This is a genomic window from candidate division KSB1 bacterium (genome assembly GCA_022566355.1).
In the GTDB taxonomy this organism is placed as follows: Bacteria; Zhuqueibacterota; JdFR-76; order JdFR-76; family DREG01; genus JADFJB01.
This window is the reverse complement of the sequence record JADFJB010000006.1, coordinates 1-57671: the sequence shown is the minus strand read 5'-3', so window position 1 is coordinate 57671 and position 57671 is coordinate 1. Positions and strand designations below refer to the sequence as shown.

Here is a 57671-nt window from a genome sequence, read left to right as displayed (position 1 = left end):
CGAGCAATTGGCTGCATTCTTCATACAAAGGATTTATTATTTCTTTTGAAATCCAGGACATTTGCCCAATAATCTGAAGCCAATATTGGGTTTCGCTTGACTCACTTTCGCATATTCTAATTTTACTTATAAAGTCATTTTTACTTCTTGATCGATTAGCTTCCCGATAATTCGCACCAATTGAAGTTCCCGCTTTAGTTATTTGCTTTCTAATTACATTTGCTTCTGGTGTCCTTGGTAATTTAGTTGATAATTGAATAATTTGAATCGCGAAAGTTCTTGTTCGATTTTCAAGCTGCTTTGCAAATTCCTTATTGTCCATAACTCCCCCTAAAGGTTAAAGTTATTTTGTTATACTTTTGACAATTTGCCTTATTGACAATTTGAAGAGTTTAATGCGAGAAATCTTTAGAGCCATTCGGAAAATGAATTATTAGGCGATAAGATTTCTCCTCGCTTCACTTTGTCGAAATGACATTCTGTTATTTTTTAAAATTTTTTATTTCGCTTCTTCAACTTTAGGCACTTTAGGCACTTTATGAACTTTAGGCACTTCTTTCAAACCTTCCACCCATAACGATACCGCTTAGTTAGAAACTCGTTGGCTTCCGGCATATTAGTCACTTCCATCTTCTCTCCGTCCCATTCCAGCGCGGTGTTTTTATGTGCCATGCGAATGGCCAGGTTTCCTAATAACATGGTCTCGGTAAGCGGACCGGAGTAATCAAAATGTGACGTTGTGGGCGGGCCGCCTTTGCAAGCTTCAACCCATTCCTGGTGGATACCCGGCGAACGCGGGATGGTTTTAGGCGGTCGTGTATATTCACGCATCTTTGTTTCCGGGATAATCCTTGGATTTCTGCCGTAGGTGCCGTGCATCAGTTTGCCTTTATCGCCGATCATCAGGACGCCGCCATCGCCGTCACCCATTTTTCTGCCCGGCTCTAAATCATCCGGGCGATCCGGCATCCGGCCGCCATCATGCCAGGTTAACTCGACCGGCGGCATATCTCCTCTTGCCGGAAATTGGTATTTTACTTTACAGGACACCGGGTAGGTCTCGCCATTGAATTCCGAAGACTCTGCGATTACGCTGGTCGGATAACCTAATTTCAAGGCCCAATACGGGTGATCCATGATATGAGCCGCCATATCACCGAGGGCGCCAACGCCGAAGTCGCACCAGCCGCGCCAGCGGAACGGCGCATAAGCCGGGTGGTAAGCCCGGTATGGCGCGGGTCCGATCCAGACATCCCAATTTATGGTGGGCGGCTTTGAAATGACTTCTTTGGGGCTTCTGATGCCCTGCGGCCAGATCGGTCGGTTGGTCCAGCAATGCACCTCGCGCACCGGTCCGATAGCGCCATCCCAGATCCATTCGTTGATCAATCGGCCGCCCTCGCCAGCGTGACCCTGGTTGCCCATCTGCGTGACGACTTTAGCTTCACGAGCAGCTTCGGTAAGCTTACGGGCCTCGTAAATTGTGTGGGTGAGCGGTTTTTGTACGAAGACATGTTTGCCCAATTGGATCGCTGATAGTGCAATAATCGCGTGCGAATGATCCGGAACAGTAACGGTAACCGCGTCGATACTGTCTTTGTTTTCGTCCAACATCTTGCGGAAGTCCTGGTATTTTAGCGCTTTATCCCAAAGCTCCGTGCCGCCTTCCTCTTTTTGCACGGAATTTTTAAATCTTTGTAAATGAGCAAGATCGATATCGCATATAGCGAATATGTTTTCTGTGCTGACCCCCATGATATCCGATCGACCCTTGCCCCAGGCGCCGACACATGCAATATTGAGTTTGTCACTGGGCGCAATAAAACCAGGACCGCCAAGTACATGTCGAGGGACGATGGAAAAAACAGCAGTGGATATTGCGGCGCGAGTAATAAAGTCGCGCCGGGAAATATTTTTTTTCTGAATTTTCATAGTGATACTCCAATTATCGCGGTTAATGGGTTGATGTTGATGGTAAAGTTCGAATCCGGATATTTCTATACCATACCTTATCACCATGGTCTTGTAAGGCGATGTGCCCTTTACTGTAGGTTCCGTACTTTGGCATTTTACCGAATTTGCTGTTTGCCACCAATTCCTTCCATGCCGGACTGTCGATCTCATACTCCAAAAGTTTTTGTCCATTCATCCAGTGCTCGATATGATTTTCTCTTGCGATGATCCGGATCTTATTGTATTGTCCCACTTCATTGGTTACATCCGCAAAAGGTGCGTGAAGGGCATAATTTGAGCCGGCGGATTCCTCTGGAATTTTACCATCTTTGTGTTTGGCATTATCCAACACTTGCATTTCAGGAGCAGTGCGGTAGACTGCATTGTCATCTTCGCTGACACGAAAGAATATACCGCTATTCCCTCCCTCGGAAATTTTCCATTCCAATTCCAATTCGAAATTGTCATACTGCCCATCCGTCATGATGTATCCTTTTCCTTTACCCATAAAATAGAGCTCGGCATTTTCGGTAATGACCCAACCCTCAGGAACAACATCCTTTTTAAAACCACGCCAGCCATCGAAGGTTTTGCCATCGAATAATACAATCCATTCGGTTTGTTCATCTTCATTACCGGCATTCTGTGCTTCCTGTGAAGAGCAGCCAATTACTAAAATAAATAAAAACAATGAAATGGTAACTTTCATTATGATACCTTTATATTTTTGTTATTATTCCTAAAATAATTTGTGCCTTTGTGCCTTTGTGCCTTTGTGCCTTTGTATTTATCTTCATTGATCGAACGCTCCATCAAAAGCAACCTGGGACGGCTTAAAATCGAGTTTCTTTACAAATTCACAAGCTTCTCTGGCGCCGTCTTCACGGTCCATACCGCTGTCTTCCCATTCTACAGAAAGCGGTCCATTGTAACCGATTTGATTCAGGGTTCGAATGATCTCCTCAAAATCAACACCTCCCCGGCCCAATGAGCGAAAATCCCAACCGCGATCAGGATGACCAAATTTTAAATGAGAAGCAAGTATCCCTGATTTTCCGTTCAATTGTAGTGCGGCATCTTTCATATGAACATGATAAATACGATCCGGAAATTCTTTGAGAAAATTGACCGGATCGACCATCTGCCAATGAAGGTGGCTTGGATCGAAATTAAATCCGAATGCTTCCCGATTATCGATAACTTCAAGCGCTTTTCGTGCTGTGATAATATCAAAAGCTATTTCCGTGGGATGAACTTCCAGAGCAAATTTTACACCGCATTCATCGAATACATCCAGAATAGGATTCCACATTTCGGCGAAATAAGAAAATCCTTCCTCGATCGTCTTTTCGTTAACCGGGGGAAAACTATACAACAAATGCCAAATCGAAGAACCGGTAAAACCATTAACCACAGAAAGACCCATGTTCTTCGCGGCTCTGGCAGTATTCTTCATGGCTTCCACTGCCCACTGTCGCTTTTTATCAGGATCTCCGGCACAATCAGCGGGAGCGAATGCATCGGAACGCGAATCATTATTCAAATCGCATACAAGTTGTCCGGCAAGGTGATTGCTGATTGAGTAAACATTCAAATTATTTCTTTTCAAAATTTCCAATTGATGTTCATAGTAATCCGGGATCGTGGCTGCTTTTTCAACATCCAAATGATCGCCCCAACAAGCCAACTCTAATCCATCATAATCCCAGATAGCCGCCTTTCGGGCGAGTTCTTCTAAAGCTAAGTCGGCCCATTGGCCGGTAAACAGGGTAACGGGTCTATTCATAAACTTCTCCTAAAAACATAATCAACTTGATTTCAAGGGAGTCCATTTTTGATTGTTATTAGCGCTAGTAAATACTGAATCTAAATATGCCATTCCACGAAGGCCGTCTTCAACTGTTGGAAAATCAAGCGCAAGATCATCAGGGCTTCTGTTTGCTAAACGAGCCCTTAACGTGTCGGCAAAATTACAGTAGATATTTGCAAATGCTTCGATAAAGGCTTCCGGATGTCCGGGTGGCAGTCGAGTCGCACGAGCAGCAGCAGGACTTTTTTCAGCGACATAACTATTACCCCGGCGCCATACCTGCACCGGTGCCTCTTGTGATTTTATAGTAAGATCATTGGGATACTCCTGGTGCCACACCAGGCTTTTCTTTTCACCGTAAACCCAAATCGCGAGATTATTTTCCTCTCCAACTGAAATTTGGCTGGCATGTAAAATACCCTTAGCGCCATTATCAAACCGAAGAAGACAATTACCATCGTCATCAACTTTACGGCCAGGGACGAACGTAGTTATATCCGCGCAGATTTCAGTGATTTTCAATCCCGTGATATATTCTGCCAGGTTTTCGCAATGAGTGCCAATATCACCCATGCAACCTGCGCCGCTTTGCTTCGGATCGGTGCGCCACTCGGCTTGTTTTTGCCCGGTTTTTTCCAGGGGAGTAGAAAGCCATCCCTGGGGATATTGCACAACAACTTTGCGGATATTTCCTAAATCGTCTTGTCGAACCATATCCCGGGCCAGTTTAACCATCGGGTAGCCGGTGTAATTGTGAGTCAATGCAAAAAGTTTGATGGTTTCACCAACTATTTTTTTAAGCTGCTTAGCTTCATCCAGGTTGATGGTCATAGGTTTGTCACAAACCACATGGAACCCTGCTTTTAAGAAATCTTTGGCAATGGGGAAGTGCCAATTATTGGGTGTAACAATGGAAACAAAATCAATTCGTTCTCCTTCGGGCAGTGTTCTTTCTTGATTAATCATTTCAGTGAAACTGCTATAGACTCTGGCGCTATCTAGGAAAAGTTCGTTGCCGGTTTGTTTGGACTTTTCGAAATCCCGGCTGAAAGTCCCTGCAACAAGTTCAATCCCGCCATCGATACGAGCGGCCTTGCGATGAACCTCACCAATGAACGCATCCGGTCCGCCACCGACCATGCCCATCTTTAAATTTCGTTCGATTTTCATACCCATTTATTACAGCTACAAAAAATAAAAAATGTACCATTCAAAAATCAAAAAACAGAAAGCTAATGTCAAGTAAAAGTTAGCTGTTTTATGTTTTGTAGAAATCAATTTCCAAAAATAATTAAAATGTTAGTCCAGTTTCCTTTAAAAAAGTATTCGAACAACCGATATGTTAACGAGGAGGAGTAAAACTATGGAAAATTATTTAGAAATATTAAAAGAGTCTCCAAACTTTACCATTGCTAAAGGCGCTGCAGAAGAAGCCAAATTACGAAAAGAGGTTTATAAGATTTTCGAACCGGTGTCTCAAATGCTTTCTTTTGATGAAAAATTTCAGTTATATGATTTAATTGATCAGCTAAAGTTGCACGATGCTGAAAACCGTCCCACCGTCAAACAGGAATTTTTAGAGTTATGTTTGAAAGGTTCGGATTTGCAAGCCTATCATAATTGGCATGAGCGATTAGAACATTCCCGAAATCATCGCAACCGGTGGTCATAATTCTTTAGATCCAACCTTTTTCTTCCATTCTTTTTAGTACTGCATCAACAGTAAATCCAAAATGAGGAACCAAATCCCGTATAGGAGCTGACTCCCCGAATCTTGTTACTCCAATAGTAAGCGCTTCACGACCAGCAAATTCATACCAGGCATTAGGCGAGCCGGCTTCCATAACTATCTTCCTGGTTTTTTGATTTCCCAAAACTGCCCGTTGATATTCCTCTGTTTGACGACGGAATAAAGAATCTGCCGGCATTGATACCACACGCGTTGGAAAACCTTTAGCTTCCAGCGACATTCGTGTTTCGCATGCCAATGGCACTTCCGAGCCGGTAGCTATGATAACAAATTCCGGATTACCACGAGTTGCTTCCTGAAGAGTATAGCCACCCTTTTTGAATTCATCATATGAAATCGGATGATCACGTTCAAACTCAGGAATCGTTTGACGCGTTAAAATGAGCGCCGTAGGTCCCTCGTTATGTTCGATAGCATGTGCCCAGGCAAAAGCAGTTTCGCTTGCGTCTGCCGGACGAAAAACATTCATGCAAGGAATCAATCGTAACGACGCTATTTGCTCGACGGATTGATGAGTTGGTCCATCTTCTCCCAGGAATATACTGTCGTGGCTGAAAACATAAATTACCTGAATTCCCATCAATGCCGCCAGCCGAATAGAAGGACGCATGTAATCGGAAAAGATTAAGAATGTTGAAACATAAGGAATAAATCCTCCTGATAAAGCAAGTCCGTTTGCAATAGCGGCCATGCCATGTTCACGAACGCCAAAATGAATATTCTGGCCGGTAAAATCACTTTTGGTGATATCCGGACTATTTTTTACCAAAGTTTTCAAGGAAGCAGCCAGATCGGCAGAACCGCCGCAAAGGGCAGGTACTAATTCGGCGGCTTTTTGCAGGACATTACCGGAATGAGTCCTGGTTGCTCCGGCATCCGTACCGGCAGCTTTTAAGAGCTCTTCAGCGAAATGATTTGGCGTGGGATTATCAAAGTGCTGATTCCACAAGACGGCCTTTTCGGAAAAATTTTGTTTCCATAAAGAAAATGCTACCTGCCAATTTTGATATTCAATCTCATTTTTATGCACAATTTGGTGAAAAAATTCCTTAACAGAACCCGGGATGTGAAATTCAACATCCGTTGGCCAGCCAAGTTTTTTCTTGGTAGCCTTGGCTTCTTCAGCTCCGAGCGGTGCACCATGAGAAGCTTCTGAGTCCTGTTTGTTAGGGCTGCCAAAGGCAATATGCGACCGAGCGATGACCAATGAAGGTTGTGTTGATACAGCAACCGTAGCACTCAGAGCAGCTTCAATTTCAGTCCTATCATGTCCATCGATGGATTGCACATGCCATCCATAAGCTTCGAATCTTTGAGCAACATTTTCAGAAAATGATAGATCCGTAGATCCATCTATGGTGATTCGATTATCATCATAAATGTAGATAAGATTGCCAAGCCCCAAATGACCGGCTAAAGAAGCTGCCTCGGCAGTGACGCCTTCCATTAAATCACCATCACTTACAATGCCAAATATCCGATAGGTAATAGGAGAAAAGTCAGGTGTGTTGAACCTAGCGGCCAACATTTTTCCGGCAAGAGCCATTCCGACTCCGGTTCCAAAACCCTGGCCGAGCGGACCGGTGGTCGTTTCAATACCCGGCGCCGCTCCATACTCTGGATGGCCTGGTGTTTTACTTCCCAATTGCCGAAATTGTTTGATGTCCTTAAGGCTAAGGTCATATTCGTTTAAATGCAGCAGGGCATACAACAGCATTGAACCATGGCCGGCAGATAAAATAAATCGATCCCGATCGATCCATTTTGGATCTTTGGGATTGAAACGTAAAAATTTGGTCCACAAAACAAAGGCATAATCTGCCGCCCCCATGGGCAGACCCGGGTGTCCCGAGTTGGCTTTTTCGACAGCATCCACAGCAAGGAAACGAATGGTATGCACGGCTTGTTGTTCGACATTCATAGGTTTTTAATTGGTTATGGGTTGAAAGAGCTAAACTAATAATGCATCTCTTATCATCCTGGAGGCGCCGCTCTACGTAGTCGAAAGGAATCTATTTTAAAAAACAGCACCTTACGTAGTATAAAAATAGTTTCCGCCTGAATGACATCCATCCACTTATTATGGGCAATCCTGTAAATTATTAGTAGCTAAAATTAAGCACGAGTGGTTAATTCCCGGAAATAGCTACTGTATCCTTCGCTTCATTATTCCCAAAATGCCTGGACCAGAAATTATCAATCAATTTACTTCGATGGCTGCGGCGCTCCGGATTGCGAAAGCCATGTCTTTCGTTCGGGTAAATCATCAACTCAAACTGTTTGCCATGTTTCATCATTGCTTCGATAAATTGAATGGAATTTTGCATGTGGACATTGTCATCTATCGTTCCATGGGTCAGCAGAAGCTTTCCTTTAAAATTCTCAATATTTGTCATGGCTGAGCTATTTTTGTAGCCTTCGGGATTGTCTACCGGCCGGTCCATATAGCGTTCAGTATAAACAGTATCGTAAAGCTTCCAATCGGTAACCGGAGAATTGGAAACGCCATGCGTAAAATATTCCGCACCAGTTGTAAGCGCTAATAAAGTGGCATAGCCGCCATAACTTCCGCCGGTAATACCAATCCTGTGAGGGTCTACAAATGATTTTTTCCGCAGCCATTTTACGATTTCAATCCAATCATGCATTTCCCATTTACCCAGGTTCCGGTACATTTGAGCAACGCCTTTCTTGCCAAAATGACCGGATCCACGATGATCCACATTCAAGACAATAATACCTTGTTGAGCCCGATAGTGCGATGACAAGGATGGGCCGGAGTTACGAACGGATCCTGCATTAGGTCCGCCATATACAGAAAATAAAACCGGGTATTTGATATTGGGATTAAAATCAGGAGGCAGGTACCATTTTAACGGAAGGTTAAAACCATCCTTAATTTTGACACGGAACAACTCGATTTTTCCCAATGCATATTTGTCCATCTCCGGGGTTTTGCTGTCGCCGAGTTCACGGACAAATTCACCATTATCCTTATGCAAAGCCATTTTGGTTGGAGTTGTAATGTTGCTATAGGTGTCGATGTAAAAACTGCCACCGGGTGACATTTGAATACGGTGGGAACCCGGAATAGAAGAGAGCTTTTTCAACCCTTTACCGTCCAGCCCTACCCGGTAAAGGTGGCTCTCGGTTGATTCATCTTTGTTTGCAGTAAAGAAGATTTGTCCATTATCTTCATCTACCAATTGAATGCTTCTAACCGTCCATTCCCCTTTAGTTAGCCGTTTTTTAAGGCTGCCATCCATGTTATAAACGTAAAGATGTCTCCAACCATCCACATCACTACGGACTAAAAAGCCACTGCCGTCTTCGAAGAAATGAAGATCTTCAAAAAACTCTACCCAGGCATCTTGCTTTTCATCATATATTTCTTTTTTGCTTCCCGATAAAGGATCTACCAAATAGATTTTTATATGATTTTGATCCCGGTTCATCCATTGGATCGTCACATTTTCGTTGTCTGGGGTCCAGGAAACCCAGGCGATATATTCGTCAGCGTTTTCATCAAAATCAGCCCAGGTGGTTTCTCCTGACGATATATCGACAATCCCTAATTTCACTTTTGGATTTGAATCTCCGGGTTTCGGATAATACGCAACTTCCAGTTCACCGTGGGCTCCGTTTGCACGAAATAAAGTGAATTTCGGTACAGGACTATCGTCGAACTTGAGGAACGCAAGTTTGTTGCCATCCGGCGAAAAATAGAAAGCACGATACCTAGAGCGGCGGCCAAGTATTTCTTCATAATAAACCCATGAAGCCCAACCATTATAGATATGGTCAGATGCATCATCAGTCAATTGATGTTCCAGTCCTGTTTCAATGTCGAAGGCGAATAGATCACGATTCCGAGTGTAGGCAATGAATTTCCCATCTGGAGAAAACGTTGGATTCTTTTCTTCAGCAGAAGTAGCAGTTAGCTGTTTAAATACCTTCGTGTTTGTATTTAAATAGTACAAATCATTATTACGGTTATAAAGAAAACCGGAATAATCCGAAGTAGTACCTGCAGTACTGAATAATGTAAATCCACCGGGGAGCACATCTTTAAAATCTTCAGGATCCAAAAAGATAGTCTCATCGCCTGTTGCAGCACTAATTTTAAATAGCTCCCTATTATTTTCAGATTGATCCTGTTTTTGTTGGAGAAAATGGTTATCATCCAGCCAACCGCGAATTCGTGGTAAGGGTTTGGTTAACCTAGGTTGACCAGATTCAAAAACCTGTTCATAAGTGAGTGATTTCTTTTCTTGAGCAAAAACTACACTTGAAATAAAGAATATCGGGATCCATATAAAAATCAGGATGGATCTAAATTTTTTGGGGTTCATTTCGACCTCCGTAATCATCAATTTGATCTTAAAAATCATTATTTACCAATCAATTAAGATAGATAGTCTTTTATTAAAATCCAAATGGATTTTTATAATGAATGGTTATATGATAATAAAACCATTTCAAATCAAAGCTTACTATTCCTATCCTTCTGAATGATCGAAGACTTGAATTTTTTATAAATTTGAATGATAGCCGAATGAAGAAAATAGGATTTTCTGACTTTACACCAATTTTTAAGTTACTTTCTTTATACGGTTTTTTTTAATATTTCAGCGAACCATTTATTATTAATTATAAACCTGACCTATAAATAAACCATATGACAGTGATAAGGTTTATGAATAGACCAGGTAAATAAATTTAACTATTACGCTCTTGAAGAATGAAAATTTAGGATGCTGATTTGATACTGCCGGAATCAAGGATGATAATTTCGCATAATGAACTCATAATCGCGCTCATAATGGGAGTTATGGGAGCATTATTAAGGGATTAAATGCGAACGGAAAGTTTGACTTGGCATCCTTTGTTTTTTAAGGGGTAGAAATAAAAAAGGCGCTAACATCGCTGCCAGCGCCTTATGCTTAGATTTCCAATATTCAGTTATTCTTTATTTTCTTCGTCCTCGGATTTGTCATTTGTCTTCTCCTCGGAATTTTCATCTTTAGCTTCGTCTTCGCCAGATGAGTCTTCGGTAGCTGGGGTGTCTTCGGTTTCAAATTCATCGTCCTCCTCTTTTCGCTCGAGGAGATTTTCACCATCATGTTTTTGCCGCATAACCAAATACATTAGGGTTAATCCGGCGTTACCCGTAGCCTCAGCATAAGCCACTACCAACCCACCAACCATCAGCAAAAAGATGGCAAAAATGTAAGAGCAAAACGTTGACCAGGCTGATAAATCGGCGACCGGTATAAAATCCTTGGAGAAATAAACAAATCCTGATAGATCCTGCAAATAATAATCGATCCAGGGTCGTGAAGCTGCAAGTGTATATTGTGTATAATACATGGCTTGTTGGCCGATTTGTGTGAACTTATCTCCCATCGAAATTGCAAACAGATCGGAATAAATGAACCAGGCTTCTTTTGCCGAAAAAGCCATTATGCAAAATGCAAGAAACTCAATAGCACAAACAATGAATAAGTAAGTGATAAGTCTGACCGGTTGACCGGTTGAAAGGGAGAATGATTGGAATACTGCCTCAAACCCATCCTCATCCGTGGTTGCAATAATTGAAGGAACTAATATCAATGCGATAACGAGCACCAATCCCAGGAAAAACACAAACAGCCCGGCACCCATGTAAAATAAAGTCATTGTGGAGGTAATCAATTCCCCTACAAAAGGGATTTTTCCAACCAGTCCCATAACCAAAGCACCGATTACAAATAGTATTATAACTCCTCCTATAGCAACGGGTGCACCCAGAATAGAAGCCATGTTCTTCATAGCAAATTTATAAGCTTCCTTCCAGGTATAGAAAGTTTCTCCTTTCAAGTTCATATAAACTGCCCGGCTAACCGCCGTATTCGTAACCAAAACCATCATCAGCAGCAATAATGATCCAATGATAAAAATTGCCCAACTAAACCAGGGATACTCATTGCCGAAAAGACAAGGAAATAACCCATAGCGATCCCACATTGCAAGAAAGGTCTTTCCTGCAGTTAGAAAACTAAGATAGGTAAATATCAAATAAACTCCGTAGCCGATTGCGAGGCCAAAGAAATTGATCCAAACTCGCTGCAAACTAAAGGCTACACGGCCGGCTCTAAATAGATCTTTAAAATTATTTTGTAAGGTGACCATCGGACCTCCCATAAGGTTTTTGAGTTATAAACAATTGCTGCCCGAAAAGTATAACGTTTTAATTAAATGACAATGAAGGCAATAATCTGTATTTTACCAAAATTAAACTAATTTGTCAATAAAAATCTATCCCTTAAATCTTTATATTCAAGGAATTAATTTATAATTTAAACTGTTAAGAAATTCGTGCAATTTGTTAGTTCTAGTGATAAGACTAAACGATTTGTTAATAAAAGTATTTGAAATAGATTTCGATTTATCTTGGAAATATTATTTCATTGAATTATTTAAAGGTTGATATTAGTTTTTCATTTAAAGCTTTTTTGTACATTCAATATTATTGGAAAGGATTGAATTCGCAGTGGACCAAGTAATCATATTCGTTTTTTATTTTTTTGCATTAACTTGTCTTGCTCTATTTGGGCTTCACAAATATTTTCTATTATATACCTATAAAAAACATAAAAACAGAATTTTCTCTTCACCAAAAACTCCTACTGAATGGCCCGAGGTTACAGTTCAATTGCCCATTTTCAATGAACGTTATGTGATTAAAAGGTTAATTAAAGCTGCTATTTCGCTTAATTATCCAAAAGAAAAGCTTCATATACAGGTATTGGATGATTCCACGGATTCTACAATTCGACTGGCAAAACGATTGGTCAGTCTTTTGCAAAAAAAGGGATATCGAATTGAATACATTAATCGGCCCACTAATTTGGGATTTAAGGCAGGCGCCTTAAAATTGGGATTGGAACAATCCAAGTCCGAATTTCTCGCTATTTTCGATGCGGATTTTGTTCCACATCCTGATTTTTTGAAGAAAAGCATTCCACATTTGATGCAACCAGGAATCGGAATGGTGCAAACTCGTTGGGGACATATAAATCGAAAATTCTCATTGTTAACTCGACTACAAGCAATCTTTCTCGATGCCCATTTTATTATTGAACATTTAGCAAGAAATAGATCCGGACGGTTCTTTAATTTCAATGGGACGGCAGGTATTTGGCGTCGACAAGCAATTTTAGATGCCGGTGGATGGCAGCATGATACACTAACTGAAGATTTGGATCTGAGCTACCGGGCACAGCTTAAAGGCTGGAAATTTATTTTCTTACCGGATGTCATTTCACCAGCCGAATTACCTATAGAAATGAATGCCTATAAGGGGCAACAATATCGATGGGCAAAAGGATCGGTTCAAACCGCTTTAAAACTTATCCCAAGGATATGGCGATCCAATTTTCCCTTTTTTATCCGACTTGAAGCCATTATCCACTTAAGCAATAATTTTGCATATTTATTTATGTTAGTTCCGGCATTACTCATGATTCCTGTGGTGAAATACACAGCAGGCACCGGGAAATTGTGGCCAACAATCGTTTACTTTATAATGTTTTTTTCAGCAACTCTTTCTATAATGGTTTATTATAGCTTCGCAATGAAAGAAGCTATGGGTAAACGCTGGCCTTATGTGCTTTTTCTCCCTTTAGTAATGGCAATGGGGATTGGCCTATCATTAAACAATGGTCGGGCAGCATTGGAAGCATTGCTTCACCGACAGAGTGATTTTAAGCGGACGCCAAAATTTGGTGTCAAATCTCGGAAAGATTCCTGGCGTAAGAAAACCTACAGAACAGGAAAAGACTACATTTTTGTTCTGGAATTTATAATTGCCTGTTATTTCACCTATGGAATGTTCTACTTCGCAGCTCAAGGGTTTTATTTTTCGTTGCCATTTTTCATTCTTTTCCAAATGGGTTTTTATTATATCTCTATTTCTTCTTTTGCCAATCAATACAGATGATATGTATCTTGATTTTTGAGACATAAATCTCTGTAATTATATTGGAACGGCAACTTGGCTTCCTCTCTCCGGATCATAAAAAATTTTCTTGCAAATCATCTTTGGATATTAAGCGGGGTTCTCCTTCTCAGTTTAACGTGTTGTTTAGTTCTTCTCTCCAAAAAATTCAGCCCTGAAATTCCAATATCCGAGCAACCGGTTATACTTCTTGTTTTGCTTCTTGTCTCATCATCAATAATCTATCTTATAATAGTAAGGAGAATTTCAACGCTTAAGAAATCGAAGAAAATAATAGCATGGACTTTCGCCGTCGGGATTATCCTCCGGCTTTTGATGATTAGCTCAACCCCCATTCTGGAAGTTGACTTCAATCGATATTTATGGGATGGAGCTGTAACTGCAAATGGATTGAATCCATACAAATATTCTCCCTATGAAATTCAGAATACTGAGAAAACACCAGGGGAAATTCCGCAAGACTATTTGGAATTAGCGCGTGAGTCTAATGGAATTCTGGGAAAAATTAATCATTCCGATTTAAAAACGGTTTATCCGCCGGTTACGCAAATTGCATTTGCGCTTGCACATATGATAAGTCCCTGGGATATAATTGCCTGGCGTTTTATTCTGTTGGCTGTTGATGTTATTACTTTATTCTTGTTATTTAAGATATTCCGGCAATTAAATTTGTCTGTATTTTGGTTGATAATCTACTGGTGGAATCCTTTGCTTATAAAAGAAATTTTCAATTCAGCTCATATGGATGTGCTCATATTCCCTTTCATTATCGGAGCAGTGTTAGTCCACCTGCGAAACAAAAGATTTTCAGCAATTGTTTTACTGGCATTTGCGGTTGGGGTTAAACTTTGGCCGGTGCTTTTACTGCCGTTTTTTTTGAAAAATAAATTGCTGAAACCTAAGGAATTGACTCTATCCATAGCTCTTTTTACGATGATTGTCTTGGCTTTATTGGCGCCAGTGTATCTTACTGGGTTTGACGAGAATTCCGGATTTATTAATTATAGCGAACGATGGCAGCTGAACGACGCCATATTCAAATTATTGGTATGGGGATCGCAACTGGGGCTGGGGTTATTTAGCATTCACCCAGGCTTTAAGTTTTTGACAGCTAGATATATCGTCGTGATACTTATGGTTGCTTGGATGTTCTATCTTGTACTGAGAAAGCAAGAGAGCCCAAAGGCCTTTGTAGACCATTGTCAATGGACTATTGCAGCGCTATTCTTTTTAATTCCAACACAATTCCCATGGTATTTCCTGTGGTTGCTTCCTTTACTTACCGTCAGGCCGCGCTTTTCTTTGCTTTTGTTGACAGCAACTTTGCCCCTCTATTATTTACGCTACTTTTTTGATTCAAGGGGTATGGTCGACATTTTTGATTTTGGTATTGTTTGGATTGAATATATACCCATTTGGATTTTCTTAGGTCGTGAGATTTATTATTCAACAAAAAAAATCCCTCATTTCACTACTCAATTTTTAACTGCTAATGAAATCTAATGCCAAGATAACCGTCATCATTCCTGCGTATAATGAGGAAAAATCTATCGATAAAGTCATCCAAGCCATTCCCGAATGGATCGATGAAATTATTGTCGTTGATAATGGCTCAACGGATAATACCGGTTCGGTTGCCAGGGACAACGGCGCTAGGGTTGTTCAGGAACCTAAAAGAGGATATGGGACAGCTTGTTTGACCGGAATAGCAGCCATTCAAACAAGTGATATTGTTGTATTTTTAGATGGCGACTTCAGTGATTATCCTGGTGATATGCACCTGCTTGTAGACCCGATTTTATCCGGAGAAGCGGAAATGGTAATCGGTAGCCGATTGTTAGGGATAACAGAACCAGGCTCCCTGGCTTTACAAGCCAGGTTTGGAAATATGCTGGCATGCTTTTTAATTAAGAAAATCTGGAAGGTCAAATTTACTGATTTAGGTCCATTTCGAGCGATTCGATATTCAACTCTTCTTGAATTAGGGATGCGAGATCCGAATTATGGCTGGACTGTTGAAATGCAGATCCGAGCGGCGCAGCAGAATATTCCATCTCTGGAAGTGCCGGTGCGATATCGAAAACGGATTGGTAAATCGAAAGTGTCCGGAACGATTCCGGGTGTTATTGGCGCTGGAACAAAAATTCTGGGAACTATCTTCTGGGCGGCATTATTTACAAAATCGTTTAATCGGAAAACTAAAGAATTTGATACAAAAAAACAGTAAACTTTATAAAACGGGAACAAATCGAGTACTATCTTTTATCATTTAGTATGGAATTCAATAAGAAAAATATCGATCTACGCAGTAAAAAATGGCCTGTGAGTATTGCACCCATGATGCAATGGACCGACAGGCATTTTCGTTATTTTATGCGCCAGATTACACGGAAAACACTTTTATACACAGAAATGATCACGACAGGTGCAGTCATGCGGGGAAATCGAGAAAAGCTGTTAGGCTTTTCAGAGATGGAGAAACCATTGGTTCTGCAAATCGGCGGGGATGATGTTAAGCTGTTGACTGAATGCGCTAAAATTGCGGAAGATTGGGGTTATGATGAAGTGAATATCAATGTGGGGTGTCCCAGCGACCGGGTGCAAAACGGTAATTTTGGCGCTTGCCTAATGGCGAAACCTGAATTGATTGCTGCTGCAGTCGAGAAAATGCGACAGGCTGTTTGTATTCCAGTAACGGTTAAGCACAGGATTGGTATCGATGATCTGGATACTTATGAAGATCTTGCGAATTTTGTTCGGATTGTTACCGAAGGCGGTTGTGACCGCTTCATGATACACGCACGCAAAGCCATTTTAAAAGGACTGAATCCAAAAGAAAATCGTTCAATTCCCCCACTCCGGCATGAAGAAGTCTATCGCTTAAAAAGTGAATTTCCAAACCTTATTATTGAAGTCAATGGTGGGGTGCGAACGCTGGAAGATATCTCAGTTCATCTTCAACATGTGAATGGAGTTATGATAGGCAGATCTGCTTATGAAAATCCGTTTTTGTTTGCCGAAGTGGATTCCAGGTTTTATGGCGAAGAGGTAAAAGAGATTAGTAGAGAACAGGTTGCTAATGCCATGATACCCTACATAGAAGAACAGGTGCAGCGTGGAATTCCTCTCAAGAGAATTACAAGACCTATGCTAGGATTGTTTGCACATATACCTTATGCTCGTTTGTGGAGAAGGTTTATAAGTGAGAATGCTTACAAATCCGGGGCTGGTTCGGAGGTTCTTAAAATTGCTTTAAATGAGATTCATATAAAAACAATATTCGATCAACACCAAAATATACCTGCGTGATTCTATTTGACCGGGGTAATAACAATGTCAATACGCCTGTTTATTGCCCTGCCTTCTTCACTATTGTTACTTGCAATCGGCCTCGATTCACCATAACCTTCTGATTGAATCTTGCCCAACAAATTTTCTTCAATCGCAGTAAAATATCGAGCGACTGCCTGTGCGCGATCTTGAGAAAGCTTTAGGTTTAACTCATCAGATCCCCTGGAATCCGTATGACCTTCAATGATAATCTGTGCATTGGTAAATTCATCAAATGCTTTTTTAACTCTGGAAAGCAATTGAAAATATTGTGGTTCAATAATAGCCTTCCCAACCGGGAATGTCAATCCATATAATCTGATGATGATATTTGAGCCACTCCGAAGTACATTTGCCTCGCTGGTAGCAAACATTTTGGAAATTCTTTTCATTTTTTCTTCTTCGTCACGAATTTTTGCTAATTTCGATTGCAGCTCTTTTTCAGTTTCGGTTGCACTACCTAGCCGATCCTTCATTGTTTCAACTTGCTCTTCCAAATTTTTGATTTCCTGGTTCTTCTGGTCAATTGTTGACTCATCTTTGCGGATCTTACTAGCCAATACTTTGATTGCAGTGATTATTTTGTTAGTTGGGACTTGTAACCCCTCAGTGAATTCTAGATTCAATTGCAATTCTGATGAGATTTTTTGCAAAGGCGCTTCAGATTCCAGCAAAACACCTTCATAGTCTTTTGATTTTTTTAATCCCTTAATTAGCTGAGATAAGTAAATTGCATGAACAGCCTCATATTTTGCTTCTTGTGCAAGCTGTAACGCTTCATCCGTATCATATCGATTTTGATTTAACAGAACCTCTACACGAGCAGCCAAGCGTTTGGCTTTTTCCAAAGTTTTCGGTGCATGGTCTTCAACCTTGAGCTCCCTCGTTCTATTTAGTAAATCCCAGGTAGGAAGCAAAAATTTATTTTTTATTGCAGTTAATTCGGCTGTTCGAAAATGCAATTCCCCTAGGCCGGATTTTTTTCTTGCATCTGTTGAATTTCCACTTTCCAGTTTCTCGGCGGCTTCCTTTAATAGTTTTACACCTTTTTGCCAATCCTCGGAAAGAAGCACATCAGCATCAGCTTTCATGGCGGCTTTCTTTGCTGCATTAATATCAATAAACGCCACTAATGCCAATTTTGATGTTTCGATTGATTTATTTAAATAATCCGCTACTTCAACCAGTCTTTTACGAATATCATTTAAGTTGCTTCCTCTTTGGAACCTTCTTTCTGCTTCCTTATATTTTTCTACGGCTTTTGAAAAATTTTTGGGCGAATAGAGACTGGCTTGAAGAAGTTGAGCTTCTTCTATTAATTTATCGACTTCACCAAAAATTTGTTCTCTTGGACTTACCTGGTCTTGTGCTAATCCACTAATATGAAATATTGAGATAAGAAGAAAGATTAAAAATTGTGAAAAGATATTTCTAAAAGATTTTAAAGTTAACAAATTCACAAAATATAAATTTCTCCAAGTTTCAGAATTCCCGAGCACTAAGTAGCACTACAAGCATAATTTATCACCTTAAACTTGCAAATCAATAATAATTTACAACTGATTTAAACGCATTAAAAAGAAAGCTTCAAAGCGCTAACAAAAAATTTCACAAGGTTGGAAAAAGGGATAGATAAATCGTAATTAGCAATTTTGATGTAATTGCAGAGAGTCAAATGATAAATACTCAATCCCTAGCCAGCATAAAAGTTAAAGAGGTGGAATGCTCTCTCCACCTCTTTAACAAATTTATGTAACTTTCAATTACTCACCCTGTATCCGGCAAAAGCAGTTAATTACTTTGAGGGCAATATTTTGTACATTCCGGTTCCGCAAGTATTGCACTTACCTTTCATTGCCGGTCTCCCATTTTTCATTGTCACTCTTTCTGCATCTATCATATCTCTTTTTGCTTTACACTTTACACAATATGCTGTTTCGGCCACTCGAAATCACCTCCTCTCGAAAATATAAATAATTGTGAAGGGTTTAACTTCGCACTAAATTGAGAATTAATTTTGAAAATGTCAACAAAATATTATAAAAATTCATTTTTCAAATACAATTACAATAAATTGAAATTGATCCCCAAACCAATATAAATCCCTCCCAGGCTTTGTGATTCGAATCCAAATCCATCTCCAACACCCGCTGAAGTCGCCTCGATTTCAAAACGAAAGTTTATTTTACTTGAAACAGGGCGATCAAAACCACCGCATATGAAAAACCCTTTCGGATTGGTGCTTGATGAACTTCTACTCAACTCCCTCAGGAGATATCCCTCCTTGTTTTCATCAATTTGAAAAAATGCAAACCCAAAGCCAAAATAACTTCTGCTTTTGGAAAAGGGAGAAGAAGTAAAACGTTGGATCCCGATACCAAACCACGATTGCTCCCATTTAAGATCTACATTCTCATTGAGATCTTCATCAAAATAAGATGAATTTTTTTGGGAAAATTTTGCACGTACATTTAAATGTAAAGATGGATTTAATGCGTAATCAATAGATACACCAGCAGGATATAACCATCGATTGTCATAAAACCTGCTGAAGGCATCATTACTAATTCGGAAAGCCCCAAAGCTCGGAGTGATTTCTATTCGTGAAAACCTAGCTGGTTGGGCGTCTATGTTAACAGGAAGAAGATAAATAAGAATAAATAATAATATTGTGACTCTCATGACTTTCCTTGTCAAAATGAAATATTCCATTAATAAATTAATAACAGATGATTTTAGCGATTTCAGCATTAAAATACAACAAAATTTTATACTTTTGTTGAAAATCCAATCTAACCGGAAAGCATTGAAATTTTAGATTCATTCTTATATTTTGAGCCATTGTATTTCTAATATGGATTTTAACCCCGGAGAGCTTAATGAAAGCGAAGGTAATTATTGTTGGTATGGGACAATTAGGTGGTGTTTTTGCTAAAGGAATTTTGGCAACAGGACATCCGGTTTACCCCATCATTCGAAGTATGGATATAAAGATTGAAGCAAATATGATTCAGAATCCAAAAGCTGTCCTGGTATCCGTTGCGGAAGGGGACTTAAACAATGTTCTGGAAGAGATACCTGCAATTTGGCGAGATCGCCTTGTTTTGCTACAAAATGAACTTCTTCCGCGGGATTGGCAGGCCTTCGAAATAACCCATCCAACCGTCATTTCAGTCTGGTTTGAAAAGAAAAAAGGCATGGATGCCAATGTGCTTTTGCCATCGCCAATTTACGGACCAAATGCCGGATTGATTGGCGAAGGACTGGAGATAATCGATATTCCTACAAGAATACTTAAAGACCAGGACGAACTCCAATTCGAATTGGTGCGAAAAAATGTCTATATCATAACGATCAATATTGCGGGATTAATTAAAGGAGGTTCCGTGGGTGAGTTGTGGCAAAATCATGAAGACTTCGTCCGAAAAGTAGCCAATGACATCATGGATGTTCAAGCTTGGCTGGTTGGCCAGGAGCTGGAAAGAGAAAGGGTGATTACCGGCATGTTAGAAGCATTTGAAGGCGATCCGGATCACAAATGTATGGGCCGGACAGCACCGGACCGTTTGAGAAGAGCTTTAAACTTTGCAAATCAAGCAGGATTGGATGTCTCCACATTGCGGGAAATTGCTGAGAAGAAATTATAAAAGAATTACTAACAGATCTATTTCTGACTCAAAAGAAAAATTGCCAAACTACCAAATATCAAAAATTTCGTATTAGATTACGTCATTAATAATCTTCAAAAATTCTCTGGGATGAACAATCTTCACATATCTCTTACATTTTATACATTTATAAAGTTTGTATTTTAATGAAAAGCTATCAGTTATTTCTTCAAAAAGTCTTCGACCCATTCCATCTCTTCATCCCTGACTTTTCTAAAAAGCTTCAATTTTTTTTGATCCGAGCCTTCTAATGCGGCCGGATCCGTAAAGCTCTTATGGATGATTTTTTCACCGGGAAAAAAGGGACAGCTTTCTCGTGCTGAATCGCAAACAGTAAGAACTACATCAAAAGTTTGGTTGGAAAATTCATCGATGGATTTTGAATAATGGGTTGAAATATCGATGCCAATTTCCGTCATGGCTTCGATCGCAAATGGATTTATTGTCGAGGGCCTAGTGCCCGCGCTGTGGGCTTGAACTTTTCCATTGCCAAAATGGTTGAGTAAACCTTCCATCATTTGACTTCTGGCAGAATTTCCTGTGCATATTACCAAAACAGTTTTCATGGCTAATTATAATTTATTAGCATAACTATTTGAATCCAAATATCTTGAAATGTCAATCAAAAAAGTAGTACATACAAAACAAATTATATTGTACTTAGATACGAATCCAATTAAATATATACAGTTTAGTAGTGTTTTTATGAAGAATAAATTAGTCTGGATATCTATTTTTGCCATTTCTATGGCCTTCTTGGAAAGTACGATCGTTGTTTATCTACGAGAATTGTACTATCAAGACAATATTCAAAATATTTTTCCTCTTAAATTTCTTACACAAATTAACTATTCTTTAGAAATTGGGAGAGAGATTTCTACACTTTTGATGATTTTTTCTGTTGCTGTACTTGTATCTGGCGTAAGTATCTCAAAAGCATTTATTACGTTCTTATATATTTTTGGATTATGGGATATTTTCTATTACATATGGTTGAAGTTAATCATAGGTTGGCCTGTCAGTCTTTTTGAGTGGGATGTACTTTTTCTCGTCCCTAGTATTTGGCTTGCACCTTGGATTTGCCCGGTTCTCATTTCATTAGTATTTGTTATATGGAGCCTTATTGTACTGCAATACAACCTTCATTTTAGTTTTTCTTATAAAAGATTTATTTTGTTTATTATTGGATCCCTTTTAGATTTTACAGCCTTTTTGCAACCAGGGATCGCTATGTATGTGGAGAAAGGTCAACAAGGATTGGTTGAATTCAAACCTGATTCTTTTTGGTGGGAATTGTTTCTATTAGGTTATTTTTTGATAATTGTGAGCTTAATATCACAAATAAGCTTTAATAAAAAAATAATGAAAAAGAGAAACAATTCAGCAAATACTTTTTAATTAATATAGGATGTGTGTTGTTTAGTATGAGTAAAACTAAATTAGAAGAAGATTTTCAAAAACACCACTAATGAGATAGAATTACTCCTTAAGTTCGACGCAAAAAGGCAAATAAAGCGAAATAGGTTATTAGTGCCTTGGCAAGAGAAAATTCCTCGAATCTTGAAAATAAATGTGATCATATTTTGGTTATTTGTGGGAATATTTATCTTTTTTTTGCAAAACTTATTGATTTTCATTGGTCACGGTACTCATTATGGTTTAGCCGCATTTGGAATATATTGTTTTATAATAAGTTATGCAGGCTTTCTACCCTCAATAAATCTTTATCGTTTGGAAAATCTGCTTTACGCAATGAATAGTTTCATAAAGCTTCCTAAAGAAACTATAAGAACATGGTATTCATCTGAATTGGAAAATCTGTTCAAATTAAGAAGAGATTTTGTAATATTTAGCTTTTTAGGGCCTCCTCTTGTTTTAAGCTTAATTCATGTTACAAAGTTCTTTCAATTTCAAAAGCCATGGTTTGGAACTCAAGCTTCAAATACAAGCGGAATAATTGCATTTGTTATTTGGTGCTTTCTAGTTTCTCATCATGTTTTATTTGTTTATGGTGTGGTTTCTCTGATTAATAAGATTTCAAAACTACCGGGAAACCATTTGAATTTTCAAAATCCAGATATGAGTATAAGAGAAATAGGGAAATTTTTGCGGTTTGTTTCAGTGAATTTAATGATTGCGATAACGCTGATATATTTAGGGGTTTGGCTAAGTCCAATCCCAATGAGTTTTATAACCCTAGCTTGGATATCCGGTTCAGGAATTTTTGTGTTAGGAGTTTTTTTAATTCCCCAAATCAAAATTCACCAAATTATGGTAATCGAGAAAAAAATTTAAACAACTTGCAATCTATTTTGAAAAAAGTTTGCAAAATATATTTAGTAATCCATCGGCAGAAAACATGGAGCAGTACGGTACGTTATGTTATATCCAAGAATACCTGAAAAGGATGAATGAATGGTCGTTTGATACACCGGTTTTATTTTCTCTACTTACAACAATCATTATTCCAATACTGATTGCAGTTCTACAGCATATGCTCAAATAAAAAAATAACTTAATCAAATTCTTAAAAATTGATTCCAAACGAAAACCTATGCCCCTGTCCGAAATTCTTCTGCAATGGCACATAACCATAATCCATCAAGATTTTATCGAACCGGAAACCGAAACCAAATTGAATGCTTTTTATTTCATAACCTGTTTGGTATCCTAGTCTGACTTCCAAGTAATCTTTCAGAAGATATTCTGTACCCACATGAAAATGGGAGTTGCCCTCAAAATCATGTACAAAATCTCCGGCAAAAAGCAAGTGATCCACTTGTAATATGGTTGGATTAAAAGCAAGTCCAAGTCTGAATATACGGGGCAATTCTGGTGATTCGCTTCCTAATTTATTCATCCTCCCGAGGTTTTGCAATGTCATACCGAATTTGATGGGAATAACCGCCGGATGATATTGAACGCCAATATCCCCGGCAATCCCGCTGGATTCTTCGATGTATATCTTTTCAAATAAGTATTTTACGGTGACCCCGACATCCCATTCCGTTGTAATCGAACGAGCATAAGATAAACCAAGTGCAAGATCATGCGCTGTGAAGGTGGCAATTGGATCGACTGAAGGCTGACGTCCTCGCAGTTCAATATCGCCTATGTTGATACTATTGAGACTGAAGCCAATAGAATAGTTTTTCGTCGGCAAGGCAAATGTAACAAATTCACTGCGAACATCCTCAAGCCATTCATTATGAATCAGAAAGAGTTGTTGCTGGTTGAGTTGCATTAAACCGGCAGGATTCCAGTAAGTCGCTGTGGCATCATCGACTACTGCAGAAAAAGCTTCTCCCATGCCTGAAGCCCTGCCTCCAATGCCTATCTTTAGAAAAGAAAGTCCGGATTGACTCAAAGCAGTTGAGACAATATTTAAAGCCAGTAAAATCGTTAACAAATATTTTGCCATGATTCTTTTCTTTGAAATTCCAAAACCTTAAAAAATGAGACGCCAGGAAATATGTTGTTCAGCATTGGGTGTAATCGAAATTGTATCGTAGGCATAATCCAATTCACCCTTAAAATTCCAGATATTGAATTGAACCCCAAACCCAAATGTAAGGCGGTCTGAATTGTAGCCCGCTCTTGCCGTAAAGGATTCCCTGAATTTTCTCTCACCACCCAAGTAAATCCGCCATCCCTGCTCTTCGTTGAATTCAGCATCCATCGAAAGAAGGGTTTCTTGCTGAAATTTGTAAGCACCACCAAAGCGCACAAGCATGGGAAATTCATTGATGGTTCTGGAACCTCTCGCAAAAACATTTTCAGTATCCCAGGTATATTTAGTGCTAATATCCTTAACAACTAATCCTAATGTCAAATTGGTCATGGGCTCAGAAAACAATCCCAAATCAAAACCGAGACCATTTGCACTCAACGTGCCCTCATCTTTTTCTAATCCGGGCAAGCGGTTCTGAACAATTTTTACGGTCAGCCCGATTCCTATGTATTCTTTCGGTTGTAATGCAAATGAAGCAAAAAAAGCATTTTCGGTGTTCGACAACATACCGGTATGATTGCCATCGCTATCCCGCCCATCGATATCCGAAATACCGGCATGAACCCAACCAAAAGCAATCCCTCCGCGAAAGACATTTCCATTAGTGGATAAGGTATCAACTTTTGATTTTGGTTGTAAGAAGGTCGAGAATCCTATGAAATTTTGTTTCCTATCCAGCGATAACAGGCCCAGGGAAAATACCAGCTCCGGTCTCTTCATAAAGGGCAGGCTGGCGGGATTATAATATCCTGCAAATCCATCGCGAGCCAGGCCGGTTAAGGCATTACCCATGCCCATGGCGCGAGCTCCAATACCCATTCGAAGGAACGCGCCGGCTTGTCCTGCCGGAGTATCTGCCGTAGCCACGGGAATATGTTGAGAAAATGAAATAAAGCTCACAATTGCTATTGCTTTAATGAGACTTTTTATTTTAATGCATTTGAATTTCATATTTCGAATTTCGAGTTTTGTTTAGTCAATTACAATGACCTTTCCCCAAACCGGGTTGTCACCCGGCAGATCCACGCGATAAAAATAGACGCCATTTGCCACTCGTTCGCCAAAATTATTCCTGCCATCCCACACCGCATCATATTCGGAATCACCCATTCGGGAAATACCTTCTTCTACATTTTTCACTAATGCCATGGCAAAATCATACACAGAGACTGAAACTGTTCCCGATATTTTTACCCGGTAATGGAATCGCACGTGGCCTTCGCCATTAAATGGATTATGACGCAAAGGCGAAAACGGATTTGGGTATGCATAGGTTTCGCTGATATTTTCTTCATCAAGCAAAGTTTCGAAGGAGCGAAATAGAGTCCAGGTATCTCCATCGTCATCAGTCTTCGCAAGGCCTCCTTCACTACCTAACCACAATATTTGTCCGGGAGAAACACCAGCTGAAAATATATCCTCGGCCAATAAGTATTCCCCGGAATTGGCATCGACAATATTTTGGAAACTCGCCCAGGTCAGGCCAAAATCTATCGATTTGAATAAACCTCGATCTGTAGCGACATAAACTGTAGAATCGTCGAAGGCAAAGTTATGGGCAAAGACACCAGGAAGCGTAGTTTTCCAGGTGAAGCCAAAATCTTCGCTATATGACACAGCCCTGAACTCATCACGTTCTTCTGCTTCTCTTGTTGCCGCCCAAAGAATATTACGATCTCGCCATTTTTGAAAAGCCAGAGCAACTACAAAATTCCCTGAAATGGGATATTCCTGATTTTGATGATTAAAATTAACCCAACTTTCGCCTTTATCAAAACTGCGGTTAATGCCGCCTGCTGTTCCCACCCAAAGAATACCGTCCGCGGAAATGGTAGAAAATGCCCGGTGGTTTAGATTAGCTAATGGATCAAAAAAGAAAGAATCCGGCGGTACATCGCGCCAGGATTGGCCCCAATTGTCGGATCGCTTTAAGCCGCCACCAAAACTGGTAATCCAGATGGTAGAATCGACAAAAGAAATATCGAAAGTTATGTTTTGAACATTCGTTAATCCTGGTTGAGGAAAATAAGTCCAGGTTAAACCATTGTCATCGGAATAACTAAGGCCACCGCCGGCAGATAATAAACCGGCATCATCAGTTAAAGTGTCGAAGGAAGTGGCAATCCAGATGGTGTTTCCCTTAAATGCAATCGCAGAGATACTGCCTTTGCCAATACCCTCCACTTCCTTGATATTAAACCAATTCGTTCCTCCATCCTGGGTTCGGCTAAGACCACCGCCAGTCGCGATCCAAAGATGGCCATTGTTATAGCGGATATCAGCTATGCCATTCCCTGAAATGATTGCGGAAGGATTATCCAAATCATAAAATGATTTTGAGAGTATTTGTCCGTTTACGGTTGGTCCGATTAAAACCAGAAAGACTAAACTTTTTTGAACCCACTTTTTCATTATTCGATCACTGTAATGGAATGTGAAACAATATTACTCAATTGTCCTGCTTTGTCTTTGGCCTGTATGTCAAAACGATATATTCCCGTGGCGTTTGACTGACCGATTGTAAAAATGCGTGAATATATGCCATCGCCACCTTCTACATCACCACCGATTCCATCGTCGCGTAATAAGAAGGGATTGTCTGAAGCCGGCGTACCGCCAGGCAGAAAGCTGTTCATGGTTACTTCAGCTATATCACTTAACCCATCCGGGTCTGTAACCTGCGCTGTCAGGAGGAATGTATTTTCGCCTGATCGGGAAATTGTATCCGGAGCAGTTACCGCTATAACTTGCGGTGGATCATTGGCAGCGACGCGCTCTAAATAGAATTTCCTTACAACCGGTTTACTTTTATTTTCTAATAGATCAAACGCCGAAAACCGAAACAGGTAATTCGACCTGGTCTGGGTAAAAATAGATGTGTTTAGATCCATTCGAAATTCATTGTTATTAGCAAGAATAAGGGTAGCGGATAAAAAAGGATCCAGTGAATTTTCTTGATAAATACTTAAATCAAGGCCATTCAAATCTCCGTCTTCATCTTCAGCTCTAACAACGAGTGTTAACACGGTATCGGAATCTATAGACAGGGATTCAGGAAAATCTACCGTGGTTATTGTGGGGGCAGAACCATCACCACCGGATTCCACCAAAACCGTATCCATCGCAATTTCACTTTCATTGCCATCATGATCGATCGCCTGAAAGTGAACAAAAAATTGACCTGGAGAAAGATTCGATGTTTTTGGAGTAAGCTGGAAAGTATAGACCCCGTCGTTACGAATAATATCTCCATCCAGACCTGTATCATACATCGGGGCAGGAGCAATAAGAATAAGATCCATTTCGTTAATCAATGAGAAGTTTACTTGCGATAGATCATTCAATCCTTGTGGATCAGCAGCCTGTACCATAAACAATACTGGTATTGAAGAATTCTGTTTGATCAAATCCGGGATGCTGTAAACGGATATTGTCGGTATAGACTCAACGATTTCCACCGGAGCTTTTTTTTCACAAGCAATAAAAAAGAAAAGTGAGGATAAAAAAATTGAAAGGATGGAAAATCGTCTTTTCGGGGGCAACTGTATCCGCTTTCTACTGTTAGTTTCTATTAATTGATTTTGTTGTATACTTGAATTGAGTTACCAAGGTTCCTGTTTATCCCTGATTCAGAAACTCAACTTGAATATCTGTTAGAATTCGACCGGTTTCCACACCAACATGATTTTTCAGAACCGGACGCCAATAATTATCCATAGTCATCGCTTCACTCTCAGAAATCAAGTTCATTTGAAGCAGAATATCAATCGCAGCAGGCTCAACACCACGCAATTGGCCGTCTTCACATTTCAAGGCAATACCCATTCCATGTGAATCAAAGAAAGAAAAACACTCCACTGCTTCACCGCCAACTTTTGATACTGCCCTTCCCTGTGTTGTTTGCATAAATTGGGTATCGAAACGGCGTGTACCAGCAACTAATTCCGGATATTTTGCCATGGCTTCCCTGATCCGAACCACATCTGAATCTTTGCCAGAAGCAAATTTCGTAAACATCAATGCCATTGTTTTTAGAGGCAGATAAAACGCAGGTACTCCACAGCCATCGATTCCAAATTCACTATTTTCGTATGGTATTTCGCTATATTCGGAAATGATCTCGCGAATCGCTATTTGATGCGGATGTTCCGGATCTATGTAGGAATCCATCGAATATCCCTTAACAAGGCAGGCAGATAACATACCCAGATGCTTACCGGAGCAATTGTTTTGCAACAAACTTTTGGTTTTGTTTTCAGTCAGTATCCGTTTTGCCGATGCTGCATGAAATGGTGAATGATAACCGCAAAGCAGCTGGGATTCTTTCAAACCGGTCTTTTGGATAATGGAATTTAAGACATCCAAATGAAAGACTTCACCATTATGTGACGCCGAAATGATAGCTATTTCTTTGTCATCAAAATCGAAGTGATCGATTACCCCGGCACGAAAAAGAGCTAAGGTTTGAAATGGTTTAGCTGAAGAGCGGATAAATGTTTTGAGGTTGGGATTACCTACTTTAGCAATCAGATTGTTTTTTGAATCTACAACTGCTGCATGGATTACATGGCAGCTTTCTACTTTACCGCCTCTCAATACAAGAACAGAATTTCTCAATAAACTTCTACCGTATTAGTCTAAGCATTTCGGTGACGGCACGCTCCATCCCGACCAAAACTGATCGTGCAATAATAGAATGGCCTATATTTAATTCTTCTATCTGTGGGATATTAGCGATGGGAATCACATTTTGATAATTCAAACCGTGTCCGGCGCTTACACCTAATTCAAGCTTGGTAGCGGCAGCAGCCATGGTTACTATTTTTTCAAGTTCTTCATTTTGTGTAATTAAATCACTGGCATTGGCGTACTCGCCGGTATGGATCTCGATGTAATCTGCGCCAATACGAGATGTTTCTTTGATTTGGTGGATATTCGGATCGACAAAAAGGCTTACGACAATATTGTGCGTATGCAGGTTTGAAATCATTTGTGCGATACGGGTAGAATGACCGATTACATCCATACCGCCCTCTGTGGTAAGTTCCTGGCGGTTTTCCGGTACCAGGGTAACCATGTCCGGCAATATCTTGATTGCGATATTTTCCATTTCGGAAGTCACAGCCATTTCTAAATTCAGGTGAGTTTTGACGATTTCCTTAAGTAATTTCAAGTCTCTGTCCTGGATGTGACGCCGGTCTTCACGAAGATGACAGACAATACCATCGGCGCCGGCCAAATCAACCAGTACGGCTGCTGCTATGGGTTCGGGTTCATGTCCTTCCCTAGCTTGTCGAATTGTCGCTACATGGTCTATGTTAACCCCGAGCCGTATCATTTTGCCTCCACATAGAGATTTAATTTCTTGCTGATCAACAGCTGAATATTTGAAAAATCAAATTTTGAATATAGTCAAAATTTACTGTTTTTCCAACAAATCAAGGACACTTACAAAGGAGATCCCCTTTCTTGCCCATTTAGCCATCTCGCCGGGTAATATTTTGCTGGTCTCATCCCGGGTATGTCCGATTAGAACAGCAGGATTCGTGGGTGAAAGCTGGCTCACGGTATTCCGCATAATAATTTCCAGCTGCATGTTCTTTTCAGGATTATCAATAAAAGTACTTAATTTTAATGTGGGAACCCCAGCTTGTAATGCTTGTTGATAGGCCACGCTATTTCGATTTGTGATGCTGTCTATGAATAAAAGATTACGATTTTTTAAACTTTGCATCAATCTTTGCATTGTGGTTCGATTCGCCGTCGCCTTAGAGCCCATATGATTGTTAATTCCTATCGCGCCGCGCACATTTTCCAATGCCCGTTTCACAGTCGAATCTATTTCTTCTAGAGACATTCCCGTGAAAATGGTATAACCCTTATTTTCCACTTCTCCCTGAAGTGGCTCCATCGGGAGATGGATAAGCACATCCAATCCGGCTTGATGTGCCTTCTCGGCCATTTGTTCTGCAAACTCAGTTCCGGGAATGATTGCAATGGTTATCGGGTATGGCATTTCAAAAAATGCATTCACAAAATGATCGGAACGGTAACCGAAATCATCAATAATAATTGCGATCTTTCCGCTGTGCCATTCCAGATCGGAATTTTCTTTGTAATTCATCTGAATGTAATCACCCCTTGCAGTGGAGATTCCGACACTTATTTCACGCGGGCTGAATTTTTCATAGGTTTCCATTACCTGGTAATGCTTCCTTTTAGACATTTGAATCACAGAAAAAATGAATTTATGAATCCGGTATCCAACCGGGTATTTTAATGTCAGTAAAAACCGATTTGGATTGAAAGATTCGGAATCTTTAATTTTTTCTATTCCTCTAGCCCAATCGGAAGAGAAATGAAGCTGAAGCATCAACCTCTCAAATTCTCTTGCCCAGGTTTGATTAGTCGTTAAAGTATTATTTGTGATTTCCGGTGGAGATTGTTCAATGTTGGCTTCACCGGGATCAAAGAAAACCAGCACCGATATGGCCAGGATAACACCTAATCCAAGCGTCATTAATAGTTTAGAAAGGATAGGAGATCTTATTTTTCCCCGTGATTTGATCTGTTTTGCGTTAAATTGTCTTTTCATAAATTCCGAGTATTTATTGGGTAAAAGATGCCTTTAATTCACTCCATGAAGAATTGTCTTCAATACTGTCGTCGATCCATGTGAAAATGGCCCAGAAACCTTCGGCGTTGATGGCCAGGTGAAATTCCGCACGGCCTTTAATCAACCTCGGGAACTGGCCGGTTGTTCTTATGTGGGGAACATACAATTCATAGTCACGGATAATAACAGTCGAATCGGGTAAGGGAGTTTCTATCCCCTCACCTAAAAAAATCATGCTCAAGTTTGAGTCGTCCGGAACCGCTTGAAATACGTTGATTATATAGGTCGTTTCCGTGTCTAAATCCCAGTTGTCCCAAACACCGGGAAATCGAATCAACGCTTTCTTATCCGGACGAAATTTATATTTCCTGCCGTTCAATGCCGTGTTGGTGAGCGAATTCATATAATTGGTTAAGTTCTGATCTTTGATTGCGTTTAGCAGGTTGTCCAACACATCACTGGCTTTGGTCGGTGGAATCCAGTTTGTTGCCTGCTGAGTTTCCGGAGCTTCGACTTCTCTCGACGCAAATGGATTGTCACAGCCGATACTGAAAATAAAAATCAGTACGAAATGAACGGTTGATGGTTTGTTTACCTGCATAAAAATAGTATGATTTTAGTCTGTTGTTAAGATATATTCAAGCCACAACATTAACCTGAGTAATTCATGAATTCATGCTTTATGCTTAAAACTGCAAACTATGTCTTCCGGCGCTCGACGGAATCTATTTCCATACATTTAAAAAAGCTGAATGATAAGCATAAAATATAATGAAAAGATCATTTCCTCGATTAAGCGTATAAGGTTAATAAATAGATCAAGTTAACCATTCATCACGGAGTTGATATGTTTTACCGCTTGTTATTGCTATTTACCATCGTTCCTTTTATTGAATTAACCCTTTTGCTGGAAGTTGGCAATACTATTGGCGTTTCGTCGACCCTCTTAATCATTATTCTCACCGGAATTGCAGGCGCGGCACTCGCCCGTATTCAGGGTTTTGCAACCTTGAATCGAATTCGTGAAGAAATGCAAATGGGGCGAATACCGACCGATGCCCTGATTGATGGTCTTTTCATCCTTTCTGCCGCACTTTTACTATTAACACCCGGATTTCTAACAGATTTAGTTGGATTTTTCTTCCTTACTCCTTTTGGAAGAAATTTCCTACGCCGCCAGGTTAGAGGATTTATACAGAACAAAATCAACATCAAACAATCTTCATTTACCTCAAAAAACTTTTATTCTGACAACGATTTATCCGGTTGATTCTTCGGTTTTAAGAAACGCTAAACCTTTAAGTGAAATATATTGGATTTAACAAATCCTATTCAAGGATAAATGTTCTTTATGATAAAAAGCCACAGACTTTCCCAGCGCGGCCTTGGACCACAACCAAATAATTTGATTTAGCCACGGATTTACACTGATTGACACGGATGAATTTAACAAAAGTTGAAACTCCAGGCATTCCCCAACCATATTGGATAGTGCAGACTATCGATATGGAGGAGAATACCATGGAGCAATTTCTTACTCTGTCATAAAAAGTATATAAGCAGCGTTCTTTTTCGTGGGAGGTTACGCCTGATCAGCCATGTTTAGGAGATGAGCTTGTTTCTTTCATGTCGAAACGTGTTGTTGAAAGACTTTGGTGCATTTGTTGAAAAACACTCCACAAAGGGCAATTGCTTATGTCTACTTCACTGACTTTTCAGAATTCAAATTTATCTATGCTCCAAAACGCAGCATAGAAAAACCAAAACTTTGCTAAAAAAACACATTGCCGTCGGCTTGTAGTACGGATTTTAAAAAATATCCAAACTAATTCTTCAGTGAAATAGGGTTGCTCTCTTTAATTTTTACCGTAATAAGACCTGCCTTTATTTTAAATATTGACTGTTAAATTTTCATTCCGTATCTATTGCTGTCCTAATCGTTCAAAATAAATCATCACTTGTAAATCATAAATCATAAATTCCTTTCATGTCCCCTAAACACAAATTTTCCGAAGAAGAATTCTTTACCGAAGAAACCGAACTCAATCGCAACCTTGGAGTAATAGAAGCATTTTCGATCATTATCAATCGAATTCTTGGATCGGGCATTTTTCGCGCTCCTGCACCCATCATGATGTTAGTTGCTTCAGTAAGTTTGTTTTACGGAGTGTGGATTGTCGGTGGTATAGCCACGATTCTAGGCGCTTTCCTGTATGCGGAATTGGTTGCCATGATGCCCAAATCCGGCGGGCCTTACGTTTTCCTTAAAGCGGCATACCCACCCATAGTGGCTTTTCTGCGTGGCTGGGCTATGTTCTTTGTGTCGGAAACGGCCGCCATTGCGGCAGTTGCGCTGGTATTTGCCGAATATGGGAATGCATTTTATTTCTCTATAACCGGAGAGAATTACTCACAACTTACAGAAGTAATTATCGCTCTTATGGTCATTTGGGGCCATTCCACCAGCCACTGCTTCGGTGTATCGCTGAGCGGTGTCATTCAAAATGTTTTTGGTTTTCTGAAATTGGTTGCAATAGGCGCTGTAATCGCAGTCTGCTTTGCCAAAGGGGGGGAGATCGCTAATTTTTCATCACCCTTTTGGCCGGATGAATTCAACTGGTCTACCATGCTGGCATTCGGCGCTGCCATGCGTTATGGATTTTTTGCTTACAGTGGCTGGGAAGGTCCAACCTATATGGCGGAGGAGATCCGCAACCCTCGCAGGAACCTGCCTCTCGTACTATTTTTGGGTATCGGCGGTATCATTCTGCTATATCTGGCTGCCAATACTGCCTATATTTACCAGCTCTCCGTAGTCGAGATTCAAGAAGCTCCCTGGGTAGCAACTGCTGCTGTAAGTAAAGCAGCCGGTTTGGCCGGCGGAATGTTGATATCGATTGCAGTGATGTTGAATACTTTTGGCAATGTGAGTACGCAGATTTTATGCAAGTCACGCACCTGGTATGCAATGTCTCGTGATGGTATGTTTATCGGACCATTGGCAAAAATTCACCCAAAATACAAAACCCCAAACGTAGCGATTCTCGTACAAGCATTTTGGGCGTCCGTATTGCTCATGGGCGCCGGGTTCGCAGGTAATGCCTATGTAACATTAATCGACTTTTTTTCATTCACATCGTCGATTTTTAATGTCATGACTTTCGGTTCCATTTGGGTGTTGCGCAAAAAATATCCCGACGCACTTCGGCCCTACAAAGCCTGGGGTTATCCATACACACTGATAATCGTTTTGGCGATCCAAATTTGGTTTATGGCAGTTACATTAATCACGGCCTTCATTCCGTCTTTGTTGGGTGTGCTGCTTACCTGTACCGGGCTGCTCTATTATTACCGGGCGGAAATCCGGATGAAGATTAAGAGATCATAATTGTGCAGACAGATTTTTTCTATTAGATTGCACAAATGCTGAGTTAAACAAATAATCAATTTACTTGCATAAAATATTTGCTTGAAAACTGTTTATCGCTAAGGTAACTTTAAAATAATTTTAATTTAAATTGAAGAAAATGGAAACTTTGAGTGAAGAAAAATAAATCAAATAATTTCACAGAGAGATTAATAAATCTTATCTCAGAGCCATAATTTATTAAATTTGAAAATATTTTAAGCGAACCCAATTTTTTTAAAATTGTAGGAAGAACTCATTATGAAAGATGGCATTCTTCATTTTTTGGTTGGTTGCTTGATACAACAGGATCGCATTTATTAGGCGATTATGTTTTACGACGCTTTTTGATGTTGTTATTGGATGAAAAAAGCCTGAAGCCCAATAATCATAAAAATGATTTCTTGTTGAAAATATTGCCCACGGCCAATTTTGAGACCTTCCAAGTTACTCCAAATGAGAACTTCCCCTCAGAGACAAGTATTACTGGTGTTGGTCGATTTGATATCTTTTTATCCGCAAAATATTCAGATGAATCCGGCAATGTTGGTATAGTTAATATAATTTTTGAACTGAAAATAGATTCAAAACCGAGAAACGACCAGTCAATTAAGTACGCAGATTGGCTTCTTCAGAATCATAGTAGTGATGTTAATTTTTTAATATATCTCACACCAAATTTGATGAGTAACTCACACTCTACGGTTGGTGACTACCGGTGGTATTGCATGGATTATCAACTTTTAAATGATAAATTATTGATACCTTTGTTAGATCATCCAAACCTTAATGAAAAAGTTAAACCTTTTATTATTCAGTACATTAAAAATTTGAAAACAAGATATAAAGGTATAAAAATGGCAATAACAAATGAAGAAAAAAGATTGGCTCTGACACTCTATGATAAATATAGTCACCCTCTACGGTAGCCAGGAAAACAAGGAAAAAGCCAAAGAACACAAGGTTGAGTTAATCGCTCCAACCCCGGGTAAAAAGCAAAACACAATTTAGTTGATTTCGAATTTGACCAGCAAACACATGAAGTCAAACGTTGTCCCCAAGGCTATGCTCCAGAGAAAATCAAGCATAATAAAAAAGGCAAATGCAACAGATAGACTTAAGGAAGTCTATAAGGTTGATACCAGTCTCCAGCGCCTCGATTCGGTCCATATTCATTCCAACATGCCTTTGAGATACAAGTTGTTGCGATTTTTGACCTTTATCACCTTTTTGCCTTATGTTATTTAATATCAATGAGATAAGGTAAGTATTTGGACGATTAAATGCAAGAACTAAATGCTGTTAACTAACTATTTATCAATACTTTAAAACAAAGGCGACTTTTTACGAGATCGTCAAATATTATAAGTGCAATTAAAATAAACAAGATAATAAGTAAAGATATTTTCTAAATTTTATTCATAATATTTGTAATTGATCTAGTTTTTCATAGAGGGTTTTACTAAAATCAAAAAAACTTTTTATAGAAAATGGATTTTGGAATTTAATTATAATACCTCGTAATGTGATTACCCTTTTCTAATTTCTCATAAAAAAAGCATTTATTTAATCAATGTCAAATGTTTGTTTGTATATTGTCAAAAATTAATAAATTAGTTGTGATAGAATTATAATTAGTTGCAACTTATTTTAATTTTCTGAAATCAGCTAACTCACCAACCACTCCTCAGCCTCCCCAACAGAATCAAAAAGCCGTATGAATAATCCCCGTTTTTGGCAAACCGTTACATAATATCCGCAGTCTTCTTTTATTGTTTCAGAGGGGACTATCGCATATCGAACAGTTCTGGGTATGGCATTATACCGGAATAAATTTGCTCCATAATCTAAATTGGCAAAAATAGTCGGAACGGAAGTTGATTTACTGGCATCAACAAGAACACCGGACACATCCTTCTCTTGGCAGATCTGCTCAACAGTAATTTGTGTCCGGAGTTTGTCTTTTTCGGTTGGTTTACCAAAAGAGTAGATTTCAATAATTCCCGAATCATCTCGTAAGGTAACGGTTTCAGACATTATCGCATCCTGTTAAACCGGTCGGTTAGCGCCGTCCACCACCTCGCTTGCCTCCCCTGCCACGCTCTTTGCGAGGACGAGCTTCATTCACATTCAGATTTTTTCCCTTCAAATCTTTGCCGTTTAGGCCTTCAATTGCAGATTGGGCTTCAGCCTTGCCCTGCATTTCCACAAATCCGAATCCTTTGGATACCCTGGTGAAAATATCTTTAATTACGGTTGTAGATGTAACTTGCCCGAAAGCGGCAAAGGCTTCTTTTAAATCTTCTTCGGTTACTTCTTGTGCTAAATTTCCCACGAAAATATTCATCTTTAACTCCTTTTATCTTGATCATTTATAAATAAGTTACAGTGTATGAATTATTATTCATTACTTCCATTAGAATGTTTTGGTTTTTAATTTGAAGTTATTTGACGAAATCAAACCTATCAACCCTTCTTTTTCTTCCGCAACCAAAAAATCGAGAATGGCAGACCAGAAGCAATAAAGGCAATATCAACCAATGATTTCTGCCATTCAAAAATGGCGCGTGAAACAAGTAGACTAATAATTCCAACCAGATAAATCACTGGAAGAATCGGGTAGAAAGGCATTTTAAAAACATCTGTACCCCCAACTTCATTTTTTCGCAACTTGAATAATGCAAAGGTAGTAAAGATGTAGAATATCAAAATGGCAAATACCATTCCGGCTACAATGTTTTCAAACGAACCTCTAACGATCAGAATTACAGTACCCCAAATGCAGTGGGCAATGATGGCCCGAGAGGGGGTGCGAAATTTAGGATGAATATAATTAAGCCATTTGAAAAATAAACCGTCTTTTGCCATGGCGTAATAAACCCGCGGGGCAGTCATCATTGTTCCGTTGATACTGCCGGTTGTTGAGATCATTACAATGATGGCGATAAATCCGGCTCCAATTGGACCCATTAATTGTGTTGCGGTTTCAGAAGCCACGATCGTACTACCGCGCATACCTTCAATTCCTAAGGTTCTGTAATAAAGCAAATTAGCTAGAACATAAATCAAAATAATCAACCCCATTCCTATGAACATACTGAGGGGGATGACTCTTTTTGGATTTTTCATCTCGCCCGCCGAATAGCCCACACGATCCCATCCGACATATGAAAAAACGACCAGCATAAGGGCTGCCACCATGTTACCCGTGGGTCCTAATGTACCGGTAGGTGGAGCTTTTGTACTCAATAGGTTTTCGTGACCTCCAACCAGAATAAGTCCTAAAGCTACAAGAAAACCGAGCCCCCCGACTTTTAATATCGTTGATATGTTTTGATAAATGCTTGCCCGTTTAATTCCAATATAATTGACCACGCCGAAAATAAAAATGACAAATATTGCTGCTACCATATGAGCAAAAGAACTTAGTTCGACAAAATGTTCAAAGTAGTTTACAGTTATAATGGCTAAACCAGCAGCGGGGCTGGTGCGAATAATGAAGAGCTGCGCCCATCCAAACATGAAGCCGGCAAAAGGCCCAAAACAGTTACTAATATAGACATACTCGCCGCCGGTATTGGGTAATCGACTTCCGAGCTCCCCATATATTAATCCCCCGATAAACACAAAAGCGCCAACCAAAATCCATAACCCGATGATCGAGTAGAATGAATCCAGGTAGCCTGCGATAATTTGGGGAGTGGAGAAGATACCGGCTCCAATCGTAATACCGATGAGGATGGTGACACCTTCTAAAAGGCCTAATGTCCGGCGTAGTGTCGGTTGCTGAGGGGTAGTTGTATTGTTTTCTGTGTTCATTCAGACCTCTTTTTTTTAAATTCCAATAGACAATTCTCAAAATATAAATAATTGTCAAATTCCAAAAACAAATATTCAAACAAGAAACTACAGATTGGATATTGAGTATTAGTCATTGTAATTTATTTGAAAATTGGTTATTTTGCGATCACTATTTCCACACCAGTTCAGCATATTTTAACAACTCATTAGTTCAATTTTTCCTTGAAATCCGCTTCCATTAACAACCAGGTGTTGGGATCCAATTTAACTTTCTTTGGCTTCTTGTCAACTGGAAAAGTAAAATCATGTTTTTTTTGATTAATCTTTAGCACTTCAATGCGAGGAACACCTTCATCCTCAGTGTATATGCCAAGATCCACGGGCATGGAAAACAAAACCCCGGTTTCCTGAATTTGATTCAATTTAACGACCAGCTCTTTTTTGTTTTCATCAAACTTCCACGAGCCTTCGAATTTTGGATGCCCGGGCTGGTAAATCCACTGCCGGAAAAACCAGGACAGTTCTTTTCCGGATGCCTCTTCCATTTTTTGCTGAAAATCTTCCGTCAATGCATTGCTATCCCGAAATTGTTTATAGAATTCCCGGATCCCCTGCCAGAATGCTTCATCGCCAACGACGTGCCTGAGCATGTGGAGTACCCAACCGCCCTTTTGGTAGGAATTTGCATTAAGCAGTAGGTTGAGATCAGTAATGGTTGTGTCAACAATTGGACTGGCAGGATTTTCGTTAAAATATTGAATGACTCGTTGCCGTGAGCCTTTCATGCTGCGTCTTTCCCCGGTTTCGGATCCGATCATTTTATCGCGACCATAAGTAAATTCCATATAAAGCTGGGTAAAATAGGTCGCGAATCCTTCACTCAACCAGATGTGGTGCCAATCCGCTTCAGTAACGGAATCGCCAAACCATTGATGGGCGACTTCATGGGCGATAAGTGATTCACTCCGGCGTTTTCCAGTCACACTCCTTTCGCTATAGAAAATATTACCGGCGTTTTCCATACCACCGTAGCGGGTTTTGGATTGAACATTTGCCAGCTTTTCATAAGGGTAGGGACCAATATGGCTTGAAAAGAATTGGATCACCCGGATTGCCTGTGCATAATCATAAAAACCGGGTTCACGATCCTGGGGATAAACCCAACTTTGGATCGGGATACCTTCATAAGTAAATACAGTCTCAACCGCAAACCTGGCCACACCGATCACCATCACTTTGGTTGGAATGGGCACTGCTTCATGCCAGTGTGTAAGTCGAGTATGATCGTCCAAATCCGTCTCTTCTCGCAGGGAGCCATTGCCAATAACCTGGTAATGATTCGGGGCAATGATGATAAAATCGCAAGTAGCTTTGTCAGAGGGATGATCTACGGTTGGCAGCCAATGACGAGCACGATCCGGCCAATTATCGCCAAAGAATGTTCTTTCGTTGTATTTGTTTTGTGAGATGATCAAACCATCTGCGGGGATGCCGCGGTACGAGATACTGTACGACCGGTGTTCTCCGGCTTGTGAGGGTGACATCAATTTGATAACAATTCTATTGTTTGTGTGGCTGAATGCTATAGATTTTTCATTTCGAAAGACTGAACCAACATGCATGCCGGTTTGCTCAGATGCCTTTCCTATCAGATCGAGACCAAGCTCGGTTATTCCATCAGCCAGAAATCTCACATCAATTGTGGTCTCACCCATGATTTCATCTGTTTGATCATCCAAAGTAATTTTGAAAGTGTAATGAAGTATATCGATACGCTCGTTGCGAGGATAGTTATCTGCTGCAAGAATTGTTGGAAAGAGGATTAAAGTAAGAACCAGGCGCAGAAAAAAGTTCATTTATTGATCTCCTTCTAAAAGTATTGAATGGGTGAACCGTTCAATTTACAGAATAATGTAACGACTTAGAAAATAGCAGGCAAGAGATTAAATGTACTATTGGAAGATAACGAAGGGAAAATTCCTTAAAAGAAGATTACAGAAATAGAGTCTTTTTTATGATCATGTATGACACTCAATTTAACTCAAACTCCGGCCATCTTTCTGCTGATTGTAAGGCATTGATCATTACCTCTAAATCTCGATAGGCTTGTTCAAAAGAACTGGTTACATTCTTTCCCGTGCGGATGGCCTTATAAAAATCTTCAAATTCTTCCTTATAACCAAGGCTGCCTTCTACATTTTCACACAATTCTTCTTTCGCTGTTTTCAGTGTGATTTCACTTAGATCCTTAATAAGGATAGTGCCTTCCTTGCCTAAAACATAAAGCTGGTTCTGGGAAAATCCATTTACACTCAGGAAGATATTCAAAACGCCGTGGATATTACCTGGAGTTAAGAATTGAAAGCTGAACGTATCCATTTCCCCGATTTTAGGGTTAACCGATTTCGTAAAAGCTGAGCCGGAAATAATATCACCAAAAAGCACACGCAAAGCGGCAATATTATGAATGCCGCCATCAGTGATAAATCCACCGGGGTACTTGTGGTCTATTCGCCATTTTGTTTGTGCAAATTTATTCTTGATTTCATCGATAAAATGAAAAATATCCCAAATCACTCCATAGGGTTCGCCAATTTTTCCATCATCAATGTAAGATTTTACTTTGTAGAAAATGGGATGGTAGCGAAAATTTTCAGCAACCATTTTTACCTGGGTAAATTGTCTTTCAAACGACAACATTTCTTTTGCTTCGCTAAGATTTGCAGCCAATGGTTTTTCGACCATCACATGCTTCCCTGCCTGTAAAGCTTCTTTTGTGACTTTATAGTTTAAATCGATGGGAAGGATTATATCTACAGCCTCTACATCAGGACTTTGCAACAGTTCCCGATAGTCCAACACATATGGGACATTTCCTATTAATTGAGAAAACGCTTTCGCTTTTCCCTCGGTATGGTTACAAATGAGAGTTATCTCGAACTGGTCTTTCAGTTCTTTTAAGGCGGGCCAATGAAGTTCCTTTGCTGCAATGCCACAGCCAATTATACCCAGTTTAACCGGCTGCATTCATAGAGGGTTGAATTTTCCGAAGGTAACGGAAATGAACCATCTTCCGGTTTTCTTCGTCCCAAAGACGATAGGTTATGGATTTTAAACTGGACCATAAAGTAATTTGCTTTACGCTATGAAAGATTGAATTCTCCTTGTGGCATTTCTCCAGGAAATAATTAGGAATTCTTGGGCTTAAATGATGGATATGGTGAAAACCGATGTTGCCGGAGAACCATTGCAGAATTTTAGGCAATTTGTAAAAAGAGCTGCCCTCTAATGCGACAGTAACATAATCCCAGTTTTCCTTACGTTCCCAATAGACACCTTCGAATTGGTGTTGAACATAAAAAAGCCACACACCGGTTGCCGAAGAAAAGATAAAAATTGGCGCCTGAATTAGAATAAAAGCTTTGATACCAATCGTTAGGGAAATTAGAATGAAAATACCTAAAAGTGCAAAATTGGTTCTATTATTACTATTACGTTCCCGCGTACTGGATGTGCTGCGTGTAAATCGATATTTAATCAAAAATATAAAAAGAGGCCCTATGGTGAACATGACTACCGGATTTCGGTAGAACCTGTAGTAAAATTTTGTCCAACGCGGTGCCTCCTGGAATTCCTTTACGGTTAAAGTCCAAATATCGCCAAGCCCGCGTCCGTCTAAATTACCAGCGGATGCATGATGAATTGCATGTTCATGTCTCCAACGATGGTAAGGTGTAAAAATCATTACCGAACAAAATGAACCAAGTATTGAGTTGGCCTTTTTAGATTTGAAAAATGCGCCATGACCGCAATCATGAGAAATGATGAAAATACGGGTTAAAAAACCTGCAGCAGGTATGGCTAAGGCAATGGTGAGCCAGTAGGAGACTGCCAGGCTTTGGTACATTAAATACCATAGGATAAAATAGGGGAGCAGTGAATTCAAGGTTTGCCACATGCTTCGACGCCAATCCGGATTCGAATATTTAGACGTTATTTGTTTCCAACTTATCTGTGCCTCTTTTGATAAAGCTTGTAAATCCATTATTATATCTCCAAAATATTTTTATTATCATGTATAGTTTGTTCAAATTGAAAGTCTAAAGATAGGTGATTAAATTTCTAAAGTCAATGAAACAATTATCGGAAATGAAATGAATAATTTTTATGAATAATAGGGATAAATACTCACTACAATTGATGTCATTACATGGAGCGATGGCATCAACCAAGCTCATAAATTAACGATTCTGATTATCCCTTATTATTAATGGCTCCTTAGAAATAACCAGCAATGCGTTCGCAACCGGTCTTTCACCCGTAGCATCAGAGGGTCGATTTACAATTCTGTTTGCAACCACCATAGTGGTGGATCCGCCGCCATCCAGGTTAATCCCCTGGTACACGCCAATACTTCGCATAAAATCGGCCATTTCATAAAGTGTCATTCCTTTACTGTAGTTTTCCTGGCGGCCGTCCACTGTAAATAGAAATAGTTTTGAACCATCTTCAGAGAAACCAATACCGGTACGGGGGTGACGAACATCTGCAAATCTTCCCCCTTTCTCAATTGAGGTTAACCCATCACGGATGATTCGGGGTAATCCGCCAATCGCCTCCTTAATTTTTTTGTCTGATTTTGTAAGCTTAAGAATAAGCTTTAATGTGTCGCCCAAAGACATTTCCATGAGAAGCCAAACTCGAGCCCAACCATGACCTGATAGAAGTCCGCCATTAACTTTAATCTCGCCGTTGCCCTTAACGGAATCAATTTCGGAAACAATCACCCGGAAAGGTTCATTCACTGCCCATGCATCCAATAATCGAAAGCTGATCTCGGCTCCATAGCGATTGGTGCCGGTTGAGTCTCCGAAAAAGCTGTTATAAAGAACCAGTTGATTCGAGTCGCGATTTTGGTTGATCCCCTGGATCGCATAAGTATTCCCTTTTGTGAGCACAATTTTTCCGGAATAGGATGGCACTGCAATGAATGGCGTCTTGTCATAGTAAATACCAAAAAGTGAACGGTTATTCGGAGATTTTAGAATTTTACCGTTGATCACCTGTGTATTGATGGGTGTGCCGCCTTTTTGATAAAAGTCGCCGTTTACCACACCGGCAATCCAATGTTTATTGAAACTTCTGCGGGCAGACATTTGCCTGGTAGTTTCATAACCTGCTACCAAATCCCTGGCTTTTATGGTTTCGATATCCACATTGGAATTTGCCAAATCTACTTCTAAAAGGTTTATTGTCCATGGTTGATCATCAAAATAGTAAGTATGATGTTTAACACCGGGACAAACGATAGAACTACTAATCTCTTGTGCATTTGCAGTAAGACTTATGAAAACAAGAAAGAGTACAAGCAGGTTGAATTTGCGCATGATTCCCCTGGATTTATTTACCACTTCTGTAAGAACTAATTTCAAAATAAAAAATCTTTACCACTTTATAGCAGCCGACGCCCAGGTAAAACCGGAACCGAAAGCAGCCAGAATAATAAGATCGTTGTTTTGAATCAATCCCTGCTCTAGGGCCTCACTCAGGGCAATTGGAATTGAGGCGGCGGTTGTATTGCCGTATTTTTCGATGTTGCTGAACACCGTCCCTTTCGGCAGCTTGAGCCGATGCGCGACAGCTTCGGAAATGCGTTTATTGGCCTGGTGGGGAATTACCAGCTTGATGTCCTCAGGCTGAATATTGTTCGCGATTAATGCCTCGTTGATTACCTCGTTAAAACGGACTACGGCATTTTTGAATACTTCCCTGCCATTCATGTAAGGAAAATATTCACCGGATGTATAGGTCTCTTCCGAAATAAATCGTGCCGTTGCCGTACCCGGCCTTTTTAAACACAAGTGCTCTGCTTGCGAGCCATCAGAATGAAGATGAGTGGAAAGTACACCGCGATCTTCATCTGTTGCTTCCATGATAACAGCGCCGGCGCCGTCGCCAAAAAGTACCGAAAGATCCCTCCCTCTAGTGCTGAGATCCATTCCTTTTGAATGTATTTCTGCGCCAACCACCAGGATACGATTATACATTCCAGTGCGAATAAACTGGTCGGCTATTGAGAGGCTATAGATAAAACCGGAACACTGGTTTCTAACATCCAGTGCACCGATGTGTTTCAAACCCAATTTATTTTGAAGCATAACCCCGGCGCCCGGGAAGAAAAAATCAGACATTAAACAACCAAGAATGATAAAATCGATTTCTTCGGCGTTTATGTTTGCATTGTCCAGCGCAGCTATTGAAGCCTGGTAGGCAAGATCGGAAGTCGTGGTTTCCGCATCGACCCAATGTCTTTCCTCGATGCCCGAACGCTCTCGTATCCATTCGTCACTTGTGTCCATATATTGTTCTAATTCCTGGTTGGTAACAACCCTGGGCGGTAAATATCTGCCAACCCCAATGATGCGAGAACGTCTCATAACAACTCCCAATTTTGATTATATAACAACAATATCTATTAACCTGCACTATTCATGAATTTTTGCCACAAAAACTCTAAGTCACTAAGAATATTAAAGTTATAAAGAAAATTACTATGAACCAATTTTATGTCAATATAAAAAATCAATCTTTCTTAACCTTTATTTTTTAAAGCTTTGTGTCTTTGAGTCTTGATGGCTATGAATTATCCAGGTTAATGTATGATTTTAAGATTTTTGATGCAAGTGGATAAGAATGAAACCATTTTCAACTTTACAACGTAGCCAAACATATTAATGCTAATCAACTTGTAAAATTTCCAGGAGTAAAATATGAAAAAGTTCATCTATTTGACTGTGTTAATTCTCGTTTGTTCAAGCGTTTCTTTTGCACAGCGGGAAACCAGGGATCTGGAATTATCCGCAAACGGCATTAAAGAATTAGAAATTGAAGCCGGAGCGGGATTTCTTAAGATTAGGGGAGTCGAGGGTTTAAAGAAGATAGAAGTTGAAGCTGAGATTGTCGTCAAGGGTATTCGCAAAAAAGATATTGATGAATTTCTAGAGGATAATTTAGAACTCTCATTAGAACGTGAAGGCAAACGAGTCGTCCTGATCAGTACCTTTCATCATTCACGTAGATCCCGTTCTTTTTTCGGCAGGCGAAAATCAGCGCTGGTTAATCTAATTGTTAGAATACCATACGAAATGAACCTGGTCATAGAGGATGGTTCCGGCTACACCGAGATCGAAAATCTAAAAGGGAATATTAATATTCATGACGGATCCGGTTCATTGACCATTGAAAAAATCATAGGTGATGTGGATGTAAATGATGGTTCGGGAAGGTTAGAGATTAGAGACATTGAAGGTGACGTTGAAATTGACGACAATTCAGGCAGCATTTTGGTTAGGGATATACTGGGAAGTGTCTACGTGGAAGACGGATCGGGTTCAATTACTATCAATGGGGTTGAACGCAATGTGGTTATCGGTGATGACGGTTCCGGCGGAGTTAGTATCAGGAACGTTAAAGGTAAAGTAGAACGGCATGATAAACGGCGAAGCAGGCGGCATCACAGATAGCACCTGAATTCAAAGTGTGAAATAAATTAAATTAAAGATCAAATCTTAGATAGGTAAACAGAAGTGAGATGTCGGAGTTCTGTTAAAGGTTCCATTCATCTTTATATTTTTGATAAAATTCGGAATCTCTTGGAATGGCTCCGGGAATCTCACAAATATCTACGGCGAAATCAGTTGCTCTTTTCAGGATTGTAGAAAAATCCCACTTTTTTAAAATACCAAAAGCCAGGATGGCCGCAAAAGCATCTCCGGCGCCAACAGTATCGATACTATTTTTCTGGTATGCAGCTGACAGTTTTAAATCCAGTTTTTCATCTTCAGTATAAAGAACATTGCCTTTTTCACCCTTCGTGATGCATAAGACTGATAGTTCAAATTTTTGTAAAATAGAGTTAGCTGCCTCAACTTCAGAATGTGAAAGATTCAATAATTCTTTCAGAAATTTGAATTCATTATTATTGAGTTTTACTATGTCGCTCTGCTGTAGTGATTCACGAAGGATTGTCTCGGTATAAAAATTTTGCCTAAGATTGATATCATAAAAGACTTTTGTCGTTGGTAAACGATTATTTAAAATATTTTGAATCGTCTTTTGGGAAACCGGACATCTTAACGCCAGGGTTCCAAAATAGAACAGGTCAACATTGTCGAGAAGTTTTTGAACGCCATCATCATATTCAATAAAATCGTATGCCACATTGGGAGTAATTGTAAACGTCGGGACTGCTTTTGCATCCAGCTCAACCATCACATTGCCGGTAGGATGGTCTTTATCTATTTGAATGAAACCAATCGGATAATCGCATTCTTTCAGGATCCTGAGAATTTCTTTGCCATTCTCATCGTCTCCTATTCTGCTGACAAATGCAACTTCATTCCTCAATTGATGCATGTGATATGAAAAATTAAAAGGGGCGCCGCCAAGATGCCTGGTATCCGGATAGATATCAAAGAGAATTTCACCGATACATAAAATTTTGTAACACATAGACCTTGAATAATTGTTTTGAATATAATACGTAAATTAATGCACTATTTTATGAAAACTAACAATTATTCTTTCACATTCAATTTGATTTTTATGAGCAAATGGGAACCGGAACATACAATGGTATACAGGTTTAACAGACTGAAGAGAAAACAATTTTAAAATTGAACTCAAGGTCAAAACTATGACCCCCAACAGATCAGAAATGTTAAAGCCGGTTAACGCTTTGTTCTTGAAAAAACTCACCTTAAGCGAAAGGTCATTTTTCTTATAATAAAATATATGCCTTTTCCAGGCGATCAAGTTTGGGAAATTCTTTATCAAGGTGGGCATTGCCGAATTCCAAGATCTTGCCTTGTTTTCCCCCACGCATACCCCCGCCGGCGCTTTCATCATAACCTGAATATAGGCTATCCACAACAGCCATCCCTTCAATTACACGACCAATCGGGGCGAATCCTTGCTCATCCAATCTTGAATTATCGCCATAGTTGATATACAGTTGGGTAGTCCTTGTGTCCGGGCCGGTCATGGCATAGGCAATAGTTCCTCTAATATTACTCTGTTTAACAGAATCATCCGGCATGGTTCGCTTTTCCCAGGCTTTGGTTATTTCCGGATTGCCCGGCAGGCCAAATTGCGCGATGAAACCCACCCTCACCCGGTAAAACCGGGAATCGTCAAAAAAACCGGATCGCACAAGATTATAAAACCGGTCTACTCCAATGGGCGCCCAATTTCGATGAGCTTCAATGACAAAATCCCCTTTTGTAGTTTCAACTTTTACTTTGAAAAGTTCTGGCGCAGTTTCTTGCCAGAATTCATGGTCGGGATTCAGCAAGACAGCCTTGTGTTTGTTAGCTAACTCTTGTTCACTTAGATCTTCCTTTTGCGGTTCACAACTCCAAAATAGGATAAATAAAGAAAGAAGAAAAAGCGGAAAACCGTATTTGGAAAAATGGTAATGCATTTGTATTAATGAAATTTATGTTGCTTTTCTTCGAGTTCAGATAAAAAATGAAAGGCTAGTTATCCATATTTATTATCATTTATTTAGATAGTTTATTTAATGCTAATTTTCTTAAAAGTAATATCTAATTTCATTTTAGTCAAGCACGAATATTTTTATAAGTGGTTAAAGATCCGCGATAAAAGCCAGGGTGTCCGAGAACCGGTTTTTCACCTCTGCATGTTCATAAGCGAGTACTTAACTAATGCAAATAGACCCCCGATAAAAGCATTCTGGGGTGACATTTTGGTAGTTATCTAACTGCCTGAAAGCATGCGGGAATGACAGCTTGGGTGTTTTTGTTCAGTCACTAACTAAACTTATTCTCAACCTTAACCTTGATTTTATCCTTAGCATCAACCTTAACCTTGTCTTGTAAACCACAATGTTGTGAAGTATATTACAAACTTGGAATTCATGAATCAGCTTTTAAGCTTAAAGTTTCCTAATGTCATCCCGTCGCAACTGGATCTATTTCCATAAAAAGGGAATAGTAAAATTGGTTGTATAAATTAGTTGTAAAATAGATCCTTCCGGGATGACAGTGATAAGGTTTGCTATTACAGTGTAAAACTTTGTTTTTTGAACAAACTTTTTAATAGCTGTTTTTCTTTTTTTGACAGGATTAACAAGATATACTGGATTTTTATCCTGATAATCCTGTTTATCCTGTCTAAAAATGAACATCTGATTTGTTAAAGTATATTTTTTGTTTACAGCCTTGAGCTGCGCTATGATATAGATCAGGCCTAATTGTTATTTTGAAAAGTCATTCATGAGGAGAAAGTTAAATGAAATGTTTGGTGACAGGCGGCACCGGTTTTATCGGATCGAATTTAGTCCTTCATCTTATACAGGCAGGTTGGGAGGTTGCGATTACCGGCCATGATGCCGAACAGCAGTTGCCGGGGTTTTCCGGTAAGTATTTACAGCCCAGTTTAATTGGTATTGATTGGAATGAAATCGGTGCACTTGATGTATTGTTCCACCAGGCAGCCATCAACGATACGAGGTTAATGGATCGAAAAGAAATGCTGCGCGCCAATCTTGAATCCTCCGAAAAGCTGTTTTCATATGCCGTGGAAAAAGGGTGTAAACGTATCGTTTATGCTTCGACCACAGCAATTTATGGTCGATTGCCGGCGCCTTACAAAGAAGAAGGGCCGTTCGATCTAAACACACCGTATGCGGAGTCCAAAAAGATGTTGGATGATTTTGCTATGGTATTTGCGGATCAGCACCCCGGTGTAACCATTGTCGGACTTCGATATTGCAATGTGTATGGACCGCGGGAGAATCATAAAGGTAAACGTGCAACTATGATTTATCACCTTGCACAACAGATGCGGAATGGCAATCCCAAGCTCTTCAAGTACGGAGAACAAAAACGCGATTACATTTATATCCAGGATGTGGTTCGGGCAAATATGCTTGCGGCAAAAGCTCGTGAAAGTTGTGTTGTGAATTGCGGCTATGGCGAGGCTGTTATGTTCAATAAGCTGATTGATATGCTAAATGAGATATTGGGGACCAACAGAATAGCCGAATATTTTGACAATCCATACAAGGACACCTACCAGGATTATACGGAGTGTGATATGACCCTCGCAAAGGAAAAGCTAAGCTTTATACCCAAAATTGATATCCGATCCGGAATTAAAGATTATTTTGAAAGTGGGTTCCTGGTTTAACAGTGAATTCCAGGGGACATCATGTGTTTATTTTTTCGTGAATTCGACAAGTTTTTAATCCGGAGTATACTGTATTAGTATTAGTTTCAAAGTTTATCCTCTTTAACCTTTCTATTAATGTTTAACTAACTATGTGATCATGCCGATTAGAGATTTAGGCGTGTATTCAAGCATTTACAGTAGAGTTTTAATAGAGTTTAAACAAATTAATTATTAGCGGCAGAAAGACAATTGCCAAATAATATAGATCATAAAATTTTATTCATGCACCTTTGTGCATCTAGAATCAGAGAGGAGTTTATGAAAAAACTTCTTGATAACTTAGCCAAATGTTCAAGATTGTACCATTCTTTTAACAGCCATCTTCCCTATTGCTTAATATTTATATATTGTTTGACTTTTGTCTTAACATTTTTGATAAGTACTAATGCTAATGCTAATGCTAATGCTAGTGCTAGTGTTGATGTAGGGTCTCTGAAAATTAATCGACCAAATAATTCATCATTGACAAAAGAAGAATCTCCAGCTCCGGCTCAGAGTGAGATTCTGCTTTTTACTTTTGTGCAAGTATCAGATACACATATAAGTGATAACTGGCATGGACCAGAAAATAAATACAACAATGCTCTGAATGATTTTGTAAACACGATTAACAGTCAAACCAATCACCCCAAACCTGGATTTGTTATATTTACCGGAGATAATATTGAAGGAGCTTTAAGGACAATTACCGAGGGGTGCGGTAATGATAAAAAAGTAGCAGGAACGACAGCGGAAGCATTTCAGGATTTCAAGAGTATTGCTGATGGTTTACAAGCTCCTTATTATCTTTTAACACACAACCATGATACGATGTCTCACAGGGAACATTGGTATGATGAAAACTCCTCAAGGAGCAGTAAGTGTGAATGGGGCAAAATAGAGCATGACAATGGAGCGGGCTATATTGAAGTTTTCGGTAGCGAACCCTACAACGGAACGACTGGTGATAAGTTTAACTATTACTGGACTCAAGGCAGTTTTCTCTTTGTTGTCCAAGGTGTAAAACATGGTGGAAACCCAGATAATAACTGGTTGAACGATGTACTTAAAACGAACAAAGACAAGAAAGTATTTTATTTTACTCATGCCAATGCCATTTATTCCCGGGACGATAAAGGCCCTAATTCTAACCTTGGATGTGAATGTTCTAGTTGTTCAACTTTTTATTTGAAGAAAAATGGAACATTAATAAATACTCTCAAAACTCATGGCAATGTTTTAATTTCCTTTGCAGGCCACGATCATATGACCTCTGCGGGTCAACATAAGAATGGTGAACGCTTCTTGTCTTCATCTGATCACTTAACATTTGATAGCCCTGATGATATGATCTATACCACTGTGGCAGCAAATTTTGAAGGAGGAGTTTACAAATATGTCGAAGTTTATTCTGACAGAGTCAAGGTGCGCACTGAAAGCATCGGCGGAAAGTACCCCGCTCCAAACTGGCGATCTTTATGTGATAGCATGCATTCATCAAAAAATGTTGCGAGTGGACTTCCCCAGGAACAAAATTTTACATTGAGTTTCGAGCCGGTAGATATAACCAATGCTGTACCAACCGCAACAGTTACAGTTGACAACCCATCACCTGTTAAGACCGGAAACATCCAGGTAACTTTAACAACTTCGAAACTTGTTACAACATTGCCCTCTCTCTTGGTTTTTAATGAAAGCGACAGTTCAACCACAACTGTGAATCTTAACGGATCCGTACCTGGAACGGTGTTTACCGGGATTCTCGTAATTGACCAAAGTGTCGCTGATGGCCAGGGTTATTTCTCATTACCATCTAATGCACTAGTAGACGAGAACGGAAAGGTTGGCAATCAAATAACTTCAGGAGCTTCTGTGAAGATCGCCGTACCGCCCAAAGGTCCCATGAATGTTCGAGTAAAAGTTAATAACCAATGAAACACATGAGAAAAACCTGCCAAGGATGAATATTTTACCCCCCCCCCTACTTTTTTAAATTTGATATTTGCAGATACTACTTCCTACCTGAGATTAATTGAAAATCCCACAATAAATTAATACTCTCAATTTCTTACAAATCTAAAATGATCAACATTAATGGTGAGTTGATTTCTTAGGAGCTACGCTCAGTCCCATTTGAGCCCGTAAGTCTTTGTAATTATTCATAGCCACCCGGTGCCTCCTGTACTGGGCAATTCAACATTTGGGAGTTCAACCATGATAACCAGACGTACCATGACCGCCTTAGTTGGCGCTTTCTTGACCTTCGTGGGGAAGTGTCTCCGCCCAGCAATTGCCGTCCAAATTTGTTACTAGAAACGCAGCCTCCGGCAGGAGTTTTAAACTACCGGTAGGGATAGCGTTTGCTCCGAGCTACCCTGTACATCGGCAATGTGGGTTGGGGCCAGTATGAGGAAATCAGCCTTTCCACTTTCCAAGGCCGGTGGAGGAGAAAACTTCGGCTAGCCTTGACACGAGGGCCCAAGAGACGTGTCCGGATACCAAAAGAAGAACCCACCGCCTGAGGCGCATTTACATCTAGCGTATGGTCTGGAGAAAAATGGACAAATCCAAGATGCGGAAAGAGAATTACTCGCTGCCATTCGTCTCCGTCCTAACTATCTGAAAGGCTACAGGTGGCTCACCGAGTTCCACAAAAGGCAGGGAAAGTACCAAGATGCACACGCGAGCTATCAGAAACTTCTCGAATTAGATGCGTCACAGGCCAAGGATCCTGATCTTTTGTTCAATTTGGCGTTCTCACATCAAAAGCTTGGCGACAGGACGGAGGCCGATCCGCTACTACAAGGAACTCCTCCAGGTCGCCCCAACACACGTCCAGGGAAACTTTAACCTGGCCTACGCTTACAGAGACGGAGCGTCCAAGCACGATTGGTCTCGTGCAACAGTGCTTTACAAAAAAGTGCTTGAACTCGACTCAGACTACACGGAAGCGATATTCCATCTGGCCACCCTATATTGGAAGCTGGGAAACGAAACTGAAGCACGACGCCACGACCAGCTCTACCTGCAGTAAGGGACGCACGAGGAACTGAAAAGCAAGTCACGGACCCGGCTTTCGCAAAAATGATCCTTCAGAAAATTTTCCAAGAACCTCTGATGCTATCGATTGCCAAAACGCGGCTTAGCTCGATTACTGCCGGCTTCTGGCTGTTCTCCCTTTTTCTTCCCATTGCAGCGCGCGGACAGGCACAAATCTGCCCAGGCGCCTATCGCGACTCAGCCTTCGTCCAGGAACATTTCTCCAACGACAGCCTGCACGCACGACTCGACCGTGACTTCAACGAGCTTCTTGCCAAGCTCCAAGAAGTGGTGAGTCCTTTCGAGGCCTATCTGGAGAGTAAGAAGTTAGAATCCTTTCAATGGTCGAAATACCCCTGGCGTCTGAGCGAAAAACAGATCGAGGAATTCAAGAGAAGCGGCAAGGTTAAGCTGCGGGAGTTCGGTTGGCCTAAGCTGGAAGACGCCCTGGTCCGCCGCCGGCGCTGGCTGGACATTCTCAAGCCTCAAGTTGCAGAGTTTGTGAAGGTGCACGCACCGGACACCACGCAAGCCGGGAATGCCGAGCTGCAAAGGCATAACAAAGAGAAGCAGCGCCTCGCGGACGCTATTAATAACGAACTTTTCTACATCGAGCGCACGCTTAAGTGGGACGACTACTGTCGCAAAGGTCCCTGGCTGCTGGAGATCCGCTTGGAGCTGCACGGGCCAGGTGAAACGGTGGTGACGGAGAGCACGCTGTTTCACTACGAGATCGAGCTCCCCGATCTGAGTGAAGGTAAGATCGCGCAGATTGTGGAGAACTACAGATAGGCTAGGGTTGTCCCAAAAAGGTTTGATTTGTCATTAGTTTTTGTAATATTATTTGTGCACACAGAGACACATGCTATCTAGGAGCAAAGCGATTATCGATAGATAATTAGGATCTCTTGAGCTCCTTGGAGTTGATCAACGCCTTTCAGGAGAAATACGATGAAAAAACCATACATAGAAAAACGGAAAGAAGGTTATTGGATTGTAGGAAGTAGAGTTTCTCTTGATTCTGTGGTTTATGCTTTCCTGGAGGGGCAATCCGCTGAAAGTATTGCTCAGGCTTTTCCTGTGCTCTCCCTTGAGCAGGTTTACGGCGCCATTGCCTATTACCTGGCCAACAAAAAGAACATTGACGCATACCTCAAAAATCAACGGGCTGATTATGAAGCTAAACTTAAAACTGCTCAGCAAGCAGATCCCGGTTTTTACCTCAAACTGGCTGATGCCAGACGAAAACGAAAAGCAGAACTGATTTGAAAACTAAATTTCAGGCCGATGCTGACTTCAGTCACATTATTCTAAATGGTGTTATTCGCCGTGAACCTGCCATCGACTTTCAAACGGCAACGGCAGCCGGGCTTGAGGGAAAACTCGATTTAGATGTTCTTAAAATTGCTGCAGACGAAGAGCGCATCCTGGTCACAGCATGATAAAAAGAGCATACCCAGGCAATTTCGCGCAATTTATTTCCTCACAAGAAAGCCCAGGTGTCCTAATTGTTCCACAGCATCTCAGTGTTCATACAGCTATTGAGAACTAATCCTGCTTTGGATTGCAACAGAAGCAGAAGAATGGATAAACCGTGTCCTATATATTCCAATCTAAACCTACCACGACATCTACGACCCGGTGAAACGGGCTCTACGTGACCTACCTGGAAAACATCAGCAAGCACCAAAAGCCGGACCAGGAGATCCGAGTTGCCGGACCTGAGTGAGGGGGAGATTGCGCAGATTGTGGAGAATTATCGCTAAGGCGGGGTTATCCAAAAAAAAGTGATCGTCGGGTTGTGAGGAAACGGTGCATTACTTTCGATAAACATCTTTTCTGTGTCGAATGTAGAAAATCTTTACGGTCCTTTTCGCTTTGTTTACCTCATATATTACACGATAATCACCGACGCGCTAACGGTATGCTGACTCCTATTCCTTTAGTTTCTTGTGCTGTGTCTGAAAAGGATCTTCCGCAAGCGACCGAATCACATCCAGAATGCGCCTAATTTGTTGTTCGTCAATCTTTCTAATATCACGGTCGGCTAATTTCAGCAGATGGACCTTATATGATTCCATCCGCCTTCAAACGCTTCTCGAATTCGTCCAGGCTCTCGGCCATGACAGCCAAGTAAATAGGGCAAACTAGACAATAACCGGATGCGCGGGATTTGGATACCAGCAGCAAAAGCGATCAACACCCAAATTGAATTTGACTTTCTCATACTAATTCTCCTTACAGAGTAAGTATCTCTATTACTTCCTTCCAGGAGATGCCTCTATTGCCCAGCGTTGAGCCTGGCCTCCAGCGCCTCTATCTTCTTCTGTTGTTCCTGAACCACCTTTGTGAGCACTGCTACGATATCCATCGGACTGAGCCCTTTTCGATCCTTGCTCGCCAGCAACTCGGGTACGTCCTCGGCGATGAATCCCACATACTCTTCCTCTTTATCGACTTTATAGTTGAATCTCGTCGGCTGTAGCTCACGCAGAGCGGTCATGGCCTCTTCGATGGTCAGGTCCCGTATGTTTTCCTTGTATTCCCGCGAAGAAGCATTGGTCCAGACGCCGCCGGTTGTCACATGGGCGCCGCTGCCCATCTCCAACGGGAAATTCGGGTTCGGCGTCCCGATGCCGACGTTGCCCACACCATCGATATGCATGGCATCCTGATTGGATACTCCCGCCCGGTGCGTGTGGAAGGTCAGGGAGTTCTCCCCGGCACCACCAAAGATGATCCTGTTGGTTGAAGCGGGGGTGGTCGAACCTACCCACCTGCCAATGTGAAAGTTGGCGGTCTCGTTCTGATTTGGAAATGCTATGTTTCCTTCTACTTGCAACTTATCCTGGGGACTAATCGTGCCGATGCCGACGTTGCCAAAGGTATCAATAGAAAGGGAAAAAGATGTTGATCCGTTTGTAGAAAATCCTAAACCAGCACCAATATTTGACCTTAAACCAGTAAAAGTAAGGGATGTAGATTGATTTCCATTATTAGAGATTGCTTTGACAACCTCTGTAGAGCCATTGTCATCTGGACTTACCACAACAAGTTTACTTCCCGGAGTCGGCGTGCCGATGCCGACGTTGCCAAAGGTATCAATATTGAGCCTATCCTGCCCGTTCACAAGAATAAACATATTTCTGCCGGGAGCCATACCGATAGCCGCACTGTTAGGAATATTGAAGGCTGTTGCGTTCCTGGTAAAAATTATCTCAGCAGGATCACCACTGGTAGTGCCACTATTCGATATCAAAATGCCTCCGGGGCCACTTGATTTCTGCACATGTAGAAGACCTCGTGGATCTGGCGATGTCGTGCCGATGCCGACTCGGTTGTTCGAGGCATCGAAAAAGATATTAGAACCAGCCGCAACGCCGCCGTTGTTATAGAGGACTTCTCCATCGCTTCCGCCAATGGGACCGGTAGGCCCTGTAGGCCCAGTATCGCCCGTATCACCAGTGGGTCCGGTCGGTCCAGTAGGGCCCCGTGGCACCCGTATCACCTGTGAGCCCAGTTGGCCCAGTAGGTCCTATAGACCCAGTATCTCCTGCATCTCCTGTAGGTCCGGTCGGTCCAGTGGGCCCCGTGGCGCCGGTATCACCTGCGTCTCCGGTGGGTCCTGTGGCTCCGTCAGCACCTGCGTCTCCGGTGTGGGACCGGTAGGACCTGTGGCTCCGTCAGCACCTGCGTCACCTGTATCGCCCTTCGCGCCAGTTGGGCCAGTGGCACCTTGCGCACCCGCATCACCTGTATCGCCCTTCGCGCCAGTAGGACCGGTGGGTCCTTGTAATGCGAGAGTAAAAACATCTTCCGATTCGAGCACATTATTTGGACCAAGTACTATAACTTCTGTACTGGGACTTACAGAAGCAGCCGCATCAACAGTACGGATTCTCACCTTACCAGCGACATCCAGGTTCTCTGTTGGTATGTCTGTCCCGATGCCAACGTTACCCGCTACATCGATGCGCACTACCTCTACGCTGTCTGTCCTGATAACAAGAGGCTGACCGTCAGTGGTGCCCAGGAAATGAATGTTCGGGTCAGTGAGCGCGTTACCTCCTGTCTTCCAATCCTTTTTAAGTTTAGGGGGTTTGGCTTTTTTCAATAAACTTTCCGATTCCGAATCGATATTACCTTCACCTTTCCCATCGATATTCACTGATATGACAAGGGATTTCCCTTCCTGGGTAATGGTCACATTCTCCCCTGGAACCAGTTTTATATCATCGGTTATCGAGTTGATGCTTCGGACCACCTGACCGCTGGCAATCTTATTGCTGGTTATGGCGCTATCCGACACCGAACGTGCATGTAAGCTGTAGGCCGATGCGGTGAGTTGCATGCGCTCGCTTGCTTCTGAACCGTCGCCTACGGTTACCGCGAGCCAATACGGCTTGTCAAAGGGAATATCCAGAGGGGTCGCACTGCCAAGAGCAACATTGAATAGGCCATTCTTTACTTCAATGGTCTGGGTCTCGGACCAAATTCGCTGATCGCCTTTGGCAGCGGTATAGAGATTGAAGGTAATCGTGTACATGCCGTCAGCCACCACCCGACCTTCCGGATTGGTCAGGACACCCTGGTAACTCATGGTTTGTGGAATCTGCCCCAGGACAAGTCCCGGCAAAATCAATAGCAGCATGAATGCAAGAATACGGAAACAATTTTTTGTTCTCATGATAATAACCTCCAATTAAAAAAACAATTTATTAGTTAGTACCGAAGCGATGGTATCGCTATTGAAGTCCTCACTCAACGAAGCAAACTCATCTTCTTTACGTGAATAAATTCCCCAGCCTGAAATCGATAAATATACACACCACTCGAAACAGTCATGCCATTGTTATCCTTGCCATCCCAGCGAATGCTGTGAAATCCAGGCGTGTAATCAGCTTGTATGAGTGCACGCACAAGCTGGCCGCGAATGTTGAATATCTTTAATACAACATCGGATTCTTCCGGAATCCGGAATGGAATTTCTGTTTCCGGGTTGAAGGGGTTTGGATAGTTTTGGTCAAGACCGAATTCAGTTGGTAAACTGGTATTTGTTTCATCAGCAACATCTGTTGCCACTGTTTGATCGGTAAGATACCAGAAGCCGACCCGGTTTACATGGGTTGAATTCTCAGTAACTCCGACGAATGTTTGTCCAACCGTTCCCAGCATGGCATATTCGCCGTTGATAACAACCACACCGCCATTGCTCATTACACTTTTGGATACGGTGATTTGGGCGATGCTATGCTGGCTGCAAATTAAAAATAATGCGGTGTTGAACAAAATTGAGAATGGGTTCTTCATGTTATGCTCCTAAAATTCTCGTTATAGCTTCTTTAAAAAAGGCTTTAAATAGGTTTTGTGTTCTTACGATTATTTATCTTGAGAATTTTTCTTTAGCATTAAACTGATTTCCACTGGACTATTTTGATTTTCTGAGAACGATGTTAGTTTTTGCAAATAGGCTTCCAACTGCGCCATCTTCATTTTCAGGTTATCCACTTCGGCCAACCTGATCTGGACATTTTGCAAGGTTTGTTTTGTTTGTTT

53 protein-coding genes and 2 pseudogenes (1 of these 55 running past the window's edge) are annotated in these 57671 nt (G+C 40.7%); 20 read left to right on the top strand and 35 right to left on the bottom strand.

Features of this window, described 5'->3' with window-relative positions; translation table 11 throughout:
* The 5 genes from IIC38_02410 to IIC38_02390 all read right to left on the bottom strand — a co-directional run.
* Positions 1-322: the 5' portion of a four helix bundle protein gene (locus IIC38_02410; GenBank protein ID MCH8124806.1), read on the bottom strand. Its footprint begins 38 nt before the window's first position; 322 of the gene's 360 nt are visible here — the first part of the coding sequence; it begins with the start codon at positions 320-322; its stop codon lies beyond the left edge, outside the window.
* Between the two features lie 236 nt (positions 323-558).
* Positions 559-1932 (bottom strand): Gfo/Idh/MocA family oxidoreductase, encoded by a 1374-nt coding sequence (locus IIC38_02405; protein MCH8124805.1) that lies wholly within the window; start codon positions 1930-1932, stop codon positions 559-561.
* Positions 1933-1954: 22 nt separating this feature from the next.
* Positions 1955-2662 (bottom strand): DUF1080 domain-containing protein, encoded by a 708-nt coding sequence (locus IIC38_02400; GenBank protein MCH8124804.1) that lies wholly within the window; start codon positions 2660-2662, stop codon positions 1955-1957.
* A gap of 84 nt (positions 2663-2746) precedes the next feature.
* Complete coding sequence (locus IIC38_02395; protein ID MCH8124803.1) at positions 2747-3739, bottom strand: sugar phosphate isomerase/epimerase; 993 nt, start codon at positions 3737-3739, stop codon at positions 2747-2749.
* 21 nt (positions 3740-3760) lie between these two features.
* Positions 3761-4933 carry a Gfo/Idh/MocA family oxidoreductase gene (locus tag IIC38_02390; protein ID MCH8124802.1) on the bottom strand — a complete coding sequence of 391 codons (1173 nt, stop codon included), beginning with the start codon at positions 4931-4933 and terminating at the stop codon, positions 3761-3763.
* A 193-nt stretch (positions 4934-5126) separates the two neighbouring features.
* Here IIC38_02390 and IIC38_02385 point away from each other — a divergent pair, with 193 nt between their 5' ends.
* Positions 5127-5435, top strand: coding sequence for a hypothetical protein (locus tag IIC38_02385; protein MCH8124801.1), 309 nt, complete (start codon positions 5127-5129; stop codon positions 5433-5435).
* A gap of 4 nt (positions 5436-5439) precedes the next feature.
* On the opposite strand, the gene tkt is transcribed toward IIC38_02385, so the two are convergent.
* The 3 genes from tkt to IIC38_02370 all read right to left on the bottom strand — a co-directional run bounded on the left by tkt (position 5440) and on the right by IIC38_02370 (position 11684).
* Positions 5440-7434, bottom strand: coding sequence for a transketolase (gene tkt / locus IIC38_02380; GenBank protein ID MCH8124800.1), 1995 nt, complete (start codon positions 7432-7434; stop codon positions 5440-5442).
* A 208-nt stretch (positions 7435-7642) separates the two neighbouring features.
* A complete protein-coding gene (locus IIC38_02375; GenBank protein MCH8124799.1) occupies positions 7643-9865 on the bottom strand; it encodes a DPP IV N-terminal domain-containing protein in 2223 nt (740 codons plus the stop codon).
* Between the two features lie 610 nt (positions 9866-10475).
* Positions 10476-11684 carry a hypothetical protein gene (locus IIC38_02370; GenBank protein ID MCH8124798.1) on the bottom strand — a complete coding sequence of 403 codons (1209 nt, stop codon included), beginning with the start codon at positions 11682-11684 and terminating at the stop codon, positions 10476-10478.
* Between the two features lie 349 nt (positions 11685-12033).
* Here IIC38_02370 and IIC38_02365 point away from each other — a divergent pair, with 349 nt between their 5' ends.
* The 4 genes from IIC38_02365 to dusA all read left to right on the top strand — a co-directional run bounded on the left by IIC38_02365 (position 12034) and on the right by dusA (position 16821).
* On the top strand, positions 12034-13494 hold the full coding sequence (locus IIC38_02365; GenBank protein ID MCH8124797.1) for a glycosyltransferase: 1461 nt from the start codon (positions 12034-12036) through the stop codon (positions 13492-13494).
* Between the two features lie 333 nt (positions 13495-13827).
* The gene (locus IIC38_02360) at positions 13828-15015 is read left to right on the top strand and encodes a DUF2029 domain-containing protein (GenBank protein ID MCH8124796.1); all 1188 of its coding nucleotides are present in this window, start codon (positions 13828-13830) and stop codon (positions 15013-15015) included.
* Positions 15005-15739 (top strand): glycosyltransferase family 2 protein, encoded by a 735-nt coding sequence (locus IIC38_02355; protein MCH8124795.1) that lies wholly within the window; start codon positions 15005-15007, stop codon positions 15737-15739. The genes IIC38_02360 and IIC38_02355 overlap by 11 nt, the downstream gene beginning before the upstream one ends.
* A 47-nt stretch (positions 15740-15786) precedes the next feature.
* On the top strand, positions 15787-16821 hold the full coding sequence (gene dusA / locus IIC38_02350; GenBank protein MCH8124794.1) for a tRNA dihydrouridine(20/20a) synthase DusA: 1035 nt from the start codon (positions 15787-15789) through the stop codon (positions 16819-16821).
* A gap of 2 nt (positions 16822-16823) precedes the next feature.
* On the opposite strand, the gene IIC38_02345 is transcribed toward dusA, so the two are convergent.
* Both IIC38_02345 and IIC38_02340 read right to left on the bottom strand, forming a co-directional pair.
* Complete coding sequence (locus tag IIC38_02345) at positions 16824-18302, bottom strand: OmpA family protein (GenBank protein MCH8124793.1); 1479 nt, start codon at positions 18300-18302, stop codon at positions 16824-16826.
* 604 nt (positions 18303-18906) lie between these two features.
* Positions 18907-19524 carry a hypothetical protein gene (locus tag IIC38_02340; protein MCH8124792.1) on the bottom strand — a complete coding sequence of 206 codons (618 nt, stop codon included), beginning with the start codon at positions 19522-19524 and terminating at the stop codon, positions 18907-18909.
* Positions 19525-19721: 197 nt separating this feature from the next.
* Between IIC38_02340 and IIC38_02335 the strand changes: the two genes are divergently transcribed.
* On the top strand, positions 19722-20489 hold the full coding sequence (locus IIC38_02335) for a hypothetical protein (GenBank protein ID MCH8124791.1): 768 nt from the start codon (positions 19722-19724) through the stop codon (positions 20487-20489).
* A gap of 182 nt (positions 20490-20671) precedes the next feature.
* On the opposite strand, the gene IIC38_02330 is transcribed toward IIC38_02335, so the two are convergent.
* Positions 20672-21076 (bottom strand): arsenate reductase ArsC, encoded by a 405-nt coding sequence (locus IIC38_02330; GenBank protein MCH8124790.1) that lies wholly within the window; start codon positions 21074-21076, stop codon positions 20672-20674.
* 139 nt (positions 21077-21215) lie between these two features.
* On the opposite strand from IIC38_02330, the gene IIC38_02325 reads away from it, so the two are divergent.
* The 3 genes from IIC38_02325 to IIC38_02315 all read left to right on the top strand — a co-directional run bounded on the left by IIC38_02325 (position 21216) and on the right by IIC38_02315 (position 23016).
* The gene (locus IIC38_02325) at positions 21216-21908 is read left to right on the top strand and encodes a hypothetical protein (GenBank protein MCH8124789.1); all 693 of its coding nucleotides are present in this window, start codon (positions 21216-21218) and stop codon (positions 21906-21908) included.
* Between the two features lie 132 nt (positions 21909-22040).
* On the top strand, positions 22041-22805 hold the full coding sequence (locus IIC38_02320; GenBank protein MCH8124788.1) for a hypothetical protein: 765 nt from the start codon (positions 22041-22043) through the stop codon (positions 22803-22805).
* A 28-nt stretch (positions 22806-22833) separates the two neighbouring features.
* Positions 22834-23016 (top strand): hypothetical protein, encoded by a 183-nt coding sequence (locus IIC38_02315; protein MCH8124787.1) that lies wholly within the window; start codon positions 22834-22836, stop codon positions 23014-23016.
* Between the two features lie 21 nt (positions 23017-23037).
* Here IIC38_02315 and IIC38_02310 read toward each other — a convergent pair whose 3' ends face one another.
* The 8 genes from IIC38_02310 to IIC38_02275 form a co-directional block, all read right to left on the bottom strand.
* Entirely contained in the window at positions 23038-23931 is an 894-nt protein-coding gene (locus tag IIC38_02310) for a PorV/PorQ family protein (protein ID MCH8124786.1), read from the bottom strand.
* A 27-nt stretch (positions 23932-23958) separates the two neighbouring features.
* Positions 23959-24972, bottom strand: a complete 1014-nt coding sequence (locus IIC38_02305; protein ID MCH8124785.1) for a PorV/PorQ family protein — start codon at positions 24970-24972, stop codon at positions 23959-23961.
* 21 nt (positions 24973-24993) lie between these two features.
* Positions 24994-26433, bottom strand: coding sequence for a hypothetical protein (locus tag IIC38_02300; protein MCH8124784.1), 1440 nt, complete (start codon positions 26431-26433; stop codon positions 24994-24996).
* The gene (locus IIC38_02295; protein MCH8124783.1) at positions 26433-27563 is read right to left on the bottom strand and encodes a hypothetical protein; all 1131 of its coding nucleotides are present in this window, start codon (positions 27561-27563) and stop codon (positions 26433-26435) included. The genes IIC38_02300 and IIC38_02295 overlap by 1 nt, the downstream gene beginning before the upstream one ends.
* Positions 27564-27639: 76 nt before the next feature.
* Positions 27640-28638 (bottom strand): asparaginase, encoded by a 999-nt coding sequence (locus IIC38_02290; GenBank protein MCH8124782.1) that lies wholly within the window; start codon positions 28636-28638, stop codon positions 27640-27642.
* A gap of 7 nt (positions 28639-28645) precedes the next feature.
* On the bottom strand, positions 28646-29359 hold the full coding sequence (locus tag IIC38_02285) for a pyridoxine 5'-phosphate synthase (protein ID MCH8124781.1): 714 nt from the start codon (positions 29357-29359) through the stop codon (positions 28646-28648).
* 81 nt (positions 29360-29440) lie between these two features.
* Positions 29441-30616 carry a divergent polysaccharide deacetylase family protein gene (locus tag IIC38_02280; protein ID MCH8124780.1) on the bottom strand — a complete coding sequence of 392 codons (1176 nt, stop codon included), beginning with the start codon at positions 30614-30616 and terminating at the stop codon, positions 29441-29443.
* 13 nt (positions 30617-30629) lie between these two features.
* Positions 30630-31238: a hypothetical protein gene (locus IIC38_02275; GenBank protein MCH8124779.1), complete on the bottom strand. Its 609-nt coding sequence runs from the start codon at positions 31236-31238 to the stop codon at positions 30630-30632.
* Positions 31239-31484: 246 nt separating this feature from the next.
* Here IIC38_02275 and IIC38_02270 point away from each other — a divergent pair, with 246 nt between their 5' ends.
* The 3 genes from IIC38_02270 to IIC38_02260 all read left to right on the top strand — a co-directional run bounded on the left by IIC38_02270 (position 31485) and on the right by IIC38_02260 (position 34972).
* Positions 31485-31907, top strand: a complete 423-nt coding sequence (locus IIC38_02270; protein MCH8124778.1) for an FxsA family protein — start codon at positions 31485-31487, stop codon at positions 31905-31907.
* A 717-nt stretch (positions 31908-32624) separates the two neighbouring features.
* Positions 32625-34025: an amino acid permease gene (locus IIC38_02265; protein ID MCH8124777.1), complete on the top strand. Its 1401-nt coding sequence runs from the start codon at positions 32625-32627 to the stop codon at positions 34023-34025.
* A gap of 218 nt (positions 34026-34243) precedes the next feature.
* The gene (locus IIC38_02260) at positions 34244-34972 is read left to right on the top strand and encodes a PD-(D/E)XK nuclease family protein (GenBank protein MCH8124776.1); all 729 of its coding nucleotides are present in this window, start codon (positions 34244-34246) and stop codon (positions 34970-34972) included.
* A gap of 739 nt (positions 34973-35711) precedes the next feature.
* Here IIC38_02260 and IIC38_02255 read toward each other — a convergent pair.
* From IIC38_02255 to IIC38_02220, 8 genes are all read right to left on the bottom strand, one after another.
* Positions 35712-36080 carry a hypothetical protein gene (locus tag IIC38_02255; GenBank protein ID MCH8124775.1) on the bottom strand — a complete coding sequence of 123 codons (369 nt, stop codon included), beginning with the start codon at positions 36078-36080 and terminating at the stop codon, positions 35712-35714.
* A gap of 25 nt (positions 36081-36105) precedes the next feature.
* Entirely contained in the window at positions 36106-36390 is a 285-nt protein-coding gene (locus IIC38_02250) for an RNA-binding protein (GenBank protein ID MCH8124774.1), read from the bottom strand.
* A gap of 119 nt (positions 36391-36509) precedes the next feature.
* Positions 36510-37862, bottom strand: a complete 1353-nt coding sequence (locus IIC38_02245) for an amino acid permease (GenBank protein MCH8124773.1) — start codon at positions 37860-37862, stop codon at positions 36510-36512.
* A 188-nt stretch (positions 37863-38050) separates the two neighbouring features.
* The gene (locus IIC38_02240; protein MCH8124772.1) at positions 38051-39700 is read right to left on the bottom strand and encodes a M1 family metallopeptidase; all 1650 of its coding nucleotides are present in this window, start codon (positions 39698-39700) and stop codon (positions 38051-38053) included.
* Between the two features lie 175 nt (positions 39701-39875).
* Positions 39876-40871, bottom strand: a complete 996-nt coding sequence (locus tag IIC38_02235; protein MCH8124771.1) for a Gfo/Idh/MocA family oxidoreductase — start codon at positions 40869-40871, stop codon at positions 39876-39878.
* Positions 40858-41889, bottom strand: coding sequence for a fatty acid desaturase (locus IIC38_02230; protein ID MCH8124770.1), 1032 nt, complete (start codon positions 41887-41889; stop codon positions 40858-40860). Before IIC38_02230 ends, IIC38_02235 begins: the two co-directional genes overlap by 14 nt.
* Positions 41890-42085: 196 nt before the next feature.
* Positions 42086-43276 carry a phosphodiester glycosidase family protein gene (locus IIC38_02225; GenBank protein ID MCH8124769.1) on the bottom strand — a complete coding sequence of 397 codons (1191 nt, stop codon included), beginning with the start codon at positions 43274-43276 and terminating at the stop codon, positions 42086-42088.
* Positions 43277-43288: 12 nt separating this feature from the next.
* Positions 43289-44281 carry a ketoacyl-ACP synthase III gene (locus tag IIC38_02220; GenBank protein ID MCH8124768.1) on the bottom strand — a complete coding sequence of 331 codons (993 nt, stop codon included), beginning with the start codon at positions 44279-44281 and terminating at the stop codon, positions 43289-43291.
* Positions 44282-44614: 333 nt separating this feature from the next.
* Between IIC38_02220 and IIC38_02215 the strand changes: the two genes are divergently transcribed.
* On the top strand, positions 44615-45367 hold the full coding sequence (locus IIC38_02215; protein ID MCH8124767.1) for a hypothetical protein: 753 nt from the start codon (positions 44615-44617) through the stop codon (positions 45365-45367).
* 82 nt (positions 45368-45449) lie between these two features.
* Here IIC38_02215 and IIC38_02210 read toward each other — a convergent pair whose 3' ends face one another.
* Positions 45450-46355: a carbohydrate kinase gene (locus tag IIC38_02210; GenBank protein ID MCH8124766.1), complete on the bottom strand. Its 906-nt coding sequence runs from the start codon at positions 46353-46355 to the stop codon at positions 45450-45452.
* A gap of 268 nt (positions 46356-46623) precedes the next feature.
* Entirely contained in the window at positions 46624-47325 is a 702-nt protein-coding gene (locus IIC38_02205; GenBank protein ID MCH8124765.1) for a peptidylprolyl isomerase, read from the bottom strand.
* Between the two features lie 830 nt (positions 47326-48155).
* On the opposite strand from IIC38_02205, the gene IIC38_02200 reads away from it, so the two are divergent.
* From IIC38_02200 to IIC38_02170, 7 genes and pseudogenes are all read left to right on the top strand, one after another.
* A complete protein-coding gene (locus IIC38_02200; GenBank protein ID MCH8124764.1) occupies positions 48156-49055 on the top strand; it encodes an NAD-dependent epimerase/dehydratase family protein in 900 nt (299 codons plus the stop codon).
* Positions 49056-49355: 300 nt separating this feature from the next.
* Complete coding sequence (locus tag IIC38_02195; GenBank protein MCH8124763.1) at positions 49356-51011, top strand: metallophosphoesterase; 1656 nt, start codon at positions 49356-49358, stop codon at positions 51009-51011.
* A 552-nt stretch (positions 51012-51563) separates the two neighbouring features.
* Positions 51564-51926: a tetratricopeptide repeat protein gene (locus IIC38_02190; protein MCH8124762.1), complete on the top strand. Its 363-nt coding sequence runs from the start codon at positions 51564-51566 to the stop codon at positions 51924-51926.
* Between the two features lie 55 nt (positions 51927-51981).
* Positions 51982-52110, top strand: a complete 129-nt coding sequence (locus IIC38_02185) for a tetratricopeptide repeat protein (GenBank protein ID MCH8124761.1) — start codon at positions 51982-51984, stop codon at positions 52108-52110.
* Between the two features lie 50 nt (positions 52111-52160).
* Positions 52161-52907 (top strand): hypothetical protein, encoded by a 747-nt coding sequence (locus IIC38_02180; GenBank protein MCH8124760.1) that lies wholly within the window; start codon positions 52161-52163, stop codon positions 52905-52907.
* Positions 52908-53066: 159 nt separating this feature from the next.
* A complete protein-coding gene (locus IIC38_02175) occupies positions 53067-53384 on the top strand; it encodes a DUF433 domain-containing protein (protein ID MCH8124759.1) in 318 nt (105 codons plus the stop codon).
* Positions 53381-53732: pseudogene (locus IIC38_02170) on the top strand (hypothetical protein). Before IIC38_02175 ends, IIC38_02170 begins: the two are co-directional and overlap by 4 nt.
* 200 nt (positions 53733-53932) lie before the next feature.
* Here IIC38_02170 and IIC38_02165 read toward each other — a convergent pair.
* From IIC38_02165 to IIC38_02140, 6 genes and pseudogenes are all read right to left on the bottom strand, one after another.
* Positions 53933-54010, bottom strand: a complete 78-nt coding sequence (locus tag IIC38_02165) for a hypothetical protein (GenBank protein ID MCH8124758.1) — start codon at positions 54008-54010, stop codon at positions 53933-53935.
* 158 nt (positions 54011-54168) lie between these two features.
* The gene (locus IIC38_02160; protein ID MCH8124757.1) at positions 54169-54342 is read right to left on the bottom strand and encodes a hypothetical protein; all 174 of its coding nucleotides are present in this window, start codon (positions 54340-54342) and stop codon (positions 54169-54171) included.
* A gap of 54 nt (positions 54343-54396) precedes the next feature.
* Complete coding sequence (locus IIC38_02155) at positions 54397-55275, bottom strand: tail fiber domain-containing protein (protein MCH8124756.1); 879 nt, start codon at positions 55273-55275, stop codon at positions 54397-54399.
* A gap of 243 nt (positions 55276-55518) precedes the next feature.
* A pseudogene (locus tag IIC38_02150) lies at positions 55519-56466 on the bottom strand (collagen-like protein).
* Positions 56467-56876: 410 nt separating this feature from the next.
* Positions 56877-57425, bottom strand: coding sequence for a T9SS type A sorting domain-containing protein (locus tag IIC38_02145; protein MCH8124755.1), 549 nt, complete (start codon positions 57423-57425; stop codon positions 56877-56879).
* Between the two features lie 69 nt (positions 57426-57494).
* Positions 57495-57671, bottom strand: a 177-nt coding sequence (locus IIC38_02140) for a hypothetical protein (GenBank protein MCH8124754.1), incomplete at its 5' end; no start/stop codon positions are given.

What these genes read in the sequence shown, in the direction of transcription:
- IIC38_02405 (MCH8124805.1), bottom strand. Translation starts at nt 1,932, where the DNA reads ATGAAAATTCAGAAAAAAAATATTTCCCGGCGCGACTTTATTACTCGC.
- IIC38_02400 (MCH8124804.1), bottom strand. Translation starts at nt 2,662, where the DNA reads ATGAAAGTTACCATTTCATTGTTTTTATTTATTTTAGTAATTGGCTGC.
- IIC38_02395 (MCH8124803.1), bottom strand. Translation starts at nt 3,739, where the DNA reads ATGAATAGACCCGTTACCCTGTTTACCGGCCAATGGGCCGACTTAGCT.
- IIC38_02390 (MCH8124802.1), bottom strand. Translation starts at nt 4,933, where the DNA reads ATGAAAATCGAACGAAATTTAAAGATGGGCATGGTCGGTGGCGGACCG.
- IIC38_02385 (MCH8124801.1), top strand. Translation starts at nt 5,127, where the DNA reads ATGGAAAATTATTTAGAAATATTAAAAGAGTCTCCAAACTTTACCATT.
- tkt (MCH8124800.1), bottom strand. Translation starts at nt 7,434, where the DNA reads ATGAATGTCGAACAACAAGCCGTGCATACCATTCGTTTCCTTGCTGTG.
- IIC38_02375 (MCH8124799.1), bottom strand. Translation starts at nt 9,865, where the DNA reads ATGAACCCCAAAAAATTTAGATCCATCCTGATTTTTATATGGATCCCG.
- IIC38_02370 (MCH8124798.1), bottom strand. Translation starts at nt 11,684, where the DNA reads ATGGTCACCTTACAAAATAATTTTAAAGATCTATTTAGAGCCGGCCGT.
- IIC38_02360 (MCH8124796.1), top strand. Translation starts at nt 13,828, where the DNA reads ATGATTAGCTCAACCCCCATTCTGGAAGTTGACTTCAATCGATATTTA.
- IIC38_02355 (MCH8124795.1), top strand. Translation starts at nt 15,005, where the DNA reads ATGAAATCTAATGCCAAGATAACCGTCATCATTCCTGCGTATAATGAG.
- dusA (MCH8124794.1), top strand. Translation starts at nt 15,787, where the DNA reads ATGGAATTCAATAAGAAAAATATCGATCTACGCAGTAAAAAATGGCCT.
- IIC38_02340 (MCH8124792.1), bottom strand. Translation starts at nt 19,524, where the DNA reads ATGAGAGTCACAATATTATTATTTATTCTTATTTATCTTCTTCCTGTT.
- IIC38_02335 (MCH8124791.1), top strand. Translation starts at nt 19,722, where the DNA reads ATGAAAGCGAAGGTAATTATTGTTGGTATGGGACAATTAGGTGGTGTT.
- IIC38_02330 (MCH8124790.1), bottom strand. Translation starts at nt 21,076, where the DNA reads ATGAAAACTGTTTTGGTAATATGCACAGGAAATTCTGCCAGAAGTCAA.
- IIC38_02325 (MCH8124789.1), top strand. Translation starts at nt 21,216, where the DNA reads ATGAAGAATAAATTAGTCTGGATATCTATTTTTGCCATTTCTATGGCC.
- IIC38_02310 (MCH8124786.1), bottom strand. Translation starts at nt 23,931, where the DNA reads ATGGCAAAATATTTGTTAACGATTTTACTGGCTTTAAATATTGTCTCA.
- IIC38_02305 (MCH8124785.1), bottom strand. Translation starts at nt 24,972, where the DNA reads ATGAAATTCAAATGCATTAAAATAAAAAGTCTCATTAAAGCAATAGCA.
- IIC38_02300 (MCH8124784.1), bottom strand. Translation starts at nt 26,433, where the DNA reads ATGAAAAAGTGGGTTCAAAAAAGTTTAGTCTTTCTGGTTTTAATCGGA.
- IIC38_02285 (MCH8124781.1), bottom strand. Translation starts at nt 29,359, where the DNA reads ATGATACGGCTCGGGGTTAACATAGACCATGTAGCGACAATTCGACAA.
- IIC38_02280 (MCH8124780.1), bottom strand. Translation starts at nt 30,616, where the DNA reads ATGAAAAGACAATTTAACGCAAAACAGATCAAATCACGGGGAAAAATA.
- IIC38_02275 (MCH8124779.1), bottom strand. Translation starts at nt 31,238, where the DNA reads ATGCAGGTAAACAAACCATCAACCGTTCATTTCGTACTGATTTTTATT.
- IIC38_02270 (MCH8124778.1), top strand. Translation starts at nt 31,485, where the DNA reads ATGTTTTACCGCTTGTTATTGCTATTTACCATCGTTCCTTTTATTGAA.
- IIC38_02265 (MCH8124777.1), top strand. Translation starts at nt 32,625, where the DNA reads ATGTCCCCTAAACACAAATTTTCCGAAGAAGAATTCTTTACCGAAGAA.
- IIC38_02255 (MCH8124775.1), bottom strand. Translation starts at nt 36,080, where the DNA reads ATGTCTGAAACCGTTACCTTACGAGATGATTCGGGAATTATTGAAATC.
- IIC38_02250 (MCH8124774.1), bottom strand. Translation starts at nt 36,390, where the DNA reads ATGAATATTTTCGTGGGAAATTTAGCACAAGAAGTAACCGAAGAAGAT.
- IIC38_02245 (MCH8124773.1), bottom strand. Translation starts at nt 37,862, where the DNA reads ATGAACACAGAAAACAATACAACTACCCCTCAGCAACCGACACTACGC.
- IIC38_02240 (MCH8124772.1), bottom strand. Translation starts at nt 39,700, where the DNA reads ATGAACTTTTTTCTGCGCCTGGTTCTTACTTTAATCCTCTTTCCAACA.
- IIC38_02235 (MCH8124771.1), bottom strand. Translation starts at nt 40,871, where the DNA reads ATGCAGCCGGTTAAACTGGGTATAATTGGCTGTGGCATTGCAGCAAAG.
- IIC38_02230 (MCH8124770.1), bottom strand. Translation starts at nt 41,889, where the DNA reads ATGGATTTACAAGCTTTATCAAAAGAGGCACAGATAAGTTGGAAACAA.
- IIC38_02220 (MCH8124768.1), bottom strand. Translation starts at nt 44,281, where the DNA reads ATGAGACGTTCTCGCATCATTGGGGTTGGCAGATATTTACCGCCCAGG.
- IIC38_02215 (MCH8124767.1), top strand. Translation starts at nt 44,615, where the DNA reads ATGAAAAAGTTCATCTATTTGACTGTGTTAATTCTCGTTTGTTCAAGC.
- IIC38_02210 (MCH8124766.1), bottom strand. Translation starts at nt 46,355, where the DNA reads ATGTGTTACAAAATTTTATGTATCGGTGAAATTCTCTTTGATATCTAT.
- IIC38_02205 (MCH8124765.1), bottom strand. Translation starts at nt 47,325, where the DNA reads ATGCATTACCATTTTTCCAAATACGGTTTTCCGCTTTTTCTTCTTTCT.
- IIC38_02200 (MCH8124764.1), top strand. Translation starts at nt 48,156, where the DNA reads ATGAAATGTTTGGTGACAGGCGGCACCGGTTTTATCGGATCGAATTTA.
- IIC38_02195 (MCH8124763.1), top strand. Translation starts at nt 49,356, where the DNA reads ATGAAAAAACTTCTTGATAACTTAGCCAAATGTTCAAGATTGTACCAT.
- IIC38_02180 (MCH8124760.1), top strand. Translation starts at nt 52,161, where the DNA reads ATGATCCTTCAGAAAATTTTCCAAGAACCTCTGATGCTATCGATTGCC.
- IIC38_02175 (MCH8124759.1), top strand. Translation starts at nt 53,067, where the DNA reads ATGAAAAAACCATACATAGAAAAACGGAAAGAAGGTTATTGGATTGTA.
- IIC38_02160 (MCH8124757.1), bottom strand. Translation starts at nt 54,342, where the DNA reads ATGAGAAAGTCAAATTCAATTTGGGTGTTGATCGCTTTTGCTGCTGGT.
- IIC38_02155 (MCH8124756.1), bottom strand. Translation starts at nt 55,275, where the DNA reads ATGGCTCCCGGCAGAAATATGTTTATTCTTGTGAACGGGCAGGATAGG.
- IIC38_02145 (MCH8124755.1), bottom strand. Translation starts at nt 57,425, where the DNA reads ATGAAGAACCCATTCTCAATTTTGTTCAACACCGCATTATTTTTAATT.